A 57671-nucleotide genomic window follows, 5' to 3' on the forward strand; every position below is an offset into this window, starting at 1 on the left:
CGCATCCATTAAAGAGCCTTCAAAATTCGACTCAATGCGTTCAGTAGCTGACTCAAGAGCTATGTCAATTTTTGTCAATTCAACTCTATTTGCACTAATTTTCTCGAAACATTCATCTTTTTTGTCAGTTTTTGCCGCAACTTCATTTCGACAATCAGAAAGTCTGGAAAAAAGAGAGGAAATGTGCTCTTCGTTTTTTGGATCATTAAAATCAAAAAGATGCGCCTTATTCCTAAATGTCGATTCAAGATTCGAAAGAATCTGTATCATATCTTGAATGTTTGCTGCTCTAAAGCCCACACCTCGTTTCTCACGTTCAAGATGAGAAATGCGTTTGTTGAGAGTGTGTTCACGTGATTTTTGAGAAGACTGAAGTCTGGAATAATAGGTACACCTCTCATCAAGCACAGCAAGCTCGGGCTTGTGAATGTTAAGTTGTGAGTTAAATTCGCTAATGTCATCAGCAAGCGCATCTCGCGCAGCCATGAGACGACTCATTTCGCTATTAGCTGAGCTTTCAAGCTCTCCTTCACGAGAAAGTTCATCCCGAAGAATATCAATATCATCTGTTTTTAAAACAACAATTTCACTATCGGCTATTTCTTTATTCAGATCGCCTAAAGTCTCAATGGTGTCTTCTAATTCCTTGCTTTTATTTTTATAGTCCGATTTGCTTGCATCAAGTTTGGCATTAACTTCTGCTAGTTTTTGAGAATAGCTTAAAGAATTTGCCTGGGCATCTCCAAGGGCACCTGCTGCAATTCTAGCTTTTTCAGTTAGTTCACAAACACACTTTTCGCTTTCTTTTAAAGCAGTTTTTATGTCTTCGATTTGGCGAGCACGATGCAAAATACCATTATCATGGGCAGCCGACTTTGAACTAAAGCTAACAACTCCATTTGCCCAAACAACGTCACATTCTTTTGTAGCAAACGTTAGGTTTTCATTTAATCTAGATTTTGCGATGCAATCCTCAATGCTCTCGCACACAAACACATTGCCAAGCAAGCAATTTATGATTTGCATTACGGCATCATTTCCTGAAATGTGACAGGTCAGCTTGTCGCACTTTTCACAATCGCCGTGAACAGACACACTTTTTGGTGCAATTAGAGATAGGGCAAAATCGGCATTTTGAGGAATCTCTCGCAACACTTGCAAAGCTTCATCTAAAGAACTAACTGTTAGAGAATCGGTGAGCTTGCTCAAAAGACCTTCACACAAACTCTCATAGCCTTTTTCAACATGAATTTGCTTGAACAAATAGTTGTTCTCAGTCAAGCTGTTGCTGGAGTCAACAAAGCGAGAAACAGACGAACTAACATCTTGTGATTTCGAAATCTTTTCCAAAGCTTTTAGCTGAGCTTGGCAAGAATCTTGCTCGATTCTTGCTTTTGAAAGCGCTTCTTCTGCAGCGATTTTAGCTTTGTTGCAACTAATGACAACCTGCTTTGCAGACTCATCACTTTGCCTTAAACTCTCCTGTAAATCGCTTGCGTTGTCAATGCTAGTTTTTTGAGTATTAAGAGTCTCTCTTAAAGACGATATCTTTTTCTCAAGAGAATCTTTTTTTTCATTTAAAAACTGAAGTCTTGCTTTTTCCCCTTCCATCTCAGCAATAGCCCGAGAGATTTGTTCTTGTAACAAACGAACCTGTTTTGAGTGAATAGACTGCTTTTCTTTTACTTGAGAAATTTCTTCGTCAAAGCATGCTTTCTTTTTATTAACTTCATCAAGACCTGCTTGAACTTCAGACACCTTCTGTGCAAGTTTTTCTTTTCTCTCGTTAGCTTCGTCAAAATTTTTGATGGTGTCTGTCTGCTTTTTTTGCAGAACTGCCAATTCCACACACGCTGATTGAGCATCTCGAGAAATTCTCTGAGATTCATCACGCGTCTGATCAAGAGATCGATCTAAAAGCATCAAAACGCTTTCAAGACGCGAAAGAAGTTCATTATATTTTCTAAATTCACCGCTTTGTTTGCCTCGAATTTCGTTTTCAGTTTTTATTTGTTCTGTTAGTTCTGTAATCTGAACATTAATCTTGCTAATGTCTTCATCAAGAGACTTGAGGCACAAATCGAGATTCGTTATGTTCGACGCAACATCTTGTTTAGATTTTGTTGACCGACGATAATCATCAACAGCTAGTTCAAGGTTAGCACGCATCAAATCGTCTTTGATCTCAAGATAGGTGTCTGCCTTTTTAGCTCGACGACGCAAAGGGACAAGCTGACGTTCAATTTCGGTCGTCACGTCATTTATTCTGTCAAAATTAGCTTGCATAGAATCAAGCTTGCGCATTGACTTTTCTTTTTTCTGCTTGTCTTTTAGAATTCCTGCAACTTCCTCGATGATGCATTTTAGCTGCATCTCATCGAAAGAAAGAACGGAGTCAAGCGAGCCCTGAGAAATGATGGAATGAGTTCCTTCACCAAGACCTGAATCGTGCAATATGTTTAAAACATCGAGGCGGCGAACGGGCGCATCATTTAGCCAATAGTCGCTCTCACCGCTTCTATACATCCTTCTTGTAATTTCAACTTGAGAATAATCGATGTTTAATGTGCCATCTGAATTGTCAAGACAAAGGCTAACTTCTGCCATTGCAGCACGTGATTTGTTTTTCGTACCAGCAAAAATAACATCTTGCATCGACTCGCCGCGAATGTTTTTAGCACTGCGCTCCCCTAAAACCCACAAAATAGCATCTGAAATGTTTGATTTGCCTGATCCATTTGGGCCCACGACGCACGAAATTCCAGGCTCAAAATCGAGCGTAGTCTTCTTCGCAAAAGACTTAAAACCTTTTAAAGTTAGTGACTTTAGATACATTGAGTTCTAATTTGAATCAGAAGAATCGTCTTTTTGCTTATCGAGCTTAAATAGCATTTCGGCCGGGAACTTAAAGCTCGACTTCTTCTTTTTCTTTTCGATTCGTGCAATGTGTTTGTCTAGCTGAGCCATCGAAGCACTAGCCGCATTAGCCTCAGCTTCTTTCTTCGATTTACCCTTGCCTTTTGCAAGAGCAATTTCTCCTGCAAAAACTTGAGTTACAAAAGTCCTGTCATGTGGAGGACCTTCCATTTTTATCAATTTATAGGTTGGAGTAACACCATGAGCTTGCATTTTTTCCTGAAGCATACTCTTAGGATTTTCAGGCTTGTCAGCCATGTGTGCATCCATTTTTGGGATTAAAGTGTCCAACACAAACTTTTGTGCAGCTTGCATTCCCCCATCCAGAAAAAGCGCTCCGACAACTGCCTCATAGACATTTTCCAGAGCAGAATGCATTCCACGCTTGCCCGTCCCAGTTTCAGAGGAGCCAAAAACTATTACATTTTTAAATCCTAGGCTGTCGGACAAATCAGAAAGAGTAGACCCGCTAACAAGCGACACTTTAATTCGCGTGAGACCACCTTCATCCATTTCAGGGAATGACATGTAGGCTTGATGAACCACGATTGCCCCAAGGACAGCATCGCCTAAAAACTCAAGACGTTCATAGGAATATTTTACAGGCTTGCCTTCTATGGCGCTTGGGTGCGTAATCGCGCTCAAGATTAAGTCCTGATCATTGAAATGATAGTCAATAATGTCTTGGACGAGATTGATTTTTTGTTCTTGTTCTGCGCTTAAACTCATTTGATTCAATTCTTTAAATAACGCTAATCTATAACGTCTATTTTATCGCGTCCTCAATGGCTTTTGACAGATCACAGCGGACAGTTTTTGCTGCTTCAAGAATCCCATTCTTTATGCCTTTTGCACTAGAAGAACCATGTCCTATGACAAAGACACCTTTCGTTCCAAGTAAAGGTGAGCCGCCCTGTTCATCTGGGTCAATTTTAATCTTGAGCTCCTTTAGTTTAGACCCAAGCAAAACGGCAGACAGTTTTTCCTTTGGTCCACTCATCAAAGCTTCCTTTAAGAGCTTGAACATAAGTTTTCCTGTGCCCTCAACAGTTTTTAGAGCCACATTGCCTGTAAAGCCATCGCAAACTACAACGTCAAAGTTGGAAAGCAAAAGGTCGCGTCCTTCGCAATTTCCATAAAAATTATCAAGTTTTTTCTTTAGCAACTTATTCGTTTCAATCGCAAATGCGCTGCCTTTTTCATCTTCTTCACCTATGTTTAAAAGTCCAACCCTTGGGTTTTCAACCCCATAAACTGAACGCATATACACAGTTCCGATTTTTGCAAATTGAAAAAGAAATTCTGGCTTGCAATCAGCATTAGCACCGACATCCATCAACAATGTAGGCTTGTTAAAACCAGGCAAAACAGAGCCTATAGCAGGTCGTTTAACTCCTCTTATTCTTCCTGTAATCAAAGTGGCAGCGCTAAGCATTGCTCCTGTGGAACCAGCTGAGAAAAAACCGTCAACCACTTCATCACGCACTAATCTAGCAGCGACAGGAATTGATGCGGTTTTCTTTCTTCTTATTGCATCTACGGGGTGCTCCGCCATTCCAATTACCTCGTTAGCAACAACTGGAACAATGCGGTCGTTTGCTTTTGCCATTTCGTTTACGACAGTTTCTTCCCCCACTGCATAAAGAATAATGTTTTTATCTTCAGATAGCGCTTGAAAAGCCCCCTGTATACACACGTCAGGAGCGTTATCCCCACCAAAGACATCGAGTGCAATTTTTACTGTTTTTGAATTATCCATATTAACTAAAAAACCGCATGAACTTTAAATCCATGCGGCCCCTACTAACAGTTTATTAAAAGCTTAACGTCGCAAACTATTCAGTTACGATTACTTCGCGATCTTTGTATGTGCCGCAGTTAGGGCAGACATGATGTGGAAGTTTTGCATGTCCACACTTTGGGCATGTGCATTTTGCTGGCGCATCAACTCTGTCATTTGCGCTACGACGATGATGAGTGCTCATTCTTCCTGTTCGTTGCTTTGGTACTGCCATGTCTGTCTCCTTGTACTATGTTAATAACTAAAATGTTTATGTTTATTTATGGCGCTTCACACGCGAAGATTTATTTTACAACAAAGTTCCCAAATTTTTATAAGAAAAAAACTTTGGCTATGGCCCTGCCTAACGAGATGATATGCTAATTGCACTGTCAATTGCGCTTCTTAATGGCTCAGTATCGAAATCATAGTCATCAACGCCAGCAACATCAATGTCAGGGTCAATTCCATGATCCTGGATTGAGTTTCCATTAGGAGTTATATATTTAGCTGCTGTATATCGAACTGCTCCCCCAAATGAAAGCTCACTTGTGGCTGCAAAAATTCCCTTTCCAGCAGTTTTTTCACCCACAACACTTGCTCTATTGTTGTCATGCAAAGCTGCAACAAAAACTTCTGCGGCCGCGGCGGTGTTAGAGTTTGTCAAAAGCACAACAGGCTTTTTTGTTATGGTTTCGCCTTCTGTTGTTCTATCTTGATTGCCATCAGCCGACTCTATTGTGACAAGTGTGCCAGTTTTTAGAAAATAGGATGCAGAGTCAAGTGCTCCACTCATATAACCACCCGGATTGTTTCTAACGTCGATAACAAAAGCCTTTATGTCCTCGCTGTCTAGTTGCTTAACTAATGTAGACAAAATGCTAGCGGTGTCCTCGTTAAACTGATGAATGTTAATGTAGGCAAGGCCGTCTGATATCTCAGATGTAACATTTGGGACATTCAAGCTGGCACATGTTAGGGAAACAGAATATTCATCTCCACTCTCGCCATATTTCGACAAGGGATGAACGAGGTTAATCATTAAACTTTCGTTAATTTTGTTAGCAATTAAATTGCGAACCTCAACGGCACTTTTGCCAACCTGGTTTTCACCATTTATGCTTTTAATATAGTCACCGGCTTTGACGCCTTTGAGTTCAGCTTCAGAACCATCAAAAACATCAGCTACATAAACGCGTCCGCTTGTTTCATTAAAGGTCACTCCAACTCCAGCATATGGATTAGCTTTTGATTCTGTAACAATTTTTGAATATTCAGCAGCTGAGTAATATTTAGCAAAACTGTCGCCAGTGCTTTTCAGCATCGCAGTTATCGCATCGGTCGTTGATTGCTCAATATCTATCGAATCAAAGCTGTTCTGAGACAACAAATCTTCAACTTCATCGACTCTTTTGGAAAGCGAATTGTAAACAGACTTCATCGATTTATTGTTTCCAACATCAGAGTTGGCTTTACTTTGGAATCTATTTAGAGTTGATTCCTCGCCAATTGGCACTCCAATAGACTCCATCAAAGAAACTTGTGATCTGAAAGCAAATCCAAGGAAAAAAGCAATACAGAAGCCTACAAAACAAGCAAGGACGACAACAATTCGTCTCGTCCTTGCCTTTTCTTTTAATAGTTTTGATAGCTTCGATTTTTCGTTTTTTGAAGCTGTGTCCATTAGTTAAACCTTTAGGTATCTCCTCATCGCCAGCAATGAACCTATGATACCGATAATTAGACCAAATGCTACAAGCGAAATATAAATCAATGTATAAACCGAGCCGTCAACATTAAAGTTCAGAAACTTAATCATGTTCTGCAACTGAGGAATCGCAAAACGACGCAGAAGCTCAATACACAAAATAGCAAGCGCAGAGCCTATGAGCGCATGCAGCGCGCCCTCCATCAAAAATGGCCCTCGAATGTAGCCATTTGACGCACCAACCAACCTCATAATAGCAATCTCTTTTCTTCTCGCAAGAATTGCCAGACGAATTGTGTTGTTGATAAAAATGAGAGCGATAAAAACAAGCACCAAGATTATAGCAATGCCTGCAATTCTAACGTAATTAGTTATCTGGAACAAACGCTCAACAGTTCCTTGCCCATACTTAACCGATTCACTCGAATCCTTTTCGTTGTCGCAAATCTTTTTAAAATCAGAATCATTAGCAATTTGCTTCGCTACAAGAGCCACGTTCTGGGAATCTACGAGCTCAACATTAATAGAGGCAGGAAGTGGGTTGCTTCCATCAAGACCCTCGATGATATCAGGGTTTGAAGAATTCGTTTTCTTAAAGTTTTCCATTGCCTGCTCTTTAGAAGTGAAACTGACACTTTTGACGCTATCAAACTTTTGAATCTTTTGCATCATTGCGGTGTAGTCGGCCTCACTGGCATCATCTTTGATATAGCAAGTAATTGAAACTTCATCTTCAACAGAAGACATTAACGAATCAAGCATTGATCCTGCTGCAATAAAAATGCCGATTATCAACAACGACAAAAAGATCGTAATAATCGAACCAACCGCAGTTGAAGCGTTGCGGGTGAAGCCCTGAATGGCTTCGCGGAAAAATCTAGCAATATTAGTCATCGAAACCATACACTCCTCTGTCTTGGTCGCGTGTCAATTTGCCTCTATCAAGAGCAATAACACGACGACGCATGTTGTCGACCATCTCACGATCATGCGTTGCCACCAAAACTGTGGTTCCTGTTCTGTTAATTCTTTCGAGAAGGTCCATAATGCCGCGGGAAGTTTGTGGATCGAGATTTCCTGTTGGCTCATCGCAAATCAAAAGCGGCGGGCGATTGACGATTGCTCGAGCGATGCTCACCCTTTGCTGTTCACCGCCAGAAAGTTGATCTGGCTTTTTGTTCATTTTTTCTTGCAGACCAACAAGTCTCAAAACTTCAGGAACTTGCGTTTTTACAACATGACGAGATTTACCGATAGCCTCAAGCGCAAATGCAACGTTCTCAAAAACGGTTTTGTTTGGAAGAAGTTTAAAGTCTTGGAAAACACATCCTATGTTTCTTCTGAGATATGGCACACGCCAGTTTCTCATAGAAGATAGGTCTTCATTAGCAATGGTAATTTTACCTTGAGTTGCACGAAGCTCTCGAGTTATCAGTTTTATAAAAGTTGATTTACCAGATCCTGAATGACCTACCAAAAACAAAAACTCGCCCGCAAAAATCTTCAATGAAATGTCAGACAAAGCTGGTTTGTTAGGTTGAGCTGGATAAATGTGTGTCACATGCTCAAAAGTAATGACAGGCTTGCCAACTGACTCTGTTTGTTCCCCTGTCTCAACTTGAGGAAGAGAAATGTCAAGTTGCTGTGTCGCACTTGGACGGTCGGCAACCTGCTGCCTAGCTGACCCGGGTCTTGTTGTTCTTGGGTTAGATGCAACCGCAGAATCGGCGGTGTCGGCACCATGTCTTGCATGACGAGAGCGCCTTGGGTTACCTTCTAATGCCACGTTTTAGCTCCATTTCTAAATTATCTGATAACACCTTGGAAACATAAATTATAAAGCTAACAAATATAGTTCGCAATAAACCATAGAGATTATTTACATGAGTGCGCGAGCAGCTTCTACAATTGCAGAAGAGTTTAGCCCAAACGCTTCCAGCAACTCATCAAATTCTGCACTCGTCCCAAAATGGTCCTTTACTGCAACAAAATTGCATTTGCATGGGCAAGCATGCGCAAGAGTTTGTGAAACAACTGAGCAAAGTCCGCCAAAAATTGAATGTTCTTCACACACTACAACCCTGCCAGTTTTTTTAGCACTGTTAACAACTGCGTCTACATCAAGTGGTTTTACACTGTAGAGGTCGATGACTTCAGCACTAATGCCAGACCGATCAAGCTCTTCAGCTGCCAAAATAGCTTCGTTAACCTCGACTCCGTTTGCAAAAATAGAAACGTCTGTGCCCTCTTTAATTAAATGAGACCCACCAAGTCTGAGATCAACATCTTCCGAATAAACCTGAGGAACTTTAGCACGTCCCATGCGAACATAGGCGGGCCCTTCAGTTTTTTCGACGAGTTTTAAAGCTGCCTTGCAAGAATTGAAATCAGATGGAACAACCACTTTCATCCTAGGCAAAACTTGCATTAGTGCAATGTCCTCAAGCATCTGGTGAGACCCTCCATCAGGCCCAACTGAAATGCCTGCATGAGTCGGACAAACTTTAACATTGAGGTCAGAATAACAAACAGTGTTTCTGATTTGGTCATAGCAACGACCAGTTCCAAATACAGCAAATGATCCAGTAAAAGCCACAGCACCAGTGAGTGACAAACCAGCGGCAACATCAATCATGTTCTGTTCCGCGATGCCAACATTAATTAGCCTGTCGGCGTGATTTGCTTTTAGCTTTTTTAAAGTTGTAGAGCCAGTTAAATCGGCATCTACTGCAACGATGTTTTCGCCCTGTTCAAGCAATTCAAGGAGAGTTTCTCCAAATGCTTCACGAGTGGCTCTTTTTTTAGAAGGTTTTGGGTTTAAGTAATTCTTGGTCATGTGTTTCACTTTACCTTTATGCAAGTTCATTAAGAGCAATTTCAAGTTCTTCGTCGTTTGGGGCTTTGCCATGCCAGCCAGCTTGGTTCTCCATAAAAGAAACACCTTTGCCTTTAATTGTGTTCGCGATGATGCACTTCGGTTTGCCTTCACGTTTCTTTTTAGCATCTAGCAACACTTCTTTGAGCTTGTCAATGTTGTGGCCATCGACGCTAACAACATCCCAGCCAAAAGCAGATGCTTTTGCGCTCAAGTCGCCAAGACTCATGACATCATTTACGTTTCCATCGATTTGGAGGTTGTTTCTGTCAATTATTGCAACAAGGTTATCGAGACCATATTGAGAAGCAAACATGAAGGCTTCCCAAACTTGACCTTCTTGACACTCACCATCGCCAAGAAGAGCAAAGACAGAATTTTTGTCATCGCCTTTAAGTTCTAGACCCAAAGCCTCACCACAAGCGATTGATAGGCCTTGCCCAAGAGATCCCGTTGAAACCTCAACGCCAGGGCACTTTAATCTGTCAGGATGCCCTTGTAAAATAGATTTATATTTTCTAAGTGTCGGAAGAGATGCTTTATCAACGTAGCCAGCATTGGCCAAAACTGCATAAAGAGCAGGTGCTGCATGCCCCTTCGCAAGAATGAAACGATCGCGCTCATCGCTTTTTGCATCATTTGGGTCGTGTTTTAAAACTTCACCAAAATAGAGCGTAACGAGTATATCGATGCACGAAAGGCTTCCGCCAGGATGACCACTTTTAGCGTTGTGAATCATCTTTACAATGTCACGACGACACTCTCTTGCAATGGCCTGCAATTCTTCTGTTGTAGTGTTCAAGTTTGATTTCCTTAAAAAAATTATTTAAATAGTTAAAAGCTCCCATTAAAGCGAAGCAATGTATTTATGATAACCGATAACAAAATCATCAATATCGCCGTTAAGAACTGCAGTTGTGTTGGAAGTTTCAATGTTAGTTCTAGTGTCTTTGACTAGCTGAAAAGGATACAGCACATAGTTTCTAATTTGAGAACCAAATGATGAATCCTGTTTTTCTCCACGCAATTCATCGATCTCTTCACGCCGCTTTAATTCTTCAATTTCATAGAGCTTTGATTTCAGAACGCTCAGTGCAGCCTCTTTGTTCAAAAGCTGGCTTTTTTCGTTTTGGCACGTAACAACTATACCAGTTGGAATGTGAGTTAAACGAACAGCGGAGTCTGTAGTGTTAACGCATTGTCCACCAGGCCCACTTGACCGATAAACATCAACTCTAACATCATTCATGTCAAGATCAACTTCAATGTCATCAGGCAAAACTGGCAAAACCTCTACACTAGCAAACGTGGTGTGTCTTCTCTTTTTTATGTCTGTTGGAGAAATTCGCACAAGACGGTGAACACCAATCTCGCTTCGTAACATTCCATATGCATTATGCCCAGAAATTTGCATAGTCACACGGTCAAGGCCAATTCGCTCGCCCTTAACGATGTCGAGAACGCTATATTTCCAACCCTTGTTTTCGCAATAATGAGCATACATTTTATAAAGCATCTCGGTCCAGTCTTGCGCCTCAAGACCCCCTTGGCCAGGATTAATGGTTAATATTGCATCTTCCTTGTCGAACTTCCCTGAAAACCACGATTCAAGCTCTAGCTGTGTTAGCTCTTCATCAAGTCTTTCAGCCAAACTATCTAAAAGCGGCTCACAGGCTGAATCCTCAAGCGCTAAGTCATGAGCACAGACAACATCATCATAGAGCTTACACGCACTTGCATAGGAGTCGATTGTGTTCTGCACTTCAGCTATCTCTTTTGAAAGCCTGCTTGCACGTTGCGCATCATCCCACACATCAGGTTTTTTAAACTCATTGTCAAGTTCAATCCGTCGCCCAAACAAATCGTTAATGTGTGAGCTCGCACGAACTTCATCTAGTCTCTTTTTTATTCCGGTAATATCTCTAGGCGCCATGACACTTTTTAAACTTTTTTCCACTGCCACAAGGGCAAGGATCATTTCTGCCAACATTAGCAAAAATATCATCCTTGTCTTTTACATATGTTTCAACTTTGCCTGTCTGGAGACGAGGAGGAGCCCCAGCACCCTGAGCTCGCATTTGTGCCTCTGCGTTAGCGCTTCGCAAACCCGGCTCATTTAACGACTCCTCAGGAGACGAATAGGACATCTCTCTTTCCTCTACAACATCATCTTCAGGCTTCGGCGCGACTGCGATTTGAATGCGCAACAGAGTCTTTAGATAGTCGTCATACATCGTCGCTGTCATATTCTCAAAAGCGTTATACGCTTCATTTTTGTACTCAACCAAAGGATCTCTTTGTCCAATTGCACGAAGTCCAATGCCTGTCTTCAGATAATCCATGTCAGAGAGGTGCTGCATCCAGCGAACGTCAATCATTCTAAGCATAACCTGGCTTGAGAGGTGCTTAATCCCATCTTCACCAAGCAAATTTTTCTTTTCATCGAGAATCGAAGAGAAATAATCATTCAAAGAATCTGCAACAACTTCTGGGTCATCGTCATGGTCAATCTCTTCAACCGACCAATCATCACGACCAGTTTGGTCTTGTACCCAAAGTTCTAGTGCATGCACATCCCACTCGCGAGAATCGTCTCCGACTAGGCACTCTTCAACATGCGCAGTAACAGCATCGTCAATGATTTCAGGAAGTTTCTCTGAAACATCCTTGCCATCTAGAATTGCATTTCTTTCTTCATAAATTGCTTTTCTTTGCAAGTTCATGACGTCGTCATATTCGAGAACATTTTTTCTAGCAGCAAAATGCATTGTTTCGACTTGACGCTGTGCCGACTCAATGGCTTTTGAAACCATGGATGCTTGAATTGGCATGTCGTCTTCCATTCCAGTTTTTTCCATCATGCGAGAAATGGAATCCATTCTGTTCCCACCAAAAAGACGCATTAAGTCATCTTGAAGAGATAAGTAAAATTGCGTTGTACCAGGATCCCCCTGACGACCAGAACGGCCACGAAGCTGATTGTCGATTCTTCGAGATTCATGTCTCTCAGTGCCAATAACGCACAAACCACCTGCCTCGAGCACTTCTTTTTGCTCTTTATCGCAGGTTTTTTTAGCTAATTTAAAAGCTTTATCTCTTTCATCCTGAGATGCAAACAAGTCGTTTTTATTCCCATCTTCGTCAAATTCAGGAGCATCAGGATCAAAGCCATCAAGCCGAATAATGTCTTGTGCTAATACATCAGGATTACCACCTAAAATGATGTCAGTTCCACGACCAGCCATGTTGGTAGCAATAGTGACAGCACCGACGCGTCCAGCTTGTGCAATTATGTGAGCTTCACGCTCGTGGTTTTTAGCATTGAGGGTTTCATGTTTGATTCCGCGCTTATCAAGCAAGCGCGAGAGCTTCTCACTCGTTTCAATTGACACAGTGCCAATCAAGCAAGGCTGACCATTTGCATGACGCTCAGCAATGTCATTTGCAACGGCATTAAACTTCGCATCTACTGTTTTATAAATCAAATCGTTTCTGTCATCACGAATAACAGGCTTGTTAGGCGGAATGGAAAACACTGGAAGTTTATAAATTTGTCTGAACTCAGCATCTTCAGTCATAGCCGTGCCAGTCATGCCAGACAACTTGTCATAAAGTCTAAAGTAGTTCTGAAGCGTGATTGTAGCAAGTGTTTGGTTTTCATCAAGAACCTTAACGTGTTCCTTTGCCTCAATTGCCTGGTGAAGGCCTTCAGAATAGCGCCTACCTTCCATGATTCGGCCAGTAAATTCATCGACAATTTTAACCTGGCCATCAACAACGACATAATCAACATCGCGCTTGAACAAGAATTGCGCTTTAAGAGCCTGTTGCAAGTGATTAGCAAGCACACCTGTCGTGTCAGAATAAATATCATCGACCCCAAGCATGTTTTCTACCTTTGCAAGACCAGCTTCGGTAGTCGCAATCGTCTTCTTTGCCTCATCCATCTCAAAATCAACATCTCTTTCGAGATTTGGCATAACTGAAGCAAACTTGCGATAGGTCTCCGCTGCATGCATGCCTGGACCTGAAATGATGAGAGGAGTTCTTGCCTCGTCGATGAGAATGGAGTCAACTTCGTCAACCACGCAGAAAGAATGGCCACGCTGAACTCGAAGCTCTGGCCGTGTAACCATGTTATCTCTCAAATAGTCAAAACCAAACTCAGAGTTGGTCCCATATGTTACATCGGCTTTATATGCAGGAATTTTTGTTTTTTGATTCATTCCATTTTGGATGAGTCCAACCCTCATTCCCAAAAGCTCATAAACTTTTCCCATCCATTCGCAGTCGCGCTTTGCAAGGTAATCATTAACGGTAACGATGTGAACATTGTTGCCAGGTATCGCATTTAAGTAACCAGCAAGTGTTGACACGAGAGTCTTGCCTTCACCAGTTTTCATTTCGGCGATTTCGCCAGCATGCAAAGACATTCCACCAATCAACTGAACATCAAAATGTCGAAGCCCAATGGTTCGCTTTGAAGCCTCACGAACTGTTGCAAATGCCTCACACAACAAATCGTCTAGGGTCTCACCATCTGCAAATCTCTTTTTGAATTCCACAGTTTTTTGCGCAAGCTCCGCATCTGTTAGTGCAACAATTGAACTTTCAAGCTCGTTGATTCGATTGACTTTTCCTTGATATTTTTTTAGCTGTTTTCCTTCACCTGCAGAAAACAACTTAGACAACAAACTCATCTAAATTCCACCTCAGTTTTTAAAGAAACAATTGAGTCATACAAACTATAAATTTTACTACACTAGCTTTTAGGGGTAAAAGCCCAAAAGGTGAGCTAAGCATTTATAAAGGTGTGAGCGGTTAGCCTAGGTCAACAGCGACTTGTAGATTGACTGCAAACCATCAGAGGGTTTGATTCCATAGGAAACATCTAATGCATCACGACATTCAAAATAGGTCGAAAATGCAGAAGATCGAAGATGAAGTGCACTTTGGGCTTTCATAATCAATTCGTAGGCATCTTCTCTGTTTCTATCAATTTCTTTTGCCTGTTTTGCAAACCATAGAGCATTTCGATATTCTTCTTTTTGCATGAAGTTAACAGCAGCTAATATCAAAGAATCGATTAGTTGCTGCTCATAGGCATATCTAAGCTCAGGCAAATTGATTTTATTGCGAATCATAGGGATGAGAGGACGCGAGAAACGTGCTACATCAGCTGAAAGCTTATCCATGTCACGAAGCAGAACTTCCGGCTCGAAGCATAGCTTATTACAAAAAGAATCGAACTCCAGTAAATCACTTTCACAATGTTTGGCATCAAGGTAATATCCAACAGAGCTTTTCTTTATAAAGTCGAAACCAGATTTGAAATTTAATTCTTTCTTTAAGTGAGATAGCGTGGAATAAAAGTTTCTGTGTTTGCACTCGATGCTGGGCGCGTCTTCCCATATCTTTTCAACAAGTTCATCGCGTCCAAGTTCTCTTCCCAGGTTTTTGGAAAGCCAAAACAACATGTAGCAGGGGTTTTTCTTCCTTAAAATGTCGCTTTCAAAATAGTGGCCATTTAACTCTATTTGTGCGCAACCAAAAAATGTGAGACGCAATTTGTAGGAAGGCTTTTCACGACGAGGCTCAACTGGCTTTACAACAGAAGGTTTCTTTTGATTTAAAGCTAAGGTCGAACAGCAGGCAATTGCATCTTTCGCTCGAGCAGAATGCATTTCTTCAATAATAGATTTTGCTGATTTATCAATTTTTTTCAAAGCTTTATCATTTAGGTGGTCACAATATCTGATTACCTCGCGAACTGCGTCTACAAGCTCAAAATAAAACTTATCTTCGACACCTGCAACATTGGCTTCGTTGATGACAAACTCAATCAAACACTCAAACAAATCACGAACAAAGTTTAGGTCTTCGACATTACCAAACAGTCTCTTATAACAAACTTCTAAATCGTCTGCTCCGTTTAAAAAGAACAAAAAATCGCTAATAACTAGTCTTGAACAAATTAATAGAGCACACAGATTTGAATCGTCTAGCCGTGATGAACTGTAAACGTTGATCTCGTCTAACAGAACAACAAAACCTCGGTAGCGGTTATCAACATAGGTTAACAATATGTCATTAAGCAAGAGCAGCGACTCACCCTTGATTCGACAACCAGAAAAAACATCTTCGCTCAAAATTTGAGCTTCATAAAGACCTGTGCACTCTAGCGCTTGCTTTGCATATTCATATCTATCTTCAACTCCACATGATGCAATAGAAAGCAAACTTGCCAAAAGGCGCTGAGAAGGTAGAGAATTATGTGACCTAAATAGTTTTAAATTAAACTCTTCTGTGCCCACCTGGTTAGAAGTAGCATAATTTGCAACTAAGTTGATTGTGTTGACCTCGTCACGTAATTCCTTTAGCTGTTGAGGAGTTATGCATGTTGCTTTTACAAAAAGACCAATTTGGCCAGCGTCAATTAAAGTAATGCCATTATTTATTGCCCATCTAACGACATCATTAACTTTACAAAAAGCAGAAACTAACTCATAGGCCCTCAAATATTGTTTTCTTTCAACAAGAATACCAGCCAGTCCAAACAAAAATTCTGTTTCATCTGAAAACACACTTGACCTAACAATTTCGCTCATTGCATAATTTAGACCCTGTTTCATGAGTGATGCATCAATTTTGCAAGAGCTAAAAGCTCCTTTTTTGCAATCAATTCCAAGATGTGGATAGAATAGTGAAAATTTGTTAAAGATGCTTGCAACATTTTTAGCAGTCGACAATCCTTCTATATCTTTAACATTTCCTACCTGCAATGCAAGAATGCTGAAATAGACAAGCAGTTCAGAGCGCCTTAAGCCATAGTCTCTAATCGAATTAAAGAATTTTTCAAAATGATTATTAGAGTAACAAAGAATTGGAACACTTTTGTCTTCAGCATCTTCTCTGTCTTGAAACACGAATTCCTCTGGACGCAAAACAGCTAGACTCAACTGCTTAAGAAAAGAAGGGTTTGCCTCGGGGGCAGTGGTGATCAGGATTTCAACGCCAGACTCACTGATTGTTTCCACGATTTGTTCAAACTCACACAAATCCTCTCCAACAAGCTTTGGTACGTTATCAAAAACGCAAATCGCAGCGCCATTAGCTTGATTGCTGAAGTGATTAAGCATTTCTGAATTTTGCAAATCACGAAAAAAGCAAGGAGAAGAGCAATCACACCAAAACACGGTTGAATCCGAAAACATCATTTTTACATACTGCGAGCACACAGTAGTTTTGCCATAACCAGAAGGAGCAACGAGCAAGCGAGGTCTTCGACGCTCTTGCACAAGCTTGCTCAATAAAGTGCTTCTCTCGATTAGACTGTCATCAATTTTTGGGAGACTACAGACTTCTAAAACGCATCTTTCGACAAAAACTGACATACCAACCACCCTTCAATCAGTTTTTTAAGGAAGAAGATAATTGCGCTAATTTTCGATTTTGTCAAAAGAAGATAACGTGCAGCACAAAAGCAATAAACCACAAGCTAAAAGCCTTGTTTTTTTAATTATTGGTGAAAAAGTTACTAAATAATGGGTGAATTATTGTCAAAAAATGAGAACTATTTTTGCTTTTTCATTACAAGAGAGTTGTAAACCTTTAAAGTGTTTGGCTCAACATATCTTCTATTTAAAATGAGCTTTGCAGTCCACAAGCAAAACACCGATTCAAACAATTCTTCAAGCGTAGCCTTCCCGACCATAGCTCGCAGTTGTCCCAATTCGTCATATTTTCGATTAGGCTCTATTGCATCAGAAACATACAAACAAATATCAAGGTCGCTCATGTCTACACAACCTGTAGTGTGCACATAAATAGCATGGGCAACGTCTTGGGGAAAACCTTTAAAATTCTTAAGAAAATCAGCAGCTGCAGTTGGTCCATGAAGCAAGTGCGGCAAGTTGTTGATTGTCCACTCATCAATTTCTTTATCAAGTCCATATTCATAGGCCTTCTCAATTTCCTGCTGGGGAGTGAGTCCCTTGTCCCAATCATGCAATATGCCGGCAAGAGATGCCTTTCTAACATCAAGACCATAGGTCACGGCGACCAATTCGCAAGTTTTGGCAACACTTAAAATGTGGTTATATCTTTTCTTTGAAACACGTTGCTCTACATCATGCTTCATTTTTTCATAAAAATCTTTAGTCAGGTAATCAATCATGTTTTGTTTATCGTTTTACTAGTTGTTTCTTTTTGACATGAAATCTTTAAGCAACTTAAGCGTTTCATCTGGAACAAGACCTGTGACGTCTTCGCCAGCTTTTAGCATCTCTCTGATTTGTGTCGAAGAAACATCAACATTAGGGCTTTTAATGAAGTTAACTTTAAATCCAAGCTCTCTAACTTTCTCCGGAAGCATTTTTTCATTGTAGCCAGGTCGCATAATGCAAACTACATTTGCCATTTGGGCAATCCTACTGGCATTTTTCCATCTATCAAGCTCATTTGCCAAGTCAGACCCAATAATGAGCGTTAAGTTTGCATCAATTCCCTCATCACGATAGAACTTTGTAAAGAAATGAAGAGTGTCACAAGTGTAGGAAATTCCTTGCTTCTCGATTTCACAGTCACTTACTTCAAAACAGTCTGATTCACACAAAGCGGCCTGCAAAAGCTCAAATCGTTCATCGTCACTAAACATAATGTCGTCAACTTCTTCGGCTTTAAAAGGGGAAATGTGTGTTGGAACAAATATGACCCTATCTAAACGCGCAGCCTCTTTTGCAAATTCAGCGCAAGCCATGTGGCCTAGGTGCACAGGATCAAAAGAGCCGCCAAAAATCCCAACGTTTAGCTTTCCAACTTGTCTTGTTGAATAAAGATCAAAAGAAACATCGGCGATTCTCACTTCGTCGCCATTTTTGGCTCCAGCGGCAAAAAGCTTGTCTTCAATTCCCATTTTCCTAAATCGCTTTTGGAAGTGATCAACTGCTTCTTCGTTGTCCCAATCAGTTTGGATGACTGCCCTAACAATTGCGTCACCACCGACACGCCAAGCATCATCTTCTCTCTCAATAGAAGTTCCTCCAGCAGAAGTTGGCACATATTCATAAACGCTGTCATAGCTCTCATTTTGTTGAGATTCAACTTCCAAAGCATGACGATTGTTCTCTACAACTGTGAGAATTTGAGCTTTCAGTTGGTCAATGCCTTGAGTTGTCACAGCACTAACAAGAATCACTTTGTCTGATTGATAAATTCTATTTCCCTCGTTATCTAAAACTTCGTCGAAGTCTTGTTTGACTCGGTTTTGAAGACGCTCTAAATTTTCACGGGCGATTTCATCATAATCTGCGACATCAACTTTATTAGCAACAATCAAACGCGGCTTGTGTGCAAGTTCTAATGAATAATCTTTAAGCTCTTTTGAAATGATTTCATAGTCATCAATTGGATCACGCTGTTCAAGTCCACCAGTGATGTCGACAACGTGGACAATGGTGCTAGCACGTTCAATGTGACGCAAAAACTCGTGCCCTAAACCTTTGCCTTCACTTGCGCCTTCAATCAATCCTGGAATGTCTGCCACAACAAAAGCTTTGTCGTTATATGTAGCAACACCCAAATTTGGGACTAATGTAGTGAAAGGATAATCGGCAATTTTTGGCTTTGCTTTGCTCATAACAGAAATCAAAGAAGACTTCCCAACGCTAGGCATGCCGACGAGTGCACAGTCTGCAATTAACTTTAACTCAAGCTCGACTTCTGTTTCTTGACCTGGTTCACCCAATTCAGCAAAAGCAGGCGCACGATGAGTCGGTGTAACAAAATGGGTGTTTCCCAAACCCCCTCTGCCACCTCTAGCTATCATGCACTTTTGCCCTTCAACCGACAAATCAGCGATGTCATCTCCAGCAATTCCCATTTCAGAATTGTAGAACCTAACAACCGTTCCGACTGGCACTCTTAAGACAACGTCATCTCCAGACCTGCCTGATTTTTTTGAACCCTGCCCATGCATTCCTCTGTCGGCCTTGAAATGATGAGAAAAACGGAATTCAATCAAAGAAGAAATTGACGAATCAGCAACTAAAACAACGTTTCCGCCATCGCCACCGTCTCCTCCATCAGGGCCACCTTTTGGAACATGAGCCTCACGGCGAAACGAAACACATCCGCTTCCACCATCGCCACCTTTTGCAAATATGTGTACTTTATCTATAAACAAATTTGTTCCTTAAAAAAACAAAAAAGCCCTGCGTAACAGGGCTAATATTAACATATCTGTCGAGTCAAACTAAGCAGCAGGAATGACGTGCACTTTTCGTTTATCGCCCTTAGTGTATTGAATAGTGCCATCGCACAATGCGAAGAGGGTGTCGTCTTTACCTCTTCCAACATTGTTGCCTGGATGAAATTTTGTTCCACGTTGACGGACAATAATCATGCCAGTTTTAACTTCTTGGCCACCGAACATTTTGCATCCAAGTCTTTGAGCTCTAGAATCGCGACCGTTGCGAATCGAGCCCTGTCCTTTCTTGTGTGCCATATCAATATCTCCTTACGAATGAATTATCTAACTTGCTTTTTTGCAGAACAAAATAACCTATGCGCCAATTGAAACAATTTTGACACGTGTCAATTGTTGTCTGTGACCAACTTTGCGCTGATAATTCTTGCGCTTCTTAAATTTGAAGACGATTACTTTTTTGTCTTTAAATTGCTCAACAATTTCAGCAACTACCTTCGTTGCAGCAGCTTTTGCTGGATCAGAAACAATTTTTCCATTATCTGAAACAAAAATTGTATCTAACTCAACTTTGTCGCCGGCTTCTCCTGCAATCTTTTCAATGTTGATGAAGTCGCCTTCGCTAACTCTGTATTGTTTAGAGCCTGTATTTACGATTGCATACATTAGTTTAACTCCCATATTCGTTAATAGACACGATTGACTATTATACACGTGTCAGTCTTTAAGTCAAGAAAAAATTAATGTGCTTCCGACCAGTTTTTCCCACACGACACATCTGAAATTAGCGGGACTTTCAATTGTGCCACATTTTCCATGACATCTTTCACAAGCGCTTTTACTGTTTCTAGTTCGTCGGGCGGAACACTAAGGTCTAGTTCGTCGTGCACTTGAATTAGAATTTTTGATTTTAGTCCACGACCAATTAGCGCTGATTGCAGTTTCACCATTGCTTTTTTGATGATGTCTGCAGCACTTCCCTGCATAGGATGATTCATGGCTGTTCGCTGACCAAAAGCCTGCGTCATTCTGTTCGAAGAAGAAAGCTCTGGAATAACTCGTCTGCGCCCAAACATAGTTTGCGCATATCCAACTTCACTCGCACTTTTCACTGTGTCATCCAAAAACACCCTGACTTGCGGGTAAGAAAAATAATATCTGTCGATAATATCTTTTGCTTCTCCAAAAGAGATGCCTAATTGTTTTCCGAGCGTAAAAGCCTGCTGGCCATAAATTATTCCAAAGTTTACGGCCTTTGCCGAAGACCTCATCGTCTGTGTGACATCGCTTTCATCAACACCAAAAATTCTCGCCGCAGTTTGAGTGTGAAAATCTCGTCCTGAGTTAAACGCAGCAATCAAGTGTTCATCTCCAGAAAGATGTGCCAAAAGTCGAAGCTCAATTTGAGAATAGTCGGCACTTAAGAAATAGTCATCATCATTAAGTGGCAAAAAAGCTTCTCTAATTTTCCTGCCAAGCTCAGTTCTAACAGGAATATTTTGCAAATTTGGATCACTTGAACTCAATCGACCAGTTGCAGTTGCTGCTTGATTAAAATCAGTGTGCACAAGAGCATCTTTCAATCGAATTTTCGGAAGAGCATCAATGTAGGTTGACTTTAATTTCGCAAGCTCTCGATATTTGATTACATGCGTACAAATCTCATGTTCAGCGGAAAGTTCCTGCAAGACCTTGGCATCTGTCGAAAAGCCACTCTTTGTCTTCTTTAAAGGTTTAATGCCCATCTCTGCAAACAAGACGACAGAGAGCTGAGCTGGCGACTCTATGCTAAATTCGTGACCTGCCAATTCAAAAATTTTCGTCCTAATTTGATCGAGCTCATGCTCACAGTAGTCGTTAAGTGAAACTAAGATGTCGTCATCAAGACGACAACCATTTCTCTCAATTAAAGAAAGAACGCACGTTAGAGGCTTTTCTGTTTCATAGAATAGATTTTTAACATCCACTCCACATTGCAACAAAGATTCGTCTTGTCTCTTTGCAGAAACTAAAGAAAGAAACGCAAATTCTTGAGCTCTTTTTTCTAGATCATCGTCGGTAGAGTAATTCGTGTTAAGCAACGAGAAGAAGTCTTCCTGTGTTTTAAAAACAACCGACGAATTGAGCATGTTTTCACATACATGAACATCAAACACTTGTGCGCCAAGCATCTCAGATTCAGTCAATAAAGCTAAAGTATTGTTGTCATGAGGATAGGCAAGCTTGATTATTTCTTTTGCGTCATATGCACAAACTTCAGTGTTTTTTAGTGCATGTGCCACAACATAAGCAACTTCAGAAGGTTCAGCTACCGTCATAAAAGAAGCCCCAGAGACACCAACAAGAGTTCTATTGTCACCGTGTTTTTTAGCATATGTTTTTGTGGGCACAACTATGCTAAATGCGATTCGCTCCTTCGCCTCAATCGCCTCTATTGCAAGCTGTCTAGCTTCGTCAAAAGGCACAAAGTTAGGAAAGACAATCTTTTCAAGAGTGTCGTCCTTGCGCGAATCGCTTTTTAAAGAGGCCATTGTTTTTTTGAAATTAGCAGAAGTTGAACGAAGCCCATATTCGCTAAAAACCTCTTCGAGTTTGACCAAATCACAGTGGAAGCTTTCAACAGTTCTTAGATCAACTTCGATGTTTAGATGTGTGTTGATTGTTGCAAGTGTTTGGCTTAGATAGGCGTCGTCTTTACCTTCTATCAAGTGCTCAAGTTTCTTTCCCTTAAAGTCACTTAAGTTCTCATAAACGCCATCAAGCGAGCCATATTTTGCAAGCAAATCGGCGGCACCCTTGCTTCCAATCCCATCAATGCCAGGAATGTTGTCAGATTTGTCGCCGACGATGGCCAAATAGTCAACTATCTGAGTTGGCTCAACGCCAAAACGATCTTTAACAGCATCGGCATCACGAATAATCACATTTTTATTTTTGACGTCAGATGTGACAGTGAACACATCTTGTTTGACAAGCTGGTTCATGTCTTTGTCTCCAGTGACAAGATAGCAAGTGCAGTTTTCTTGGCTACAACGCACTGACAAACTTCCCATCACATCGTCGCCTTCCCAACCTTCTTCAATGAAAATTGGAACATCCATCGCCTGAAGAATGCGCTCAACAACTGGAAATTGCACTCTCAATTTATCATCCATTTTAGGACGATTGGCTTTGTATTTGTCATAAAGGTCGATGCGATGAGTTGCCTTTCCATGATCGAAAGTGCAAATTGTAGCGTCAGGATGAAGGTCTGAGACATACTTAAAAAACATGTTAAAGAAGCCAAAAACAGCATTTGTGGGTGTTCCATCAGGTGCGGTAAAAGGCCCATTGATTGCATGAAAAGCCCTGTGCATCAAGGCATTTCCATCAAATACGCAAATTTTTCTCTTATCACTCATAATGCATAAAATTATAAAAAAGGCGGGATAAGCTCCCGCCCATTAATCTGAAAAATTATTTGAACAGAAAATCTATTCAGCGCTCTCCTCTGAAGAGTCTTCTGATTCTTTAGCAGGTGTTGCTTCCTCAGCAGCAGCTGCTGCCTCAGCTTCTTTCTTTGCGTTTTCTGCAGCAAACTTTGCAGCACGCTCTTCTTTAAGCTTTGCTTTCTCAGCTTTTGCTTCTGCTTTTGCTTTTGCTTCTGCTTCGAGCTTAGCAGCGCGATCTGCCTTCTTCTTTGCCTCGCGCTCTTTAACAAGATCAGTAGCACTTCCGAAACGATCTGAGAAGCGTTGAACACGTCCACCAGTGTCAATGAGTTTTTGTGTTCCTGTGTAGAATGGATGGCATACGTTGCAGATGTCAATCTTTAACTCTGGTTTTGTAGCGCGAGTTTTAAATGTGTTGCCGCAGCTGCAAGTTACAGTGCACTCAACATATTCTGGATGGATATTTTTTTTCATTGTTTCTCCTAATTGGTTAGTGTTTCCCTTGGTTTCCGACCAAGGCACGAGGACTAATTATAGCAAAGAAATAAACTAAAACTCATAATTTTTGAGCACTTCAAAAGGTGTTTGCAAAGGCTCTTCGTTCAGTTCATCATGATCGCAAAATTCAAACAAACCTACGCAGTTTTCGCTACATAGAGGTTGCATTGGCAAATCCAGACAAACGGCACCTTCAATGAATCGAGAAATGTCAATAACGTTGTTGTGAACAAAAACGCACTCATCTTCCTCTACATCGGCAGGAAGCTTAACGTCTTCCTTAAGCTTGGCATACCCCTCTATCTCAGAATCCACCTCAAAAAATGCATCTTCAAGGCATCTTACGCATTCGGTTTTTAATGTAGCTTTTACCTTACCCTCTATAAACAAGAAACCTTCACCGCCATTAACAACACTAACTCTCCATTTAACAGGCTCTGTTGAGACAAATTTATTCCCTGCAAACGTCAAAGCGATTAAGTCAACCACTCCATCGAAACGCTCGGTGCATGAAGGAGTCAACAGGTTGTTAGATATGCGAATTTTTACTGGGTTCAAAACTACTGCTTAGGAACGGTAGAAGTTGCATTCAGGCGATCACGCACACGCTGAACTTGGGACAAAACATTTTCTAATGTCTGTTCTACATGACCAAAGACCTCATCAGCATAATCTTCAGCACCAGCACGTGTTTCGCGCTCCATTTCACGTGCCTCTTGCATAATCGACTCTGATTCTTTTTGAGCAATTCTCACGACCTCTTGCTCAGAAGCAACAGTTAGTGCTTGATTTTTAGCGTCCTCGATGATTCTTGCCGCCTGGGCTTCAGCATCATCAATTAGTGCTTCACGCTCGCGCATAATCTGTCGAGCTTGCGCAAACTCAGAAGGAAAAATATCATGAATTTCATCGAGAATATCTAGAGCCTCATCGGTGTTAACTTGACGCAAATTTGGTCTGCCAAGACAAGGCTTTGCATCTTCTAACAAAATCTGTAGCTCTTCTAGCCTATCAAGAACTCCGCTCTCGTCCATTTAAATCTCCTTTTCAAGTTCTTTTGACGCTATTCTTATAAATTCTAACACAGCCAAAAAAGTAGCTACAAGTTCTGACCATGTGTGCTCTTGTCAGAAATTCTTAGGATGGTCGAACCAACTTCTCCAAAAGACTTGTCATAGAGAACCTCAAATTCAACACCCAAGCAACCAAAAATAGTTTTATTTGAATGTTCATAATATAAAAGAGCATCTTTTGCCACTAAACCAAAATTTCTAAATCTTTCAACATAAGAAAAAACTACTAGAGGGGAAAAAGCATATGGAGGGTCTAAAAACACGAGGTCAAAAGGAGCAAATGGAAGAAGTTTTTCAGATATATTCTCACTTTTAAAATCAGTTTTAACTATCGAGCAATTCGTACTACTAACCTTTAGCACCGATGTATTCTTTTTTAATGTTGAAATAGCCTTCGCATTAACGTCACAAAAAACACAATGATTAGCACCACGCGACAAAGCTTCAAAACCGAGTGCTCCCGATCCAGCAAACAAATCAAGAACTTTAGCTCCTTCTAATGTCAGGTTACAACTGTAGTTAGAGCAAAGAGAATTAAAAACAGCTTCTCTAACTCTGTTAGTTGTGGGTCGGGTGCTCTTTCCCTCGGGAGTTTCGATAAAGCGCCCACCATAGATTCCAGAAACAATCTTAATCATTTGGGGCAAAACCTCCAAGCAAATCATGGGCAACAAACGACTCGGCTTTTTTCAAAAGAGCTTCATCTCTAACAAAATTTACAAGCCTACAGATTTTGAAAATGTCATTTGTGCAGCCAAGGATGTCTCCCTCTCTTCTGTATCGCAATTCATTTTTCAAAATATCAATCTGATTTGTAGAATTACCTAATATTTCAAGCCGTTTTTTATGATTGATTGCATTTGATTTGCTAATTAAAAAACAGTCGCAACAGGCCAGTTTTCGCATCCTGTCTATTACAAGAGAAGATATGCGGTTAGCGTCTTCTACGATTAACATTCCACACTTAAATTTTTCGCTTCTCCTAAATGAATAATCTAAATGCAGATGTTGAGAAATTTCAAAACCCAATGCATGAAGATAATAACAATATCTTGCCTTAAGTCCTTGCAAGTTTTTTTGCAGGCCTTGCATGCATTCAACAGAGATTAAAGTTTGTGGCTGTCTTGCTGGAACTTTTAAGAAATCTGGATAACCCCAAACAAGTCGATCTCGCTGCTCAGCTGAAACACCAGCTAACGGAGACACAACACAAACGTCCCCCTTCCCAAAATCATGCTTTCGAATTGCGTCAAATACATCTCCTGCATCATCTTGTTTATATAGAAAAACAGAACCCACACTCCCACTAGATTCTTCAACGAGGCCGAATGGTTGAAGCAGCAAATCGCTGAGTGTAACATTTCTCTTTTGACATTGCATCAAAACTTCAATGATTGAGTGAAGTTTAAGAGCCATCCTTGATTTCTTTAGTTCAACCTTCCCTTCAAAGCCATGAACACCAATCAAAGCTTGCCGCCATGAATAGAATGTGTCACCTAACAGCATTTCGTCATATTTAGCGTAGCTAAAACATTTCTTTGTGATTGACATATCATGCGCATAAACAGGCAAAACTTCTCGCGCCTCAGAATCTGAAATTAAAGAGATTAAAGGATTGGTGAATGACTTCATTGAGTCATGCTCAATCAAAACTCCACCAGCGACGACCACATCGCCAGTCTCAAAATGTGTAGACAATACATAGGGTTCATAAAACCGCGCTATCAAACAAGCCGAACCATCGCCTAAAAGATAGTCACAAAAAATAGCGTTATTGCTCGTTTTTCCTTCCGAAACGCTCAAAACTCGAGCGCGTATAGTACAAAAAAAACCTGTCCTTGCTTCCCCTATCTCACAAACTGATGTGAGATCAAGATATCTAACGGGGAGATAATTTAGGCAATCAAGTTCCAAATTTATTCAAGAGAGAAAATCACTGGATAGAGAGGCTGGCCACCAACATGCGGGTCAACTTCTAAATCTGGATAGGCATCTTCAATTTTCTCGACGAGGTGTTCACTGTCTTCTTCACTAAAACCTTCGCCAGAAAGCAAAGTGAATGTGTCATAATCGTCAGTATCTTTTTTTGCAATCAAATCAAGAACAACCTGGCTAATGTCATCTCCAACTGCAAGGATTTCTCCATCGAGAATGCCAATCACATCTCCCTCTTTAATGCAATTGCCGTTTGCATCGTGAGAATCTTTAATGGCGCAAGTCACCTCACCAGTAACAACAGAACCCAAAACATCACTCATTACATCAAGGTTTTCTTGTGCAGATTTTGTTTTATCTAATTCAAAAAGTGCGCTAAAAGCCTCAGGAACACTTTTTGTCGGAAGAACACAAGCATCATCGCCGATTAGCTCAGCAGCAGCTCCTGCAGCCATAATAATGTTTGAATTGTTAGGAAGGAACAAATAGCTCTTCGCTGGGACAGATATCGCTGCATCGTAGAGATCTTTAGTGGAAGGATTCATTGTCTGACCACCAGAAACAACGACGTCAACATCGAGGCTTCTTAAAATGTCAGCATTGCCATCACCTGCTGCCACAGCCACCACACAAAGCTCTTGCTCTTCCTGCTCGTTTGCAAGTTTTTCAGCACGATCCATGGATTGCAATTGCATGTTGTGAATGTGCACTTCTGCAATTTGACCTCTGTCTAGGAAGTATTTTAAAACCTGATCAGGAGTGTTTGAATGAACATGAACCTTAAACTTTGGTGTTGCTCCAACGCAGAGTTCACAATCACCCATTGTCGACAAGAAGTTCAAGGCATCCTCAATTACAAGCTCGTCAGAATCAACCAAAAACTCGTTACAGTAACGATATTTAGAACCCTCCCAGTCATTAATTTGTTCAATCTCAACTTTAGGAGCGCTCATTTTTGATGCGTCAAATTTAAGAGATAGTTCCTCGCCTTTTTCAAGGAATGAAGTGACAAATCCGTCGAGAAGAATAGAAAAACCATATCCACCAGCGTCGACCACGTTATTTTCTTTTAACACTGGAAGATATTCAGGGGTCGTCTTTACCGACTCATATCCTGCTTCTACAAGCCCTGTTAGCGTTTTTTCTACAGAAAGTCCAGCATCGCGAGAGGCTCTTGCAGCTTGTGCAATATCAGAAAGAACTGTGAGAATCGTTCCTTTTACAGGTTTTCTCACAGCAGAATATGCTACATCTTCAGCAGAATCAAAAACAAATGCAATTGACTCACTAGTCAACTCATCGCACTTCTTAATTCCTTCGCAAATACCTCTCAGAATTTGTGATGTGATAACGCCAGAATTACCACGAGCTCCCATCAATGCGCCAGTTGTGATTGCGCGACAAACAGATTCTTTGTTTAAATTGGAGCCAAGGGCACTAAGGTTATCTTCGACGCTCCTCATTGTGAGAGACATGTTGGTTCCTGTGTCTCCATCGGGTACAGGAAAAACATTTAAACGATTGACTTCTTCTTCTTTCTCGGCTAGTGAATGTGCGGCAAAAACCACAGCGCTCACAAACTTAGAAATTTCCATTATTGACCTTCGATTCTTTCATTTGTGCATATAGACTTATGAAGTTGCCTTCAAATAAATTACCTAACGTTCACATCGCAAACGTTTACGTTAACGCAAACATCGTCAACACCTGCATATTCCTTCAAGATGAACTGAATTCTCTCGCGCAAGTTATCACAGACCACTGCAATGTTAGTGCCATATTCAACAACAACATTAACTTCAACAAAAACTCCAGAGTCAGTGACATCAATTCTGATTCCACGGCGCAAACGAGTCTGAGGAAGAATTTTTAAAAAAGCGTCTCTTTTACTTGCGTCTGCAACGCCAACTATGCCATAGCATTCAAGGGCTGCATATCCAACAAGATCGGCAAGAACGCCATTAGATATTTCAAGTGAACCATCAATTCTATTATTCACAATGAGTCCTCTCTCTAAATTTGCCAAAACCTGTTGCGGGTTTTTGCGATTTTTTATTTTATCAAAACACCACTTAGCAAACAACATCACGAACAAATGGCGAGGTATGGGGTGCATTTGTGGTATATTTTTTTAATCTTTTGGGCTTTAGAAAAGGAAAATTATGGCTGAAATTAAAAGCCGTGAGAAATTTAAATCACGATTTGGTTTTATCATGATTAGCGCTGGTTGCGCAATCGGTCTTGGAAACGTCTGGAGATTTCCCTACATTACTGGTGAATATGGCGGAGCCGCTTTTCTTATTCTCTATTTGATTTTCCTTGTTATATTTGGACTACCAATCCTAGTAATGGAATTCTCGATTGGGCGAGCCGCACGTTCAGGCGCAGGGCAAGCTTTTAACACTCTTGAAAAGCCGGGCTCAAAATGGCATCTTCACAAATGGGCTTGCCTCATTGGAAATTACTGCCTGTTGATGTTCTATACAACTGTAACGGGTTGGTTTTTAGCCTATATTTGTTACTCATTAACTGGCACTTTCAACAAAGTTGACACCAGCGAGATTCCAAACATTTTCGCCGGGCTTTTAGCCGACCCAGTTCAACTGACTCTTTTTATGTTGATAGTTGTTTTTATTGGCTTTATTGTGTGTAAGGCAGGAATACAAAACGGAGTTGAAAGAATTACAAAATGGATGATGACAGCTCTTTTTGCAATTATGATTTTGCTCTGTATCCATTCTCTAACTCTTAAAGGCGCAGGAGAAGGACTTGCTTTTTATTTAATGCCAGACTTCGGAAAAATCTTTGATGGCGGCTGGCAAAAAGTAATTGAAGTATGCTTTGCTGCAATGGGTCAAGCATTTTTTACTCTTTCAATTGGCATTGGGTCTATGCTTATATTTGGTTCATACATTGAAAAAGAAAGAGCATTACCAGGTGAGGCAGTTCGCATTTGTGCACTTGACACCGCAGTTGCATTTATGGCTGGGCTCATCATATTCCCTGCTTGCTTTACCTATGGAATAACTCCTGATTCTGGTCCTGGCCTTGTGTTTATCACTCTTCCAACTGTGTTTTCACAAATGCCCCTCGGGCAACTGTGGGGAAGCTTGTTCTTCTTGTTTATGGCGTTTGCTGCATTGTCAACGATTATCGCCGTGTTCGAAACAATAATCGCATGGGGCATGGACCACTTTGGCTGGAGCCGCTCGAAGTCATGCATTATTAACAGCACACTGATTGCTCTACTCTCTATGCCTTGTATTTTGGGCTTTAACGTTTGGGCTGGCTTTACAATCCCTGGAATTGGCGACATCCAAGCAATCGAAGACTTTTTGGTTTCAAATAATCTACTTCCAATTGGTTCTCTCGTGATTCTACTTTTCTGCACCAAAAGATCCGGTTGGGGTTGGGATAATTTCATCAAAGAGGCTGACACTGGAAAAGGATTAAAATTCCCTAAATGGATCAAAGGTTACATTACCTACTTTGTTCCAATTTTTGTACTGCTTGTGATTATTTCTGGATACATTCCAATTGTCACAAAATGGTTCGCATAGAGGCTAAAACAAAAGAGAATAACAATGAGAATTCTGTCGATTACTGCCCAAAAACCAACGTCTACAGGAAGTGGAGTTTATCTGACGGAAGTCATAAAGTCGTTTAAAAAAAGGGGTCATGATCAGGCAATAATTTATGGAAGAATGCCAGACGATCAGCAAATGAAAGTTGAGGAGGAAGTGCAGGCTTCTTATCCTGTAACATTCATGCAGAGAGACCTTAACTTCCCAATCGCAGGCATGAGCGACAACATGCCCTATCGTTCCACAAGATATTGTGATTTCACAGATGAGATGACAGCAAATTTCGTTAGTGCCTATTTCTCTCAAATCACTAAAGCCATAGCAGAATTTAAGCCCGACTTAATAATTTGTCATCATCTCTACCTTGTAACTGCAATTGCGTCACACGTAAACAAGGCTATGATGAGCAAATCAAAAATCATAGCAATCTGTCACGGCACTGACATTCGTCAAATGAAGAAGCATCAGCTTTGCAAAAACTACATCAAAGACGGAATATGCAACCTTGATCAGGTGTTTGTCTTACACACTGACCAAATTGATGAAATTAACAATGTATATGGCATGGATCTCTCAAAAATCGACATCATCGGAACTGGTTTTAACTCCGATGTGTTTAAAAGTCCAACAGAAGAGTGCAAAAGAGACGATAAAACAATCATATATGCCGGAAAGATTTGTAAACAAAAAGGTGTGCGAGAACTCATAGAGGCTTGCGAAGAAATATCACAAGAAATCTCAGGGATAAAACTCGTTTTAGCAGGCGGATATAGCAACAAAGAAGAGTATGACGAAATAGCCGCACTTGCAAAAGATGCAAATGCTGACATCACTTTTACAGGGCAAGTCCATCAAGGAGATCTTGCTAAACTTTACTCCACGTCTAAAGTGTTTTGTCTTCCCTCTTTCTTTGAAGGCCTGCCGCTTGTGACGCTTGAGGCAATCGCGTGTGGATGTTCCTGCGTTATGACAGATTTGCCTGGCATAAGACAATGGTATGTAGAAAATGTAAAAGATGCTCCCCTCATTTTTGTCACTCCACCAAAAATGAACAACGTAGATGTGCCCGTTCTTTCAGACCTCCCTGTTTTTAAGAGACATCTCAAAGAAGCAATTTTGGAAGCTTTTAAAATTGAAGGCAATTCGCATTCTGTAGACAAATTGAGTTGGTATTCTCTGGCAGATAGACTCCTTGAAAAAGTTTCAAGAATCTAACTAAAGATCAAACTTTTAATAAGCACTGACATCTCACAATAGAGTTATCAGATAATTCGCTACATATATAGCGCATAATGTAGTCGTCTTAATTATTCTCGACTATATGTAGTGTAAATGTGTCATATTTGATGTGTCATAGGTTATGCGTTAAGGGAGGTATTTATGAAAAACGCAATTAACTACAACACATCTTCAATTTCAGGCAAGAGTGGAGCAATTGACAAAACCACTCAGGTTTCTAACTCTGAAATCCTAGTAGACATTATGTCTTTACTGCTCGTTTTATTTGCTCGCCTAGAGCATCCCAAAAACGCTAAATCTATGCCGGTCATAACGTCAGTACCTCAATTGCTAGAAAGCATAACGAAAGAAAAGAAACTAGCGATAATGAACCTGGCACAGTCAAGAAGTGACGTGATTTGTGAATTTAACGACAGAATGAAAGAAATGTATTTCACCTACTTTGATAAATATGAATTTAAAACACAGGAAAAGGAGCTCGCATGGCTTCTGTTAAAAGCTAATTCAACAAAAGAGTGTGTTGAAAAGATGCACACTAGCGAAAGTCAGTTTAGATATTCCATCAAAAAAATGTGCCAAAAGACTAAAACTGACTCTAAAGACAGCCTAATTACAAAGCTAAGAACTGAAGTTGAGTGCTATTAAAAAGCACGAGGGCATAAAAATTTTTTAACTTCTTCACTCAAATGTATTGCAAACTTTTGTCAGGATTACGAGAGATAATGAGCAAGACTCTTATTGTGAATTTATCATGAGCTAGGCCACTTTTTTAAAAGAAAAAATCAGTACAGCGATGAGTCGAATTTTACAAGAGAATAGTAGAGCAGAAAAAGCGATTCATGGTGTTACAAAAAAATTTAGATTTAGGCCAAACAATTAATTTTTTATCATATAATTTAAAGTCGCGTTCGCAACAACGCCACTAAATGGCTCCGTCGTCTAGCGGTTTAGGACGCCGCCCTCTCAAGGCGGAGGTCGAGGGTTCGAATCCCTTCGGAGCTACCAAAAAGCAATGAGCTGTCGATAATTCGGCAGCTCTTTTTTATTGCTCGTTACATCAAGCTTTCAAAATGAAGATTTACCAAAACTCTAATCACCTGACAGCTTCGAGTCCACGTTTTGACTTAGGCAAACCTTTTTCAAATCACCAAATAACACAGGCAATCAAACATGCATCGTTGCTCGTTTGCTTTATCAATTGTGAACAAATTCGTTTTTGCAGAAACTAAAAACCAGCATTTGATAGAATTAACAGCTGCGGAGGCTTGGACGGGAGCGTGCACAATGCATGAGGAAAGTCCGGGCTTCAAAGAGACAAGATGCCAGTTAACGACTGGGCGGGGTAACCCGACGGATTAGTGTCGCAGAAAAGAAAACTCCCGCGCACTGTGTGTGCGAGAAAAGCTGAAACGGTGTGGTAAGAGCGCACCAGCATGTTGGCAACAGCATGGCTTGATAAACCCCATCTGAAGCAAGCGCAAGTAGGAACGCGCATGAGGTGTCTCTTCCTCGCGTTCGGGTTGCGTGCTAGAGGTGTGCGGCGACGCACATCCAAGATAAATGACCGTCGCTCTGCTAAAACTAGCAGTTCACAGAACCCGGCTTATATGGCCTCCGCTAAAAGAATCAATTCTAGTAACCCCAACAAAAATAGGAGCCAAAATTGGCTCCTATTGAAATCAAAAATTATTGTGCTGTTAAACAGAAATTAATCAATATCATCATCGTCATCTGACAATGCACCAAAACCACTCATGTCTTTTTCGACAAGTCCACCAATCGGCTCAACAGCTGTAGTTTGACCCAAATCTACAGACATGGGCTCATAGCCAATTGGTGCAGGGTTTGAGGTTGGTTGAATGTCTTCATATGGAATAGCAGAAACATCGTCATCAAAGCCAAGGTTTGTGAGCTTCGAATTAGCATCCTCAATGAAGTCACGAAGCATCTCTGCATAATGATTTCTGCTTTCTTCACGATTCTCTTCTAGTTTTGAAATCGCATTCATTATATTTTGCTTTTCGGCCTCAGCACGGTTAACAATTCTGTCTGCTTCATCATGTGCATCTTGAATAGTAATGTCAGCTTTTGTGTTAGCCTTAGCAACAATTTCATCAGCTGAACGCTGAGCAACAATCAATGCTTGAGAAATAGCAGCACCGTCAGCTTGCTTTGCAGCAAGTTGTTCTTGCAGCTGATTAATGAGGCGCTCTTTTTCAGCAATAATTTGCTTAGCATCTTCCCCAAGGTCGTCAAAATCCTCTGACTTGTCAATATTATCAATCTGCTCGGTTTGATCATCGAGCTCTTGTTGTGCGTTGCTGGCTAACTGAGCGCGAAGATTAGCAATAGTGGAATGCAATTCTTCAATGCCATCAGCAACTTTTTCAAGGAATACATCGACTTCGTCAACGTCGTAGCCTTTTTTTGTGATTGCAAAACTGACATTTTCGATGTCTGAAACACTAATTGGCATGTTTTACACCTCTTTTTTCATAGATATATTGCTCATAAATTTTAACATAAGTATAATTATCAATATGAAAGCTAAAAAACACATTTCCCCAGCTATAAAGCTCTCTTTTGTAAATCCTGACTCAGAATCTAAGTCAGTTTTAGGCAAGGGTGTTGTTCGTTTGATGCAAAACGTAGATGAGGTTCATTCCCTCAATCAAGCATCAAAAATGATGAACATGGCCTATTCAAAAGCGTGGAGAATAACAAAAAAAACGAGCGAGGCACTTGGCTTTGAGCTAATCGAAAGTGTCCGTCCAAAAGGAAGCATACTCACACCCGAAGGCAAGGAACTTTTAGAAGTCTATCTCAAAATGGAGCGGCAACTAAGAGATGAGGCGACAGAGATCTTTGATTCACTTCTAAAGGAAACTACTCATCTTAAATGAGCCAACTTTACTCAGGTGACAATTAAATAATCGAACAATTAAAAACGATTAAGCTCTGCGGAAATTCAGGCTTTTATTTCAGATACACTTTTCTTAAAAGAACCGCATCTTTAAAAGTCGCAACAACTTCTAAAAACTTAAGTTGGGGTTAAAAAGTCACGCTAATGTTCAATAACAAGTTTACTGTTGTTGAGATGCGTAGTCGTCACCAAGCACAACCAAAACGCTTGAAGACACGATGTAGCTACCGTCATTTTTCACAACTTGATTAAACCCGAGCTGTGCAGCTATGATTTCAGCGTCGCGCTTGTAGGTGTCATCGTCATAAATAACTATTGACTTATCATAGTCAGACGAGTTAGCGTTGCCAGCAGAAATGTTTGAATAACCGAAATCTTTGAGCTTATCGACAGCAGCGGCAGCAATGCCAGAAGTTTCTGTGCCATTTCTGACAGCAATTGATGCAGAAGCATGGGCTGGGGATGAAGCTGTGGTCGAAGAAAAGTCAGTCTCGCCACCATCACCACCAGATGAAATAACAATTCCAGTAGCAGGATCAATCTCGGTCTCAGCAGGTGGCAAACCTTGGTTCATTCTGTTTACCATCTCTTTCCACTGATCCATGTAGACAAAGTCATACCAAACGCCATCTACATATTGTGATGTCTTTGGCACAGATGCGGTGTAAATTTTTGAAGAATCAATCCCCTGCAAGCTTTTCGCAAGACCAAGCAACGAATTAACGTCAAAGTCGGTGTTGACATAGCTAACTAAAGAATTAACGGTGTTTACAATCGTTCCAACGTCGCTCTTTAGAACCTTTGCAGCTAATGCTGAGATTACTTGTCGCTGATAGGCGGTGCGGAGTGCATCTCCATCTCCTAGATTGTCATATGTGTGACGCGAGCGGCAAACAGAAAGCGCCTGCTCGCCATTTAAAGTGTTTTTGCCAGCGGGAACATAAACGCCTGTGTGTGGGTCATCAATTTCTACAGAAACGTCAACTTCGACTCCTCCCACCGCGTCAACTGCAGCAGTAAAACCATCAAAGTCAACCTCGACATAGTGAGAAATTGAAATGCCAGAAATGTCAGCAACAGTTTTTACACAAAGTGCTGGTCCACCAAATGTATATGCAGCATTTAGCTTTTGAGTGCCATAACCAACCGGGTTATCGCTCGTAGCTCCCATGTTTTGAATTTGCAAGTCGCGAGGCATTGAGACCATAGACACTTGCTTGTTTTTAGGGTCAACGCGGCATAATATCATTGTGTCACAACGATATGATCCATCAAACTCACCGGAAGCGTCTCTATCTTCGCTTTTGTCAACACCAAGCAACAACATATAAAAAGGATCAGAAGATGAGTCTGTTGGCACAAGTGCGCTCAACAAATCCTGAGTCAGTCCATCATTCATCTGATTATTTAAATAGTTAATGTAGGCAAACGCAGAGCCAACGCCCAAAAGCAAAACAGTCAAAACACCAATAAGAACTGCAGCAAGGCGTCTTTTTCTCTTTCTTGATTTGCGAATCTTCGAATAGCGAATTGCATCTACAGAACCTGGATTGGGAACTTCGTCAGCACTATATGGCATTGAAGCAGGCTTTACAGTGCCCGAAACATAGGAATCTCTATTAAATGACCTTCTGCTTCCCTCTGAGCCAGTGCTAGCTAAATTATCTGCAATTGTGTAGCTGCGTTTGTTTCTTCGCGTAGTCATGGATAAGAATTATACACTACCTAGCAGGCAGGGCCCTATTTTCCAAAATGTACACTAGGTCTTGTTCATTTAGAATAGGGACGCCGAGTGCAACAGCCTTTTCCCGCTTAGAACCAGCGTTTTCGCCTGCTACAACAAATGATGTATTTTTAGAAACACTCGACGTTACTTTAGCACCCAAATTACGCAATTCATCTGACGCCTCATCACGAGACATCCCAGAGTTAACCATTGTCCCCGTGAGAACGAAAGTCAAAGACTTTAAAGGCAGATTGTCAGCCGTCCCGCCAGAATTTGATTTCATTAAAACGCCAAGTTCCATGAGCCTGTCAATCACGTTTAGATTTTGGGGAATTTTGAAAAAATCCACAACGCCTTTAGCAAGGATGGCACCTAAGCCGTCAATTTTTGCTAAGTCTTCAGGACTTGCATTCATCAATTCTTTCATGTCAGAAAAATGAAGAGATAAATCGCGGGCCAGGTTTTTCCCAATACCTGGTATCCCAAGACCATTAATAACTCTGTCTAAATTATTAAATTTTGACTTTTGGATGCTCTCGAAAATTTTAATTGCGTTTTTCTCCCCTACAGGAACAGGCTCACCATCCTTGTTTGTTCTCTGAGTTTTTAGTGTTTTTATCTCGTCAACAGTGAGCGTATAAAAATCGGCAAAGTCTGAGACTCTGCCCTCATCAATTAGGGTCGAGATGTTTTCTGATCCCAATGATTCGATGTCCATTGCTTCTCTGCTTGCCCAAAACTTTAATTTTTCAAGCCTTTGAGCTGGGCACTCTAGAGATATGCAACGGTGCGCAACTTCCCCATCAATTCTCACAACAGTGCTACCACAAGCTGGACATTTTTTAGCCATTTCCCAAGGTTTCGCATCTTTAGGTCTCAGTTCAAGAATTGGACCCACAACTTCAGGAATAACATCACCTGCCTTGTGAACAACGACAGTGTCACCGATGCGAACATCTTTTCGCACAACCTCATCTTCATTATGAAGAGTTGCCCTTGACACAACTGATCCAGCAATTGTCACAGGTTCGAGTTCAGCAACAGGAGTTAACACGCCCGTTCTGCCAACTTGAACAGTAATGTCTTTTAATAGAGTTGTTTTTTCTTCAGGAGGAAATTTGTAGGCAATCGCCCACTTTGGCGCTCTTGACGTAAAGCCCAATTTTTCTTGAAGAGAAAAATCGTTTACTTTAACAACGACACCATCAATATCATATTCAAGAACATCACGTTTCTCAAGACAAGCTTTGCAAAAATCATGTATTTCATCTATAGAATTAGCAAGAGTAACATCGGGATTCACATGAAACCCGCAATTAGCCAGCCATTTAAGAAGATCGAATTGATTTGTGATCGCAACATCATCTTGGGAGGCAATCGAATACATAAACGTCTTTAGATTTCTGTCACGTGTGACAAGCGGGTTTTTCTGACGCAGAGAACCAGCGGCGGCATTTCTTGGATTGGCAAAAAGTTTTTCCTTTTTGCCCTTTAAGTGCCCGCATGAAATCTCGCCATTTATTCTTTCCGCCTCTTTATTAAGCGCAGAAAATGACGATTTCGGCATGTATGTCTCACCACGAAGCTCAAGTGGTTTTTTTGAGTTCTCAACCTTAGCAGCACCTTGAATCGAAAGCTCGCGAGGCACATCTTGCACAAACAAAACGTTTTCTGTCACATCCTCACCAACGACTCCATCACCGCGAGTAGCAGCTCGAACAAACTTATTCTCGTCAAACGTCAAGGCAATCGAGAGACCATCAATCTTTAATTCAAGGCAGAATTCAGGGAAAACTCCGAGTTCATCTTCGACCTTGTGAACCCATGAATCAAGTTCCTCGAAGTTCATGGCGTTGTCAAGAGAATACATTTTTGATTCATGTTTGACTTCTTCAAACTGTGATGAAACTCCACCGCCAACAGTAACGCTCGGAGAATTAGCATCGGCAAACTCAGGATAAGCATTTTCAAGTGCAATTAGCTCACGCATAAGCGAATCATAGACAGCATCACTCATCAATGGAGCATCTGATATGTAATAGGCATCGCTTGCTTTTTTTATCTCTTTGCGCAAGTCTAAAATGCGAGTGTGTGCAATGTTTTTTTCTTCTGCCAACAAAGCGTTCGATGTCATTTTTTTCCTTTTTAAATGAATTGAAAAGTGTTTGATTTAGATTATTATTACTTAAAACAAACACATAGTAAAAAAGGATGCTTCGCAAATGTATGACGATTTTGCAGAACTTGGAAGAAACGATGCTTGCTGGTGTGGAAGCGGTAAAAAATATAAAAAATGCCACGCTGACTTCGACGAAAAACTAGAAGAACTCTATCTAGAAGGCAAATGTGTTCCACCTCGCAGCCTCATAAAAACGCAAGCTGACATCGAAGGTATTAAAAAGAGCGCAAAAGTAAACATTGGAGCTCTCGATGAGGTTGCAAAAAACATAAAAGCTGGATGCACAACTGAAGACATCGACAACTGGGTGCATGACTTCACACTTGATAACGGAGCTATTCCTGCGCCTCTAAACTACGAAGGATACCCAAAAAGCTGCTGCACTTCGGTAAACGATGTGGTTTGCCACGGAATTCCAAATAAAAACCAAGTGTTAAAAGATGGAGATATTGTAAACGTTGACTGCTCGACAGTTAAAGATGGATATTTCTCTGATTCAAGCAGAATGTTTATCATTGGCGAAGCTTCTAAAGAAATTAACAAATTTGTTGAAACTGTCAGAAAATCGATCAATGTGGGACTCACACAGGTTAAGCCTTGGTTTAATTTACAAGACATGGCTCGTGAACTTCAAAACTATGTAGAAGCGCAAGGCTACAGCGTTGTTCGGGAATATGGCGGTCATGGAATTGGCAAAGAATTCCACGAAGACCCTTGGGTGAGCCACACTGTTTATGCCGGCGAAGACATGATTATGCCTCCAGGAATGTGTTTTACCATTGAGCCAATGGTAAACATGGGGAAATACAAAATTGTAACAAGCAAAGAGGATGGCTGGACGGTCCGCACAAAAGACCACTCTTTGTCAGCTCAATGGGAAATTCAGCTAGTCGTAACTAATGATGGATATGAGATACTGAGCTGGTAGAGAAACCTAGCTCAGTATCAAGCATCGCGAAAAATCTAGATAACAATTAAGTCGTGTGTCAACGTCGTGAACGATTCAAAACCGTTTTCAGTCAAGACTCCACAATCCTCAAGACGAATTCCAAACTTTGAAGCTTTATAAACGCCGGGCTCAATTGTAATCACGTTGTTTTTAGTGAGTTTTGCACTGCATCGTGGTGACAAAACAGGCTTTTCATGAATGTCGCGACCAACACCGTGTCCTAGACCATGAGGCATGCAACCCTTAAAGCCATAGTCATTAATTACCTCAATTGAGCGGTCGTGACACTGCTTTCCTGTCATTCCAATCTTCACTTCACGAGCGACAGTCTCGTGAGCATCTTTAACTGCCAACCACGCGCGATAAAGCTCACCTCTCGGAGTCCCAACAAACAGAGTTCTTGTGGTGTCGGAGCAAAGTCCTTTATAAACAACACCAAAATCAATAACGACACTGTCTCCATGTTTTAGTTTTTGATCACCCGGTTCTGCATGTGGATTGGCTCCGTTTGCTCCTGTTCCAACAATTGTTGGGAAGCTAAAAGATTCAGCTCCAAACTCGAGCATAAAACCTTCGAGAATGTCTCGAACTTCAAGCTCTGTCATCCCTTCTTTCACTTGTTCTAACATGGCAAGAAACGCCCTGTCTGCAATTTTTTGTGCTTCTTTTAGAACTTCAATTTCATCGTCAGTTTTCACTGAACGCTTCCACAAAACATCGCCTTCGTTGTTTAGAAAAGTCTCTACTGCCTTTGTGTAGGAATCTTTCCCCAGGCCAGAAATTTGGCACTCACAAGCAGGTGACAGAACCGATTTTCTCCTAAAGTCCTCACGAGTCTTGATGTCTGAAATGTGAACCTCAATAACAGGTGTACTAACTGAAGAAATAGCATCACGAAGAGCATAGGAATAATGAGTGTGAGCACCTGGGTTATAAACTATTCCATCGATGTCAGAACAGTGAGTTTCATGGATTTTATCGATGAGCTCGCCTTCAGAATTTGATTGAAAAAATTCAAATTCAACTTCTTTATTCGAAAATGAGCTTTTAATATTCTCGTTTATTTCATCGAGCGTTAAAGTTCCATAAATCTGAGGCTCTCGCACCCCCAGCATATCCAAATTTGGCCCGTTCAATATGAGCAATTTCATTATCAACTCCTAATTATTAGCTTTCAATGATGTCTATTAACCCTTCTTCAGACATCATATCTATTACCTCATGATAGACCCGCCCAGAAGTTTTTCTTGTGGTATCAATCGTGTAATCGGCGGCCTCTTCATATTTCGGCAGTCTTTGAAAAAACAGCTTCTGCGCCTTTTTTACATCCTTAAATAACGGTCTTGTTTTTTTATTAGAAATTCTTCTTGCGCCGTTTTTTGCGTCGGAATATAGATGAATCACGATGCCAGAGTTCTTCATGATTCTAATATTTTCATCTGTGACAATAATTCCCCCTCCACAAGAAACAAGTCTTGGGGTGTTTGATTTAGAAATGTTTAAAAGAGCCTCTGTTTCATATTCCCTAAAGCCACTCTCTCCCACCTCGTCAAAAATTTCAGAAATTTTCTTGCCGTGAAAACGCTCAATGTAGAAATCCACATCAACGCACTCGCAACCACAAACTTTAGCAAGCTTCCGGCACACAGTAGTCTTTCCTGCGCCCATAAAGCCTATGAAATAAATTGTTTTGTGTAACTTAATCTTCATCGTGAAATAACAGAAAGACGATCCTTGTAGTGCTTAAGGTTAGCTTTCAAGTCGCTCATGCAAGTGTTCCCAAACATTTCAATGTAGGCATCAGCCAAAACAAGCGACACCTCCGCTTCCGCAACAACAGCGGCGGCAGGCACAGCACAAACATCCGACCTTTCTTTGCTTGATTTAGCAACTTCTAGAGTGTCAAGATTGACTGTTTCAAGAGGGTTCATGCATGTTGGAATTGGCTTCATTGCAGCTGTGATAATGAGCGGCATTCCATTTGTCATGCCACCTTCAAGCCCACCAGCGTTATTAGTCTTTCTAACAAATGAGCCACTCAAGATTGCGATTTCATCGTGAAAACGAGTTCCCAATTGTGAGACACCAGCAAAACCTGCACCGAATTCAAGTCCTTTTATTGCAGGAATTGAAAAAATGCTTGCTGCAAGCTTTGAGGTGAGACGACTTGTTGCTTCAGAATAGGAACCAAGACCAGGGACAAGGCCGGTTGCCACAACCCTAAAAGTGCCACCACAAGTCTCACCAGCCTCTTTTGCTTCATCTATTCGCTTTATCATGCGCTGTGTTACCTCATCGTCAGGACAACGCACCTCCGAAAATTCAATTCGAGCAAGCAAATCACTAGGAATCTCATTATTTGTATAGTCAATTAAACAAGAGTCATCGGTTGCAACATCTGCAATAGATTTGACCCAAGAAAAAACTTCAACGCCAACTTCGGCTAAAAGCTCTCGCGCAATAGCTCCTGCCGCAACACGTGCAGCGGTTTCCCTAGCCGATGCTCTCTCTAGAATGTCACGACAATCATCGGTGTTGGTTTTCATAAAACCAACAATGTCAGCGTGACCTGGCCGTGGAGTCACTTCGCGAGGGCACTCATCGGGACGATTTCCAAAGGCAGCCATTTTTCCAGTCCAGTTTTTCCAATCTTTGTTGACAATATCAATAGAGACTGGGCTGCCTAGAGTTTTCCCAAAACGAACACCGCTAGTGATTGTTGCAGTGTCGGTCTCTATAATTTGGCGACCACCGCGACCATAACCACTTTGCCGACGTCTCATGTCACTAGCGATGCTTTGTTCATCTAAATTTAGACCCGCAGGAACGCCTGTCACGATCGTAGTTAGTTTTGGACCGTGAGATTCTCCAGATGTTACATATTGCATTTCAAGCTCGTTTCAACTCGTCTACCTTAGTTTTGCTTATGCTATCATAATCCCACTAAGCACCCAAGATCGATACAGGAAACTCGCATGATAGCTACAGTTAAAAATACGGCAACAGAAGAAGAACTCAAGCATTTAATCGACTGGCTAAAAACAAAGGGATTAAAAGTTGACATCTCAAGAGGCACCACTGAGACAATAATTGGTCTTGTTGGTGACACAACAAAACTTGACCCTTTTCTTCTCGAAAGCATGGAAATTGTCAATCGAGTAACTCGTGTTTCAGAAAGCTTTAAGCTAGCAAACAGAAAGTTTCACCCACAAGACACAGTAATCGACTGCGGTCACGGAGTCAAAATGGGTGGAGATAACTTTAACGTTATTGCAGGACCATGTTCAATTGAAGGCGACAATCTCTTCGAGATTGCAAAAGAAGTTAAAAAAAGTGGCGCGACAATGCTTCGCGGTGGTGCTTGGAAACCACGCACTTCCCCCTATTCAAATCAGGGAATGGGAGAATCTGGGCTAAAACTCCTTCGTCAAGCAGGCGATGAACTTGACATGCCAATCGTCACTGAAATTATGGATGCCAGAGACATTGAAGTGTTTGAGAAACACAACGTTGATGTCATGCAAGTTGGAGCACGCAACATGCAAAACTTCTCACTTTTAAAGGCGCTGGGCACAATTAACACGCCAGTGCTACTAAAAAGAGGTTTGTGCTCAACCGTAGACGAGTTGTTAATGGCTGCAGAATACATCATGTCGGGCGGAAACAAAAATGTAATGCTTTGCGAGCGTGGAATTAGAACATTTGAAACTCGAACAAGAAACACATTTGATTTGAGCGCAATTCCTGTTGTTAAAGGCCTGTCTCACTTACCAATTGTCGCAGACCCAAGCCATGCAACAGGCTACACACGCTATGTTGTGCCAATGTCACTTGCTGCAACAGCAGCAGGTGCACATGCTCTAGAAATCGAAGTTCACAACAATCCTTCTAAAGCATGGAGCGATGGCGCACAGGCACTCACTCCAGCGCAATTTGATGACGCGATGAAACGCATCAAGATTATTCGCCAAGCAGTAACAATGAAGACAGAAGAATAATGACAGTAGGAATAGTTGGTCTCGGACTAATCGGCGGCTCGTTTGCCAAGGCGTTTAAAAATAGCGGCACAGACGTTTATGCATGGAACAGAAACAAAGAAACTCTGGCTGCTGCCAAAATCGACTCTGTCAAAAAAGAGCTAACAAAAGAAAACATCGACGAGTGCGAACTTGTAATATTGACAACATACCCTCAACACTGTGTAGATTGGCTTCGTGAATTTGCTCCCCACATCAACAAAAGCACGATAGTAATTGATGCTGCAGGCATAAAACGAAAAATATGCGCTGAGTGTTGGAAAATCGCTGAAGAGCATGGCTTTACTTTCATTGGCGCGCACCCAATGGCAGGAACACAGTTCTCTGGTTATGCTCATGCAAATGCAAGCCTCTATGAAGGTGCACCAATGATTCTGGTTCCAAATCCAAAATTAACCGACATGGAGCGCGTAATCGCAATCGACAAGGTGCAAACGATGCTTACACCTTGCAAATTTGGCTTCTATACGGTGACAAATGCAGAACATCATGACAAGATAATCGCCTACACTTCACAGCTTGCACACGTTGTGTCATCATGTTATGCAAACAACGAACTTGCGCTAAAACACGATGGCTTCTCAGCTGGAAGCTGGAAAGATTTAACTCGAGTAGCATGGCTAAACCCGGTTATGTGGAGTGAACTCTTCCTTGAAAACAGAGATTACTTAAGTGTAATGATTGAAAAAACAATTAATAATTTAGAGCGCTGCAAAAAAGCTATTGATGATAATGATAGAGAGGCACTAGAAGCATTCTTGAGCGAAGGCGACGCTATTAAAAAAGAATCTGAAAGAATAAGGACTGCATAATGACCGATTCAGGACTACAAAAAATCAGAGAAGAAATGGATGAAGTCGACGAAGAGATAGTCGACACTTTTTTAAAACGCATGGATGTAGCTGCAAAAGTTGCAAATTACAAGCGTGAACATGACATTCCAGTTCTCGACCGCGCACGAGAGCGGGAAAAAATAGCAAAAGTTATTGAAAGTGTTCCTGAAAATCGCAAGTCATATGTGATGGCATTGTTTAACACGCTCTTTGAGGTGTCTCGCGCTGACCAGTCAGCGGCGATAAACATGGATTGCCCAATTGTTTCAAAGATAGAAGATGCAATCAAAAACACTCCGGCACTCATGTCTGACACAGCATATGTCGCATGCCAAGGCGTAGAAGGTGCTTTTTCTGAAATTGCAACTGACAAAGTTTTTAAACATGCCAAAATCTCATTTTTCCCAAGCTTTAGAAGTGTATTCAAAGCTGTCGATGAAGGATTCTGCAAATATGGAATGCTTCCAATCGAAAACTCAACTGCAGGTGTTGTAAACGAAGTTTATGAATTGATGCGCGAATTTGATTTTTACATTGTAAAAATTGTTCGCCTGAAGGTGTCTGAAAATCTGCTTGCCAAACCTGGCACAAAACTTGAAGATATAACTGACATTTATTCACACCAAAAGGCGATTCAGCAGTGCTCAAGGTTTCTAGAGAATCTAAAAGGCGTCAAAATCCACGTGGCAGAAAACACTGCAACAGCCTCAAAAATGGTTGCCGAAAGTGATTCCAAAACTGTAGCATCAATTGGGAGCTCAAATGCAGCTGAAATATATAACCTTGATTTCGTTGCTAAATCCATCGAAGACAACAATGCAAACTACACTCGTTTTGCATGCATTTCAAAAGATTTAGAGATTTATCCTGGAGCTGACAAAACATCTCTGTCAATTGTCACCAGAAATGAACCTGGGTCGCTCTATAAAGTGCTTGCACGTTTTAACACATTAGAGATTCAGCTTTGTAAGCTAGAATCAAGACCAATCCCAAACCGCGACTTCGACTACATGTTCTATTTTGACATCGGCTGCAGCGTTTATGCGCCTGAATTCAAGCGCTTAATGGCTTCCCTTGACGATGTTGTCGAAGAATATCGTTATTTGGGTTCTTATTCAGAAATTATTTAGGAGGCATTTTAATGTCACTTCAAAAACTAGAATATGCAACCATCGTAACTAACAACGACAGAGTTGCTGAAAAATACAAAGATGTAACAAACATTATTTTGTGTGACACCTATGAGCAAGTGTTGATTAAAGTTCGTGATTTAGTTTATGACAAGCACATCCTGCTAACCCACCCACAAGCTTCAAGCCTAAAACCAAACCAGACTCCCTACAGAAGCGTGATTGTATACCCAAAAGGTGATCAGGATAACATCAAAGACATCATGTTGATTGATAAATGCATCCAAGTTTATTATGAGTGGCAAGAGATTTCTCCCAGCCCAGAGTCGTATAAACCAAAAGTTGCAAACGATTTTAAAACAATAGATTTGTCAGTCATTGATAACGTTATTCCTAGAATAGAATAACCATCTGATAACATAAGTCCTTGTAAGCTAGTGAAACGCCGGTGGGACAGTGAAGCCTAAAGACAAAAACACATATTTTAAAGGCTTAAATAGAAAAGAATATATCAATAGAGCGATTGCGCTTTCAAATAAAATCGGAATAGACAACATAACAATCAGAAGTCTAGCTGAAGAATTGAAGTGTTCTTCTGCTGCGCTTTATAGATATTTCAAATCTAAGGAAGAACTTGTTTATTATGTCAATTTGCAAGTTTTAGAAAACTACATAATTCGTCTAAACAAAGCCGAACAAAATTGGAAGACCCCGTGGGACATGTATTCTGGGGTTTGGGATTGCTATTGCCGCGAAGCTTTTACCCACGTAAAAGCCTATGACCAAATCTTTTTTCAAAACACTAACAGCGATTTGAATAAATCCATGAAGGAATACTACAAGATGTTTCCAAACAACATCACCCACTCAAATGAGATTTTCCAACAAATGCTCTCAACTTCAGACTTCATGGGACGTGACTACAAGATGTGCCTGAAATGTGCCGATTTAGGATGCATTTCATATGACAAGGCAAAACAACTCAACAGATCTGTTTGCATGCTCTATAAGGGTTATTTCAAAACTATCGAAGATGAAGGCATTGAGCAATATGGTGTCGATTCTTGGACAAGACAATGCATTGAAGACATTGACATGATAATTTTTGCACTTGCAGATGACCTTCAAGGATACAAAGGATACTACGTCACCAACTCCCCTTCAGTTTTGTAGCAACTCATTTGTTCAACCGCGCCATTAAGACATTAATCACTTGAGCTCACAATCACTCAAATAAACATCAAAAATAGCGACCCTTAAATCTCTCATCCAAAAAAACATGTTTAAAAAATTAGCGTGATTACATTATTAAAATTTCTTAGTCTATGAAAAATCAGGAAATAGAGTTGTTATCAAGGTAACACTGGGAAAACTTGATTAAACGATTTTTTGAATGTTGCAAAAAAGTTAACGAATTCCAGAGCATATGCACTAAATTGGTGCATAATATAGACATCTTCGTGAAACAGTTTTAGGGGAATTATTCAGAGGTTATTGTTATCACGATTACAAGAATGGGGGGATCTAAAACAACTCAACTTATCACTGCAAATCTCTATGCAATTGTTATCACGATCATTCTGTAATTTCTGTAGAAGAGGAGGTTTAAGTTATGAAACTTGAACTTGGAGAAATTCAAATTAAGGATATCCAATTCGCAGACAAGTCGGAAGTTAAAGACGGAGTTCTCTACATCAATAAAGAAGAAGTAGAAGCTCTAGTTCTTGAAGACGAGAAACTTGCCGGATGCAAATTGGACATTGCTCGTCCAGGAGACAAGACAAGAATCACTCCTGTAAAAGACGTGCTCGAGCCACGCGTTAAAGTATCTGGTGGCGGAGAAATCTTCCCAGGCATTCTTGGTAAAGTATCACCAGCAGTTGGCGAAGGTCGCACTCATGCATTGAAGGGCTGCACTGTTATGACAGTCGGACGCATCGTTGGATTCCAGGAAGGCGTTGTCGACATGTCAGGTCCAGCAGCTGACTACTGCCCATTCTCAAAGACAGTAAACCTTTGTGTTGTCATTGAGCCAAATGGTGAGCTTGAGACACATGTTTATGAGAAGGCTGGAAGAATGGCAGGCCTCAAGGTTGCTCAATATGTTGGCGCACTTGGCAAAGACGTCGAGCCTGACAACATCATCACATATGAGACAAAGCCAATCTTCGAGCAAGCAGCTCAATACCCAGATCTTCCAAAAGTTGGCTATATCCACATGCTTCAGTCACAGGGACTTTTGCACGACACCTACTACTACGGCGTTGACGCAAAACAAATCGTTCCTACTGTCATGTACCCAACCGAGATTATGGACGGCGCTATCGTTTCTGGTAACTGCGTTGCTCCATGCGACAAGGTAACTTCATTCCATCACATGAATAACCCTGTTATTCATGACCTCTATGAGCACCATGGAAAAGACGTTAACTTCATGGGTGTAATTCTCACAAATGAAAACGTCTTCTTGGCTGACAAAGAGCGTCACTCAGACATGGTTGCAAAACTTTGCAAATGGATGGGTCTCGACGGTGTGCTCATTTCTGAAGAGGGATATGGCAACCCAGACACTGACCTCATGATGAACTGCCGCAAAGTTGAGCAAGCTGGCACAAAAGTTTGCTTGATTACTGACGAATTCCCTGGCAAAGACGGCAAGTCAGCATCTCTGGCTGACACATGCGAAGAAGCAACAGCGCTTTCTTCATGTGGCCAAGGCAATGCTACATTGCAATTCCCTGCCATGGACAAAGTCATTGGCATGCAGGACTTCATCGAATCACAAATTGGTGGATGGGCTGGATGCATGAACGAAGACGGCTCATTTGAGGCTGAACTCCAAATCATCATCGCTTCCACAATCGCAAACGGCTACAACAAGCTTGCTGCAAGAGGATACTAAGAGGGAGCGTGATAGAAAATGGCTAAATACAAAGTAGTACACTACCTAAATCAGTTCTTCGCAGGCATTGGCGGAGAAGACAAAGCTGACTTCAAACCAGAAGTACAAGAAAAGGTAATCGGACCAGGAATGGCTCTTCAAGCTGGTCTTGGTGAAGACTTTGAAATTGTTGCAACAGTTATCTGCGGCGACAACTTCTTCGGCGAGAACCTTGACGAAGCAACAGACACAATTGTTGACATGGTTAAGCAATATGAACCAGACGTGTTCGTAGCTGGACCTGCATTTAACGCTGGTCGTTATGGTGTTGCTTGCGGCACAATCTGCAAAGCTGTTGAAGAGCGTCTTGGTGTTCCAGTTCTTTCTGGTATGTACACAGAAAACCCTGGTGCTGACATGTTCAAACAGGACGTAATTCTCGTTGCTACTGGCGACAGCGCTGCAACAATGAGAAAAGCAGTTCCTAACTTTGTAACACTCATCAAAAAGATGGCTACTGGCGAGGAAATCCTCGGACCAGACGAGGAAGGTTACCTCGAGCGTGGCATCCGTGTTAACTACTTCGCTGATGAGCGCGGTTCTGAGCGCGGAATTAAAATGCTCATCAAAAAGATGGCTGGTGAGCCATTCAAGACAGACCTTCCAATGCCTAAATTTGACCGCGTTGAGCCAGGCCCTGCAATCACCGACATGGCACATGCAACAATCGCTGTTGTAACATCAGGCGGCATTGTTCCTCTTGACAACCGTGACCACATTGAGTCATCAAACGCTACAAAGTTTGGTTGGTACACAATGGAAGGCATGGACTCCTTAAGCAAAGATGACTACATGACCATTCATGGTGGCTATGACCGTCAATTTGTTCTCGAGAATCCAAACCTTGTTGTTCCTCTTGACACACTTCGTCAAATGGAAAAAGATGGCCGCATTGGAAAACTCTATCCAATGTTTGCATCAACAACTGGCACTGGTACTGCTACAAACTCAGCTGCTAAGTTCGGCACTGACATTGGAGCGAAGCTCAAGGAAGACGGTGTAGACGGCGTAATTCTCACATCCACTTGAGGCACTTGCACTCGTTGCGGTGCAACGATGGTAAAAGGAATTGAGGCTTACGGCATTCCTGTAGTTCACATTTGCACAGTTGTCCCAATTTCTAAGACAATCGGTGCTAACAGAATCGTCCCTGCTATTGGTATCCCTTACCCATTAGGCGACCCAACCGAGGGCGAAGAAGAGTCAAGAAAGATTCGCGACGAACTCGTCGAGAAATGCCTTGAGGCTCTTGAAACACCTGTCACAGAACAGACAGTGTTTGAATAAAAAACGGTAAGTGAGGCAAGGGGGCTTGTAATTATTTAGCTCGGTAGGCTAAACGAAGCCCCCTATCCTCAGCAGCAACGTCTGCTAAAGCAGATTCCAAAAAAACTTGAGGGGTTTATTATGGAAAACAACAAAATGAAAATCGGAGCCGTTATTGGCTTCACAGGCGCCATGATCGCTTTCTACATTGGCGCAGGCTTTGCAACCTTCCAAGAGGTTCTTCAGTATGAGGCATCATACGGCAATGCAATGATTGTCGTCGTTATTGCATTGGCAGTAATTTACCTTTACACCAACTTTTCATTTGCAACAGTTGGCTCAAGGGTAAACGTAGAACGTGGCGGCGATATTTACCAGCACTACTGCGGCAAATATGTCGGCACATTCTTTGACTGGTTTTGCGCAATTTATTGCTACATTTGCTTCTTCGTAATGTGCGGCGGCGCAAACTCAACTTTGACACAGCTCTTCGGATTCTTCGGCATTAACTGCCCATATGGCGTTGGTGCTGTAATCATTACAGTAGCAGCAATTGCAACTGTAGTTTTCGGGCTCGACGGCATTGTTAACGCTCTTGGCAAACTTGGTCCAATCATCATCGTTCTCATTCTTTTCGTTGCAATTTGGACATTGGTAGCAAACATTGGCGGATACACACAAGGCATCCAAGACATGGAAAGATTAGTAGCTGATGGCACGGTAGCAAAAGTTGGCACAAATCCAATTTCAGCAGCCCTTTCATACAGCGGCTTTGTAATCATGTGGTTTGCAGCATTCATGGCTGAGCTCGGCGCAAAGAACAAGCTGAAGGAAGTTAACGCTGGTGTTGTTCTCTCAATTATCGGCATTGCTGCAGCAGCAATCCTTTGCTCACTCGCTTTGATTTGCACAGCTAGCTGGTCATGTGTACAACCTATTCCATCACTCGAGATGGCAATGGCAATCCACCCAATCTTCGGCGTAATCTTCGCATGCATCGTTTTCTGCGGAATTTACACCACATCAGTACCTCTGCTTTGGACTGGCATTACACGCATCACTCCAGAAGGAACAACAAAGTACAAGATTACCGTTGTAATCGGCGCTATCGTTGGATGCTTGATTGCATGCTTTGTCCCATACAAAGGTCTCGTAAACTTCATTTACGGTACACTAGGATATGTAGGATTTGTTCTTGTAATCTTCATGATTATCTATGACATCCGCACAAAGATGGGCAAAAACCCAATTAAACCTGGCAACCTCCCATTTGTTGGCGCTAAAGACGAATAAAGCAGAACAACCAACAAACGCAAATGGGATTTGCATAGCGTAGAGAAAAGTAATGGTTCTACCTTCTCTACCCCCCTCCAACAGAAGCGGCGTCTCAATCCCGGCGCCGCTTCTTCCTATATTTGAAACAAAATTTATTTAACTTTTAAGATTGACCTAGCTAGACAAGCCCAGTCAATCTATAATTCTTATAGCCGTGTGAATGAGGGGTTCGCAGGGCGATAGGTTAATTTATTAGTTAGGAGAAATTTGTATGGACGTCGGCTCTTTACTTCCGATTTGGAGCATCATACCTTTCGTTGGCATGCTGCTCTCAATCGCAATTTTCCCACTTGTTAAACCAGAGTGGTGGGAAGCTCATCAGCTGCATGTCGCCTTGGCCTGGGGCTTTTTGTTCCTGATTCCATTTACCTTTGCATATGGAATGAATGAAACGCTCTATCAGCTCGCGGAATCTATCATCGTTGACTACATTCCTTTTATCGTGCTGTTACTTGGCCTGTTCGTTGTTTCAGGTGGCATTCATGTGGCTGGATCTATTGCAGGCACAACAAAAAACAACGTTATTTTGCTTGCAATTGGCACATTTTTAGCAAGCTGGATTGGAACTACTGGAGCAGCAATGCTTCTCATTCGCCCAGTCATCCGTGCTAACAAATGGCGCAAAAACAAAAAACACATCATTATCTTCTTCATTTTCTTAGTAGCGAACATCGGCGGATGCCTAACCCCTCTCGGTGACCCACCTCTGTTCCTTGGCTATTTAAGAGGAATTCCATTCTTCTGGACTCTTGAACACATTTGGCCACTTCTTCTCTTGAATTCAGTGCTTTTGCTTGCTCTTTTTGCCGCAATTGATTATCACTTCTTCAAGAAAGAAGATGCCGAAGCTAGAGCCGAACTTGAGCTTCAACAAAAGGCAGAAAACAAAGTGCCAATCAAGCTCGAAGGTCTTGTCAATATCGCATGGCTCGCGCTCATTATCGTCGCTGTAATTCTGAATGGCTTGATTCCACAAATGCCACAATTCATAGATCCAGCTACAAATCAAGTCTATGGATTTACAATGTCATTTGGTGAGCATTCAGTTCACATTGGATTCCAATACTTTGTACAGATTATTCTTATTTTGATTGCTGCTTTCTGCTCGCTCAAAACAACAAAGAAGCCAGTTCGTGAAGCTAATGAGTTTGAATGGGGTCCAATCGCAGAAGTTGCAAAACTCTTCATTGGAATCTTCATCACAATGATTCCTGCTCTTGCGCTTCTCCGTGTAAACGGTGGCAGCCTAGGCATTGACAGTCCGCTCAAGTTCTTCTGGTGCACTGGTGCTCTTTCGGGCTTTTTGGACAACTCGCCAACATATGTCGTGTTCCTCACAACAGCAGGTGCACTTGGCTCAGAAGGTATGCCAGCAATTGTAACCACTGTTGGCACTGTTGCAATTAGGAACTTGCTCGCAATTTCTGCTGGCGCAGTGTTCATGGGTGCTCTCACCTACATCGGCAATGCACCAAACTTCATGGTCAAATCGATGGCTGAAAAAGCACACATCAACATGCCATCTTTCTTTGGCTACATGGCCTGGTCATTTGGCATACTAATACCTTTGTTCATAATCGACACGCTCATTTTCTTCCTATAGAAAAAAGGTGAAAACAATCAAACTCGCATCCCTATTGCGATTTGTTTTTGCAAACCCCTTGAGGCAAACGCTTCAAGGGGTTATTTTTTTGCATTTAAACATATCATCCATGTGATAACATCATTGATTCACTCTAGCACACAGGCTTTTTTTAAGCTGCGCCTTCAGGATGCCCAAATGCTTCGTGTTTTAAAAAATAAGATAAATAATTAATGAGACAAGGGTACAAGTCGAGCATTGATGTTTATATACAATGAAATGAATGGACAAAACAATTATTCAAGGAGCACCTCTAAATGCATGCAAGCATTAAAGAATTGCACACAAATGATTCTTTTACCGATTTTTATTTACTAAAAAACTACATAAAACAAGCTAAGAAAAATGGAGATCCCTACTTCCGCGTGGAGCTAGCCGACAACTCAGGAACGTGCTCAGGCATTAGTTGGGAAAACCCTGACCAATTTTACGTCTCTCAAAAGTGTATAGGCTCAATTGTAAAAGTCAAAGGCGTTATGAATGACTACAACGGAGTCCCCCAAATGCGCATATTTAACATCAGACAAGCACGCGAAGATGATTTTAATCTCTTCGACACTTCTGACATAGTGACAACTGCGCCGATCGACACAAACGAATATCAGCAAGCATTAGAAAAAATGATTGATGAAATTGCTGATGATGACTACAGATTGGTTTCACAAACCATTTATTCGGAAATCAAAGAAGAATTTCTAAACATTCCAGCAGGAAAAACCGTTCATCATTCATTTAGATGTGGTCTTTTAATGCACACAGTAAACATGATGAAACTGAGTTTAATGACTGCTGAACTTTACCACGAAATCATAGATAAAGACCTTCTTGTTGCAGCAACTTTTTTGCATGACATAGCAAAAATTCAGGAATTTACATTATCGGAGCTAGACCTTGTTAGCGACTATTCAGCCGAAGGGCAACTGCTTGGACATCTATACATGGGAGCTGCCAAAGTGAAGGAAGTCTGCGAGCGTCTTAATGTAGATGAACACAAGAAACTCATGCTAGAGCATCTCATATTAAGCCACCACGGCGAACCTGACAAAGGAGCTGTTGTTACTCCAAAGTGCGCTGAAGCCGAAGTCTTACATATCATCGACTTGCTCGACTCGAGGTTAGAGATTTATGCAGAAGAATATGAAGGACTTGAGGTGGGACAATTCTCTCTTAAGAAAAACTGGGCTCTAGATCACAGAATATACAGAAACAAATAGCTCAAAATTTAAGAAAACTGATAATGTTAATCTGACTTCTGAAACATGCGAAATTGGTCACATCAAAATAACTAACAGGAAACGCTTTCACTGAATAAATAATTTTGCAGACAAAAAAATCTGTCAAACAGTTAGCAAGCACCATAAATTGGGCAATGCACTGCTAAAAACTAAAAAGATGCATTATGTCTCATTAATGGAAGTTGTTATTTCTAGGCGCCTGAAAGTTTTTCGTTTCGTTCTTCTATTTCATCGGCCGTAGGTTCTTCAGGAAGACCACCATTTGCTGTAATTGAATCAACGATTAACTGGGTGTATTGCGGTGCCATATCATATTTCAAATGGGTTCCATCACCATCAAAAAGGTCTGACTTGTTTATGGAATAGGAATACCAATCGATGAGATAGGCGTTATCATAGCGATTGCAGCCTGAAGCAATTGATGCATTGCATGAGGAAACCCAATCTCGCGGTGACTTTGTGTTAACAAAAAATGCACGCTTATCCTTCCCCACCTTTTCCATAATATTGTCGAAATCACTATCGGACATTGGACCGTTTGTTCCAACCGCAAACACAACGACATCTCCAACAAGTTTATAGCCGTCGTAATAATCATATAGCCCAGGGACTTCACTGACATATCTGCTCACAGCACTGTCAAGATGGCCGCCTGGGAAAGCCTCCATAAACGAATCGTTGGCCATAAGCGACACCGAGTCGCCAATCAAAAGAACAGAATATGGCTTGTATTCAGGAGTTTCAGCGGGAGGAGCTTGCGCGGTGGGAGTGGCATCTTGAGACTGCTCGGAGAGCTGTTTTAAAGTGTCGGCAGTCGACACTCCAGAGGTAGCAGGTACAAAGATAATTCCGCCCAGAGCAACTAAAAAAACGAGCGCAGTAGCTACTGACGGGATTGCATGGTTTAAAAAAAATGATTTTATTCGCTGCATAGGTGAAGCGGCAAAAGCATGCCCTGAAGCATAAATTCCACCAACGCCGCCAGACGCATAGGCATAGGTGGAGTCAGCGCGCGTCCTAGCATGTTGCCTTGATCTTGCTCTGGCACGCGAGGAATCACACGTCGTTGCCTCTGGATGCAAAATTGATTTCCAAATTCGCCCTATGGCACCCTTTCTGATGGGGTTTTCAACAAACCTATATGAAAGTTCAGAAACGATAAAAGTGACAGCTAGAAAGACAATGAGAAGCCACACAGGCGCATTGTCTGCAATACTTCGCGGAATTAACAAAAGCAATATTGGATAGTGCCAAAGGTAAATGCCGTATGACCTGGTGCCAATCCAAGAACAAACTGGATTAGAGAAAATCGGAGTCAAAATAGAGCAAGGATGCACGATGTTGGCTATCAAAACCGCAGTGAGAATTGAGATAAGAATCATTCCACCACGATAAAGAAAAGGCGAAAAACCGTTTGTAAAAGTCAAAAGAAGAACAAGTCCACATAAAGAGACGATTCCTGCAACGTTAAGTTTTATTCTGTTTGTTTCGCTGAGTTGGACATCATGTTTAAATCCAAGCCCCTTGACAGGCCACACAAACGCCAGCAGAGCACCAATTAACAAAGAAAAGCAACGAGTGTCAGTCCCATAATAAACGCGGCTAGGATCGCCTGCAGGGTCAAACAGGACAACCATCAAAACAGCAGATGTGCAAGCAACTGCCCCCACAAGTCCCATAATAAACTTCTTGTCGAACTTTAACGTCAGCAACAACAGAAGCACTGGAGGCCAGATGAGATAAAACTGCTCCTCAATGGCAAGTGACCAAAATGTAGTCAGGGGAGAAGGCGCACCAAGCGCATCAAAATAGGAAATGTTTTGAAAGATTTGATGCCAATTGTTGAAGAACAATAGCGACGACAAAATGTCAGGACGCATTTTTGTCAGTAGCTCGTGATTAAAAACAGTAAAAACGGCTGCGGAAGTAAAGATAACTAAAACAATCGCAGGGAAAAGGCGCTTTACTCTTCTTAGCCAAAAATGAGGGAGATCTATTGTCCCCTTGTTTGAAAATTCAACAAGAAGAAGAGATGTGATGAGGAATCCACTCAGGACAAAAAACACTGTAACACCAGAAAGTCCGCCAGAAACAAAGGGGACTTTCATGTGATATGCAAGAACAAAAAGGACGGCAAGTGCCCGCAAACCGTCTAGGGAGGATACATATCCCTTTTTTCCAGCTGGGGCAGCTTTCCGCATTTTTATACTTTTCTACTTAAATAAATGTTCCTTGATGTCTTTATAGACAACTTCAGGGTCACGGTCACCATCGACAGTGACCAACAAATCGCAACCTTTGTAATAGTCGATGAGAGGCGCAGTTGACGTCGCATAAACCTCGAGGCGATTTCTGACAGTCTTTTCGTTGTCATCATCGCGCTGATACATCTCACCACCGCAAACTGTACACTTCTCACCTTCAGCAACAGTTCCAATGTGTCCACATGCTTTACACATGCGACGTGAGGTCAAGCGTTTAACGATAACTTCTGGCTCTACATCAACAAGAAGAGCAGCGTCTAGCGGGCGCTCCAAATCTTTAAGCATTGCATCGAGAGCAACAGCTTGCATTGTGGTGCGCGGAAAGCCATCAAGGATGACGCCTTTCTCAGTGTCTGGTTGCTGAATTCTCTCGCGCATCAAATCAATGATGAGGTCATCAGGAGCAAGTTCTCCAGCATCCATAAATGACTTAGCTTTTAGTCCAAGCTCAGTTTCGTTTTTTACAGCTGCTCTTAAAATGTCGCCTGTTGAAATGTGGCAAAGTCCAAAATCTGCAACGAGACGTTCAGCTTGAGTTCCCTTGCCAGCACCTGGTGCACCTAATAAAACAATGTTCATAATTAAATTCCTTACTTAAAGAATCCGTCGTAATTATGCATCTTCAATTGGCTCTCAACTTTACTCATTGTGTCAAGAGCTACACCAATCATAATCAAAATGGAAGTGCCACCAAATGATTGAATGAGTTGGTTGCCTGTGAAATAGAAAAGAATCGTCGGAATTACAGCGATGGCAGCAATAAACAAACCTCCAGGTAAAGTAATTCTTTTCAAAACGTTTCTAATATAGGTGACAGTTGCGCTTCCCGGACGAACACCAGGAATAAATCCACCTTGCTTTTTAATGGTGTCAGCAGTCTCTTCGGGATTAAACACCATTGAAGTGTAGAAGTATGCAAAGAACACAATCATCAAAAGTGTCAAAATCCAGTTAATCCAACCCGTAGAACAAGCATTAGCCATTGCATGGAGCCAGCCAACATTAAAGATTGCGCTCAGCTGGGCAGGCAAATAAAGAATGCAGCTCGCAAAGATGATTGGAATAACGCCAGCTGCGTTTACTTTCAGAGGAAGATAGGTGTTTTGTCCACCCATCATTTTTCGTCCTTGAACGCGCTTTGCATAAGAAACAGGGATTCTTCTTTGAGCTCTCTCAACGTAAATGATTGCAGGGATGCAAGCAAGAACAATAAGGATTATGAGAATTGTCAGCGCAATTCCCATCCCAGTGTCTGATTGATTTGTTACAGACGAAAAGATTGCGCTAGGCACGCGAGAAACGATTGAAGTAAAGATGATCAACGACATTCCGTTGCCAACGCCGCGTTGTGTAATGAGTTCGCCCATCCACATGATAAAAGCTGTGCCTGCAACAAGTGTGAAGACAATTGTGAAGCACATTAGAGGATAAGGTACGCTGCTTGGGAAAACAACGCCATATTGTTTTGATTGGAACAAAAGAAGATAGCCAATAGCATTGATGAGACCAAGTCCAAGTGTTAAATAACGAGTGACCTGTGTAATCTTTTTTCTGCCAGATTCCCCCTCTTTTGCCCAACGTCCAACAGCAGGAATGACACCCTGCATCAACTGCATAATAATCGAAGCAGTGATGTAGGGCATAATTCCAAGAGAAAACACACTAAAGTTAGAAAGAGCGCCGCCGGTAAACAAGTCGAGCATCGACATCGCAACGCCAGAATCTTGATAGGCAGTTGCAAATTCACGGAATGGAATTCCAGGAACCGGAACATAGGCACCGAGGCGATAGAGAGCAAGAATTGCAAGAGTGAACAAAATCTTCTTGCGAAGCTCTGGGACCTTGAATGCGTCGACGATCGACTTTAGCACTGCTCTTCAACCTTTCCGCCGGCCGCTTCAATCTTTGATTTTGCTGAAGCAGAAACTTTGTCAACTTTAACAGTTAAAGCTTTTGTGAGATCGCCAT

49 protein-coding genes, 1 tRNA gene and 1 other RNA gene (2 of these 51 only partly in view) are annotated in these 57671 nt (G+C 41.4%); 17 read left to right on the plus strand and 34 right to left on the minus strand.

Features of this window, described 5'->3' with window-relative positions; genetic code table 11:
• The 24 genes from smc to FXZ76_RS05365 all read right to left on the minus strand — a co-directional run.
• Positions 1–2835: the 5' portion of a chromosome segregation protein SMC gene (gene smc / locus FXZ76_RS05250; protein ID WP_079536357.1), read on the minus strand. 690 nt of this gene lie to the left of the window's left edge; only the first 2835 of its 3525 coding nucleotides appear in the window; the start codon lies at positions 2833–2835; the stop codon falls past the left edge of the window.
• 6 nt (positions 2836–2841) lie between these two features.
• Complete coding sequence (gene rnc, locus FXZ76_RS05255) at positions 2842–3645, minus strand: ribonuclease III (RefSeq protein ID WP_079536359.1); 804 nt, start codon at positions 3643–3645, stop codon at positions 2842–2844.
• A gap of 37 nt (positions 3646–3682) precedes the next feature.
• On the minus strand, positions 3683–4675 hold the full coding sequence (gene plsX / locus FXZ76_RS05260; protein WP_079536363.1) for a phosphate acyltransferase PlsX: 993 nt from the start codon (positions 4673–4675) through the stop codon (positions 3683–3685).
• 76 nt (positions 4676–4751) lie between these two features.
• Positions 4752–4931 (minus strand): 50S ribosomal protein L32, encoded by a 180-nt coding sequence (gene rpmF / locus FXZ76_RS05265; RefSeq protein WP_079536365.1) that lies wholly within the window; start codon positions 4929–4931, stop codon positions 4752–4754.
• Between the two features lie 129 nt (positions 4932–5060).
• Entirely contained in the window at positions 5061–6380 is a 1320-nt protein-coding gene (locus FXZ76_RS05270) for a S41 family peptidase (protein ID WP_079536367.1), read from the minus strand.
• A 3-nt stretch (positions 6381–6383) separates the two neighbouring features.
• Entirely contained in the window at positions 6384–7298 is a 915-nt protein-coding gene (ftsX, locus tag FXZ76_RS05275) for a permease-like cell division protein FtsX (RefSeq protein WP_079536967.1), read from the minus strand.
• Positions 7291–8037 carry a cell division ATP-binding protein FtsE gene (gene ftsE / locus FXZ76_RS05280; RefSeq protein ID WP_147571615.1) on the minus strand — a complete coding sequence of 249 codons (747 nt, stop codon included), beginning with the start codon at positions 8035–8037 and terminating at the stop codon, positions 7291–7293. The genes ftsX and ftsE overlap by 8 nt, the downstream gene beginning before the upstream one ends.
• A gap of 246 nt (positions 8038–8283) precedes the next feature.
• On the minus strand, positions 8284–9240 hold the full coding sequence (locus FXZ76_RS05285; RefSeq protein ID WP_079536371.1) for a transketolase family protein: 957 nt from the start codon (positions 9238–9240) through the stop codon (positions 8284–8286).
• A 16-nt stretch (positions 9241–9256) separates the two neighbouring features.
• Positions 9257–10081, minus strand: a complete 825-nt coding sequence (locus FXZ76_RS05290; RefSeq protein ID WP_079536374.1) for a transketolase — start codon at positions 10079–10081, stop codon at positions 9257–9259.
• A 45-nt stretch (positions 10082–10126) separates the two neighbouring features.
• On the minus strand, positions 10127–11212 hold the full coding sequence (gene prfB / locus FXZ76_RS05295) for a peptide chain release factor 2 (protein WP_079536969.1): 1086 nt from the start codon (positions 11210–11212) through the stop codon (positions 10127–10129).
• Positions 11202–13979: a preprotein translocase subunit SecA gene (secA, locus tag FXZ76_RS05300; RefSeq protein ID WP_079536376.1), complete on the minus strand. Its 2778-nt coding sequence runs from the start codon at positions 13977–13979 to the stop codon at positions 11202–11204. The genes prfB and secA overlap by 11 nt, the downstream gene beginning before the upstream one ends.
• Positions 13980–14105: 126 nt before the next feature.
• Complete coding sequence (locus tag FXZ76_RS05305; protein WP_079536378.1) at positions 14106–16673, minus strand: AfsR/SARP family transcriptional regulator; 2568 nt, start codon at positions 16671–16673, stop codon at positions 14106–14108.
• A gap of 179 nt (positions 16674–16852) precedes the next feature.
• A complete protein-coding gene (gene yqeK / locus FXZ76_RS05310) occupies positions 16853–17455 on the minus strand; it encodes a bis(5'-nucleosyl)-tetraphosphatase (symmetrical) YqeK (protein WP_079536381.1) in 603 nt (200 codons plus the stop codon).
• Between the two features lie 18 nt (positions 17456–17473).
• Positions 17474–19462, minus strand: coding sequence for a GTPase ObgE (gene obgE / locus FXZ76_RS05315; RefSeq protein WP_079536384.1), 1989 nt, complete (start codon positions 19460–19462; stop codon positions 17474–17476).
• 69 nt (positions 19463–19531) lie between these two features.
• On the minus strand, positions 19532–19783 hold the full coding sequence (gene rpmA / locus FXZ76_RS05320; protein ID WP_079536387.1) for a 50S ribosomal protein L27: 252 nt from the start codon (positions 19781–19783) through the stop codon (positions 19532–19534).
• A gap of 57 nt (positions 19784–19840) precedes the next feature.
• Positions 19841–20149 (minus strand): 50S ribosomal protein L21, encoded by a 309-nt coding sequence (gene rplU / locus FXZ76_RS05325; RefSeq protein ID WP_079536389.1) that lies wholly within the window; start codon positions 20147–20149, stop codon positions 19841–19843.
• A 74-nt stretch (positions 20150–20223) separates the two neighbouring features.
• Positions 20224–22884 (minus strand): DNA polymerase I, encoded by a 2661-nt coding sequence (gene polA, locus FXZ76_RS05330; protein ID WP_079536391.1) that lies wholly within the window; start codon positions 22882–22884, stop codon positions 20224–20226.
• Between the two features lie 72 nt (positions 22885–22956).
• The gene (gene rpmE / locus FXZ76_RS05335) at positions 22957–23388 is read right to left on the minus strand and encodes a 50S ribosomal protein L31 (RefSeq protein ID WP_079536394.1); all 432 of its coding nucleotides are present in this window, start codon (positions 23386–23388) and stop codon (positions 22957–22959) included.
• Positions 23389–23463: 75 nt separating this feature from the next.
• A complete protein-coding gene (locus FXZ76_RS05340) occupies positions 23464–23970 on the minus strand; it encodes a YceD family protein (protein WP_079536397.1) in 507 nt (168 codons plus the stop codon).
• A gap of 2 nt (positions 23971–23972) precedes the next feature.
• Positions 23973–24446: an ATP synthase subunit B family protein gene (locus FXZ76_RS05345; RefSeq protein WP_079536400.1), complete on the minus strand. Its 474-nt coding sequence runs from the start codon at positions 24444–24446 to the stop codon at positions 23973–23975.
• Positions 24447–24511: 65 nt separating this feature from the next.
• Positions 24512–25123 carry a 16S rRNA (guanine(966)-N(2))-methyltransferase RsmD gene (gene rsmD / locus FXZ76_RS05350; protein WP_157887301.1) on the minus strand — a complete coding sequence of 204 codons (612 nt, stop codon included), beginning with the start codon at positions 25121–25123 and terminating at the stop codon, positions 24512–24514.
• On the minus strand, positions 25116–26399 hold the full coding sequence (locus FXZ76_RS05355) for a hypothetical protein (protein ID WP_157887302.1): 1284 nt from the start codon (positions 26397–26399) through the stop codon (positions 25116–25118). The genes rsmD and FXZ76_RS05355 overlap by 8 nt, the downstream gene beginning before the upstream one ends.
• A gap of 2 nt (positions 26400–26401) precedes the next feature.
• Positions 26402–28015, minus strand: a complete 1614-nt coding sequence (locus FXZ76_RS05360) for a DAK2 domain-containing protein (protein ID WP_079536407.1) — start codon at positions 28013–28015, stop codon at positions 26402–26404.
• Between the two features lie 59 nt (positions 28016–28074).
• Positions 28075–28419 carry an Asp23/Gls24 family envelope stress response protein gene (locus FXZ76_RS05365; RefSeq protein WP_079536971.1) on the minus strand — a complete coding sequence of 115 codons (345 nt, stop codon included), beginning with the start codon at positions 28417–28419 and terminating at the stop codon, positions 28075–28077.
• 163 nt (positions 28420–28582) lie between these two features.
• Here FXZ76_RS05365 and FXZ76_RS05370 point away from each other — a divergent pair, with 163 nt between their 5' ends.
• The 5 genes from FXZ76_RS05370 to rnpB all read left to right on the plus strand — a co-directional run bounded on the left by FXZ76_RS05370 (position 28583) and on the right by rnpB (position 32865).
• Positions 28583–29980: a sodium-dependent transporter gene (locus FXZ76_RS05370; RefSeq protein ID WP_079536410.1), complete on the plus strand. Its 1398-nt coding sequence runs from the start codon at positions 28583–28585 to the stop codon at positions 29978–29980.
• A gap of 24 nt (positions 29981–30004) precedes the next feature.
• Positions 30005–31219, plus strand: a complete 1215-nt coding sequence (locus FXZ76_RS05375) for a glycosyltransferase family 4 protein (protein WP_079536413.1) — start codon at positions 30005–30007, stop codon at positions 31217–31219.
• 165 nt (positions 31220–31384) lie between these two features.
• Positions 31385–31888, plus strand: coding sequence for a helix-turn-helix transcriptional regulator (locus FXZ76_RS05380; protein ID WP_079536415.1), 504 nt, complete (start codon positions 31385–31387; stop codon positions 31886–31888).
• Positions 31889–32171: 283 nt separating this feature from the next.
• Positions 32172–32248 (plus strand) — tRNA-Glu (locus FXZ76_RS05385).
• Between the two features lie 252 nt (positions 32249–32500).
• Positions 32501–32865: RNase P RNA component class A (gene rnpB, locus FXZ76_RS05390), an RNA gene on the plus strand.
• 86 nt (positions 32866–32951) lie between these two features.
• Here rnpB and FXZ76_RS05395 read toward each other — a convergent pair.
• The gene (locus tag FXZ76_RS05395) at positions 32952–33719 is read right to left on the minus strand and encodes a DivIVA domain-containing protein (RefSeq protein WP_079536418.1); all 768 of its coding nucleotides are present in this window, start codon (positions 33717–33719) and stop codon (positions 32952–32954) included.
• Between the two features lie 64 nt (positions 33720–33783).
• Here FXZ76_RS05395 and FXZ76_RS05400 point away from each other — a divergent pair, with 64 nt between their 5' ends.
• Positions 33784–34146, plus strand: coding sequence for a winged helix-turn-helix domain-containing protein (locus FXZ76_RS05400; protein ID WP_079536421.1), 363 nt, complete (start codon positions 33784–33786; stop codon positions 34144–34146).
• A gap of 180 nt (positions 34147–34326) precedes the next feature.
• Here FXZ76_RS05400 and FXZ76_RS05405 read toward each other — a convergent pair whose 3' ends face one another.
• Both FXZ76_RS05405 and ligA read right to left on the minus strand, forming a co-directional pair.
• A complete protein-coding gene (locus FXZ76_RS05405; RefSeq protein ID WP_079536424.1) occupies positions 34327–35871 on the minus strand; it encodes an LCP family protein in 1545 nt (514 codons plus the stop codon).
• A 16-nt stretch (positions 35872–35887) separates the two neighbouring features.
• On the minus strand, positions 35888–38026 hold the full coding sequence (gene ligA / locus FXZ76_RS05410) for an NAD-dependent DNA ligase LigA (RefSeq protein WP_079536426.1): 2139 nt from the start codon (positions 38024–38026) through the stop codon (positions 35888–35890).
• Between the two features lie 88 nt (positions 38027–38114).
• Between ligA and map the strand changes: the two genes are divergently transcribed.
• Complete coding sequence (map, locus tag FXZ76_RS05415; RefSeq protein WP_079536428.1) at positions 38115–38999, plus strand: type I methionyl aminopeptidase; 885 nt, start codon at positions 38115–38117, stop codon at positions 38997–38999.
• A 35-nt stretch (positions 39000–39034) separates the two neighbouring features.
• On the opposite strand, the gene aroQ is transcribed toward map, so the two are convergent.
• Genes aroQ through aroC form a run of 3 tightly spaced genes read right to left on the minus strand, consistent with a single transcriptional unit; the run spans position 39035 to position 41908 of the window.
• Positions 39035–40171 (minus strand): type II 3-dehydroquinate dehydratase, encoded by a 1137-nt coding sequence (gene aroQ / locus FXZ76_RS05420; protein ID WP_079536431.1) that lies wholly within the window; start codon positions 40169–40171, stop codon positions 39035–39037.
• Positions 40172–40187: 16 nt separating this feature from the next.
• Positions 40188–40730, minus strand: a complete 543-nt coding sequence (locus tag FXZ76_RS05425) for a shikimate kinase (RefSeq protein WP_079536433.1) — start codon at positions 40728–40730, stop codon at positions 40188–40190.
• On the minus strand, positions 40727–41908 hold the full coding sequence (aroC, locus tag FXZ76_RS05430) for a chorismate synthase (protein WP_079536435.1): 1182 nt from the start codon (positions 41906–41908) through the stop codon (positions 40727–40729). The genes FXZ76_RS05425 and aroC overlap by 4 nt, the downstream gene beginning before the upstream one ends.
• Positions 41909–41995: 87 nt before the next feature.
• On the opposite strand from aroC, the gene aroF reads away from it, so the two are divergent.
• The 10 genes from aroF to FXZ76_RS05480 all read left to right on the plus strand — a co-directional run bounded on the left by aroF (position 41996) and on the right by FXZ76_RS05480 (position 53418).
• Positions 41996–43018, plus strand: coding sequence for a 3-deoxy-7-phosphoheptulonate synthase (gene aroF / locus FXZ76_RS05435; RefSeq protein ID WP_079536437.1), 1023 nt, complete (start codon positions 41996–41998; stop codon positions 43016–43018).
• Entirely contained in the window at positions 43018–43869 is an 852-nt protein-coding gene (locus FXZ76_RS05440; RefSeq protein ID WP_079536438.1) for a prephenate dehydrogenase, read from the plus strand. The genes aroF and FXZ76_RS05440 overlap by 1 nt, the downstream gene beginning before the upstream one ends.
• Positions 43869–45020: a bifunctional chorismate mutase/prephenate dehydratase gene (locus tag FXZ76_RS05445; protein ID WP_079536441.1), complete on the plus strand. Its 1152-nt coding sequence runs from the start codon at positions 43869–43871 to the stop codon at positions 45018–45020. Before FXZ76_RS05440 ends, FXZ76_RS05445 begins: the two co-directional genes overlap by 1 nt.
• A gap of 11 nt (positions 45021–45031) precedes the next feature.
• Positions 45032–45427, plus strand: coding sequence for a GrdX family protein (locus FXZ76_RS05450; protein ID WP_079536443.1), 396 nt, complete (start codon positions 45032–45034; stop codon positions 45425–45427).
• 49 nt (positions 45428–45476) lie between these two features.
• A complete protein-coding gene (locus FXZ76_RS05455; protein ID WP_079536446.1) occupies positions 45477–46193 on the plus strand; it encodes a TetR/AcrR family transcriptional regulator in 717 nt (238 codons plus the stop codon).
• 439 nt (positions 46194–46632) lie between these two features.
• On the plus strand, positions 46633–47922 hold the full coding sequence (gene grdG, locus FXZ76_RS05460; RefSeq protein ID WP_079536448.1) for a sarcosine reductase complex component B subunit alpha: 1290 nt from the start codon (positions 46633–46635) through the stop codon (positions 47920–47922).
• A gap of 18 nt (positions 47923–47940) precedes the next feature.
• Positions 47941–49248, plus strand: a complete 1308-nt coding sequence (gene grdF / locus FXZ76_RS05465; RefSeq protein WP_079536451.1) for a sarcosine reductase complex component B subunit beta — start codon at positions 47941–47943, stop codon at positions 49246–49248.
• A gap of 120 nt (positions 49249–49368) precedes the next feature.
• Positions 49369–50520, plus strand: coding sequence for a YkvI family membrane protein (locus FXZ76_RS05470; protein WP_079536453.1), 1152 nt, complete (start codon positions 49369–49371; stop codon positions 50518–50520).
• 253 nt (positions 50521–50773) lie between these two features.
• Entirely contained in the window at positions 50774–52165 is a 1392-nt protein-coding gene (locus tag FXZ76_RS05475; protein ID WP_079536455.1) for a sodium:proton antiporter, read from the plus strand.
• 296 nt (positions 52166–52461) lie between these two features.
• Positions 52462–53418 carry a 3'-5' exoribonuclease YhaM family protein gene (locus tag FXZ76_RS05480; protein WP_079536457.1) on the plus strand — a complete coding sequence of 319 codons (957 nt, stop codon included), beginning with the start codon at positions 52462–52464 and terminating at the stop codon, positions 53416–53418.
• 212 nt (positions 53419–53630) lie between these two features.
• Here FXZ76_RS05480 and FXZ76_RS05485 read toward each other — a convergent pair whose 3' ends face one another.
• The 4 genes in view from FXZ76_RS05485 to rplO are tightly spaced (at most 12 nt apart) and all read right to left on the minus strand, a layout consistent with a single transcriptional unit that may run on beyond the window.
• On the minus strand, positions 53631–55640 hold the full coding sequence (locus FXZ76_RS05485; RefSeq protein WP_079536459.1) for an acyltransferase family protein: 2010 nt from the start codon (positions 55638–55640) through the stop codon (positions 53631–53633).
• Positions 55641–55652: 12 nt separating this feature from the next.
• Positions 55653–56282 carry an adenylate kinase gene (locus FXZ76_RS05490; protein WP_079536462.1) on the minus strand — a complete coding sequence of 210 codons (630 nt, stop codon included), beginning with the start codon at positions 56280–56282 and terminating at the stop codon, positions 55653–55655.
• Positions 56283–56293: 11 nt separating this feature from the next.
• Positions 56294–57574, minus strand: coding sequence for a preprotein translocase subunit SecY (gene secY / locus FXZ76_RS05495; protein WP_079536464.1), 1281 nt, complete (start codon positions 57572–57574; stop codon positions 56294–56296).
• Positions 57568–57671, minus strand: the 3' end of a protein-coding gene (gene rplO / locus FXZ76_RS05500) for a 50S ribosomal protein L15 (RefSeq protein ID WP_079536466.1). The gene runs 346 nt beyond the window's last position; only the last 104 of its 450 coding nucleotides appear in the window; the start codon falls outside the window, past its right edge; the stop codon is at positions 57568–57570. The genes secY and rplO overlap by 7 nt, the downstream gene beginning before the upstream one ends.

The organism is Phoenicibacter congonensis (genome assembly GCF_902386915.1).
Classification (GTDB): Bacteria; Actinomycetota; Coriobacteriia; order Coriobacteriales; family Eggerthellaceae; genus Phoenicibacter; species Phoenicibacter congonensis.

Excerpts from the sequence above, each read along its gene's own strand:
- FXZ76_RS05440 (WP_079536438.1), top strand. The coding sequence starts at position 43,018 with ATGACAGTAGGAATAGTTGGTCTCGGACTAATCGGCGGCTCGTTTGCC.
- aroQ (WP_079536431.1), bottom strand. The coding sequence starts at position 40,171 with ATGAAATTGCTCATATTGAACGGGCCAAATTTGGATATGCTGGGGGTG.
- rplU (WP_079536389.1), bottom strand. The coding sequence starts at position 20,149 with ATGTATGCAATCGTAAATACAGGCTCTAAACAATACAGAGTTAGCGAA.
- FXZ76_RS05400 (WP_079536421.1), top strand. The coding sequence starts at position 33,784 with ATGAAAGCTAAAAAACACATTTCCCCAGCTATAAAGCTCTCTTTTGTA.
- FXZ76_RS05270 (WP_079536367.1), bottom strand. The coding sequence starts at position 6,380 with ATGGACACAGCTTCAAAAAACGAAAAATCGAAGCTATCAAAACTATTA.
- aroF (WP_079536437.1), top strand. The coding sequence starts at position 41,996 with ATGATAGCTACAGTTAAAAATACGGCAACAGAAGAAGAACTCAAGCAT.
- rnc (WP_079536359.1), bottom strand. The coding sequence starts at position 3,645 with ATGAGTTTAAGCGCAGAACAAGAACAAAAAATCAATCTCGTCCAAGAC.
- FXZ76_RS05445 (WP_079536441.1), top strand. The coding sequence starts at position 43,869 with ATGACCGATTCAGGACTACAAAAAATCAGAGAAGAAATGGATGAAGTC.
- FXZ76_RS05450 (WP_079536443.1), top strand. The coding sequence starts at position 45,032 with ATGTCACTTCAAAAACTAGAATATGCAACCATCGTAACTAACAACGAC.
- FXZ76_RS05305 (WP_079536378.1), bottom strand. The coding sequence starts at position 16,673 with ATGTCAGTTTTTGTCGAAAGATGCGTTTTAGAAGTCTGTAGTCTCCCA.
- rpmE (WP_079536394.1), bottom strand. The coding sequence starts at position 23,388 with ATGAAAAAAAATATCCATCCAGAATATGTTGAGTGCACTGTAACTTGC.
- rpmF (WP_079536365.1), bottom strand. The coding sequence starts at position 4,931 with ATGGCAGTACCAAAGCAACGAACAGGAAGAATGAGCACTCATCATCGT.
- FXZ76_RS05480 (WP_079536457.1), top strand. The coding sequence starts at position 52,462 with ATGCATGCAAGCATTAAAGAATTGCACACAAATGATTCTTTTACCGAT.
- FXZ76_RS05425 (WP_079536433.1), bottom strand. The coding sequence starts at position 40,730 with ATGAAGATTAAGTTACACAAAACAATTTATTTCATAGGCTTTATGGGC.
- polA (WP_079536391.1), bottom strand. The coding sequence starts at position 22,884 with ATGAGTGATAAGAGAAAAATTTGCGTATTTGATGGAAATGCCTTGATG.
- FXZ76_RS05470 (WP_079536453.1), top strand. The coding sequence starts at position 49,369 with ATGGAAAACAACAAAATGAAAATCGGAGCCGTTATTGGCTTCACAGGC.
- prfB (WP_079536969.1), bottom strand. The coding sequence starts at position 11,212 with ATGGCGCCTAGAGATATTACCGGAATAAAAAAGAGACTAGATGAAGTT.
- FXZ76_RS05360 (WP_079536407.1), bottom strand. The coding sequence starts at position 28,015 with ATGGAAATTTCTAAGTTTGTGAGCGCTGTGGTTTTTGCCGCACATTCA.
- ligA (WP_079536426.1), bottom strand. The coding sequence starts at position 38,026 with ATGACATCGAACGCTTTGTTGGCAGAAGAAAAAAACATTGCACACACT.
- FXZ76_RS05375 (WP_079536413.1), top strand. The coding sequence starts at position 30,005 with ATGAGAATTCTGTCGATTACTGCCCAAAAACCAACGTCTACAGGAAGT.
- FXZ76_RS05285 (WP_079536371.1), bottom strand. The coding sequence starts at position 9,240 with ATGACCAAGAATTACTTAAACCCAAAACCTTCTAAAAAAAGAGCCACT.
- FXZ76_RS05485 (WP_079536459.1), bottom strand. The coding sequence starts at position 55,640 with ATGCGGAAAGCTGCCCCAGCTGGAAAAAAGGGATATGTATCCTCCCTA.
- plsX (WP_079536363.1), bottom strand. The coding sequence starts at position 4,675 with ATGGATAATTCAAAAACAGTAAAAATTGCACTCGATGTCTTTGGTGGG.
- grdG (WP_079536448.1), top strand. The coding sequence starts at position 46,633 with ATGAAACTTGAACTTGGAGAAATTCAAATTAAGGATATCCAATTCGCA.
- FXZ76_RS05395 (WP_079536418.1), bottom strand. The coding sequence starts at position 33,719 with ATGCCAATTAGTGTTTCAGACATCGAAAATGTCAGTTTTGCAATCACA.
- FXZ76_RS05475 (WP_079536455.1), top strand. The coding sequence starts at position 50,774 with ATGGACGTCGGCTCTTTACTTCCGATTTGGAGCATCATACCTTTCGTT.
- ftsX (WP_079536967.1), bottom strand. The coding sequence starts at position 7,298 with ATGACTAATATTGCTAGATTTTTCCGCGAAGCCATTCAGGGCTTCACC.
- FXZ76_RS05490 (WP_079536462.1), bottom strand. The coding sequence starts at position 56,282 with ATGAACATTGTTTTATTAGGTGCACCAGGTGCTGGCAAGGGAACTCAA.
- yqeK (WP_079536381.1), bottom strand. The coding sequence starts at position 17,455 with ATGATTGATTACCTGACTAAAGATTTTTATGAAAAAATGAAGCATGAT.
- rpmA (WP_079536387.1), bottom strand. The coding sequence starts at position 19,783 with ATGGCACACAAGAAAGGACAGGGCTCGATTCGCAACGGTCGCGATTCT.
- rsmD (WP_157887301.1), bottom strand. The coding sequence starts at position 25,123 with ATGATTAAGATTGTTTCTGGAATCTATGGTGGGCGCTTTATCGAAACT.
- FXZ76_RS05405 (WP_079536424.1), bottom strand. The coding sequence starts at position 35,871 with ATGACTACGCGAAGAAACAAACGCAGCTACACAATTGCAGATAATTTA.
- map (WP_079536428.1), top strand. The coding sequence starts at position 38,115 with ATGTATGACGATTTTGCAGAACTTGGAAGAAACGATGCTTGCTGGTGT.
- FXZ76_RS05345 (WP_079536400.1), bottom strand. The coding sequence starts at position 24,446 with ATGGACGAGAGCGGAGTTCTTGATAGGCTAGAAGAGCTACAGATTTTG.
- FXZ76_RS05380 (WP_079536415.1), top strand. The coding sequence starts at position 31,385 with ATGAAAAACGCAATTAACTACAACACATCTTCAATTTCAGGCAAGAGT.
- secA (WP_079536376.1), bottom strand. The coding sequence starts at position 13,979 with ATGAGTTTGTTGTCTAAGTTGTTTTCTGCAGGTGAAGGAAAACAGCTA.
- aroC (WP_079536435.1), bottom strand. The coding sequence starts at position 41,908 with ATGCAATATGTAACATCTGGAGAATCTCACGGTCCAAAACTAACTACG.
- FXZ76_RS05370 (WP_079536410.1), top strand. The coding sequence starts at position 28,583 with ATGGCTGAAATTAAAAGCCGTGAGAAATTTAAATCACGATTTGGTTTT.